This window comes from Candidatus Methylomirabilota bacterium, assembly GCA_036001065.1.
GTDB lineage: Bacteria > Methylomirabilota > Methylomirabilia > Rokubacteriales > CSP1-6 > MNEF01.
The window spans coordinates 1-43,301 of the sequence record DASYUQ010000090.1 but is presented as its reverse complement, the minus strand read 5'-3'; the positions used below and the strand labels follow the sequence as shown (position 1 = coordinate 43,301).

Sequence of the window (43,301 nt, the reverse complement as noted above, 5' to 3'; positions counted from 1 at the left end):
CGACAGGAAGACCAGCGTGGTCCCGTCCCGGTTCGTCCCGCGATCCATGACCAGGAGCCCCATCACGCGCGTGTAGAAGTCCTGCATGCGCTCGAGGTCGGTCACGTGGATCCCGAAGTGGCTGAGCACGGCTGCTGACGTGGTCATATTCATTCCTCTGCCTCCTGGCGTTCGCGCGCGATCATTATATTAGGCGGCGCGCACGCGCCTGCCCGCTGCGTCGAAGAGATAGATGCGCCCGGGATCGAAGGTGACACCCAGCGACTCTCCCGCCTGGTAGGGGCTCGACCCCTCCACGATGGCGATGGTGGGGCGCTCGGCCCCGTGCTCGAAGTAGAGCAGCGTGTCCTTCCCCAGGGGCTCGACGAGCTTGACCTTGCAGTGGAAGGTCCCGCTCGGCGCGCCGATCCGGAGATGCTCGGGCCGGATGCCCAGCGTGCAGGGGCTCTCGGGCGCGCCGGCGAGGCCTGGCGGAAGGGCGAGCGTGAAGCCGGGACCCTCGAATGTGGCCCCGCCGTCCGATCGGCGGATCCTTCCCCGGAGCAGGTTCATCGAGGGGCTGCCGAAGAAGTCCGCCACGAAGTAGTCGACGGGATCGTTGTAGATCTCGAGCGGCGTGCCCATCTGCTCGATCCGGCCGTCCCGCATGACCACGATGCGGTCGGCCAGCGTCATGGCCTCCTCCTGGTCGTGGGTGACGAAGACGAATGTCTTCTCGAGCTCCTCGTGCAACCGGTCGATCTCGGCCCGCATCTCGCGGCGCAGCTTGGCGTCCAGGCTGGCCAGGGGCTCGTCGAGCAGGAAGGCGGACGGTTCGGTGATGAGGGTCCGCGCCAGCGCTACCCGCTGGGCCTCGCCGCCCGAGCACTGCGCGGGGAGCTTGTCCAGCAGATGCGCGATCCTGACCGTCTCGGCGACCTCCCGCACGCGGCGCTTGCGCGTCTCGGGATCCATCTTCTTCATGCGGGGACCGAACTCGATGTTCTGGAACACCGTCTTGTGGGGGAAGAGGGCGTGGGTCTGGAACACCATGCCCAGGTTCCGCTGGCCGGGCTCCAGGTCGTTCACCACCCGGCCGTCGATGCGGATCTCGCCCTCGGTCGGCTCCTCGAATCCCGCGATCATGCGCAGCGTGGTCGTCTTGCCGCATCCGGAGGGCCCGACCAGCACCACGAACTCGCCCTCCTCGATCGCCAGGTCGAGCCCCTTGACCGCCTCGATGTCCCGGCCGAAGACCTTCCGCAGCCCCTGGAGCTCGATGCGCGCCACGCCGAGCTACCTCTTCACCATGCCGAAGCTGAAGCCGCGGACCAGGTGCTTGCGGATCAGGCAGCCGATGACGACGAGGGGGATGGTGATGCCCACCGCCAGGGCGGCCTGCCGCCCGTAGACCCGGCCCTCGCTCGAGCCCTCGTACTTGGCGAGCTGCACCGGCAGTGTCACGACCTCCGTCTTGGTCAGGATGAGCGCCAGCAGGTACTCGCTCCAGGTGAGGATGAGGACGAACATGAACGTCGCCACCACGCCCGAGCGGGCCAGGGGGACCGTCACCTCCCAGATCGTCCTCCACCGGCTCGCCCCCAGGATGGCCGCCGCCTGTTCGACCTCGAGGGGGATTTCGTCGATGAAGCTCTTCGTCATCCAGACGGAGTAGGGGAGCGTGATGATGACGTAGACGATCACGAGCCCCGTCACCGAATCCAGCAGGTTGAGGGCGGCGTAGTAGAGGGTGAGCGGCGCCGCCACCACGATGGGCGGGATCATGCGCAGCATCAACAAATTGAACATCCGCGTGTCCGACAGGAGGCGGTAGCGCGAGACGCCGTAGGCGAGCAGCGTCCCCAGGGCCACCGACAGCGCGGTCGCGGTGAGGGCGATCGTCAGGCTGTGCTGAAGCGCCAGCCACGGCTTCTGCATCGACAGGGCCTCCTGGGTCCGATAGACGCGCGAGAGGCCGGTCCATACCGTGAGGTAGTTCTCGAGGGTGGGCGTCTTCGTCCAGTAAACGGGCGGCCAGGCGAACCACTCGTGGTCGGGCTTGAAGGAGGTCGCGACGACCCAGTACATCGGGAAGGCGACGATCAGGAGCCAGACGCCCAGGACGGCAAAGCGGAGCACCGCGTAGAGCCGCCGCCTCGTCGTGCGCTTCACGGCCGCGCCGGCGCCGTGTACAGCGTGTCGAGCACCCGCTTCTCCCGCCGGAGCACCCGGATCGCCAGGAGGACGATGCCGATCATCAGCAGCATGACCAGGTAGGACATCGCCGCGCCCTTCGAAACGTGGAAGTACTGCCAGGTCGTGAGGTAGAGGTAGACGGGAATGGTCTCGGTGGCGGTGCCCGGGCCGCCCTGGAAGAGGGCCCAGGTCTTCGGGAACTCGCCGATCGCCTCCAGGAACCGCAGGGTGAGGGCCAGGAAGATCACCGGGCGCAGCAGCGGCAGCTTCACCTCCAGCAAGATCCGCCACCGGCTCGCTCCCAAGTTCTGGGCCGCCTCATCGAGCTCGCGCGGCAGCGCCGAGAGCCCCGCCATCATGATGATGAAGACGAAGGGGGTCCAGTTCCAGATCTCGAGGAGGATCGTGGTGACGACGGCGATCCGGGGATCGCTCAGCCAGATCACGTTGACGTCGGTCCCGAGGATCGCGCTCAGGATGCCGTTCAGCGGGCCCTTCTGATAGAGCAGCATCTCGAAGGTGTAGGCGATCACGATCGGCACCGTGAGCATGGGCAGGATGAAGACCGCATAGAAGATGCCGTGGCCGCGGAACGGCCGGTACATGAGCAGCGCCAGGCCGAAGCCCGCCACGAAGCAGCCCAGCGTGGAGATGGCGGCGAACGCCAGCGAGCGGGCGATGGACCAGCCGAAGCGGGGATCGGTGAGCACGTCCTGGAACATGTCGAACCAGACGAACTCGGCGTCCCACCAGTTCGTGAGGTAGATCGTCCAGGAGTGCAGGCTGAAGTAGAGCTGGAGGAGGAAGACCGGAGCGAGGAACAGCAGCAGGGCGAAGAAGGGGGTGAGAAGGGTCCACTTGAAGACGGCCCCCGGCCCGCGGCTCCGTGGCAACGGAGGACCCTCCTCTCCCGCTCAGCTCGGAACGTCGAGCTTCGGGAACGCGGCCTTGTAGCTGGCCATCTCCTCCTTGAGCTTGCGCTTGCCGATCTTGGCGACGAGCTTCCGCCACTCCTCCTCGGTCTGGGTGAGGACGTCCTTCGCCTTGAGCTGACCGACGTAGGCTTCGGATAGCGCCTTGCCCAGCGCGTCCTGGAACTCCAGATGGCCGGTCAGGTAGACGGGCGGCGTCGTCACGAAGAGATTCTTCTTGATGGCGGCCAGCCCTTCCTTCGTGTAGCGCTGCTCCACGTCCGGGCTCGCGAAGTGGCCGGCGTGCCAGGGATCGTGGAAGGTCCACGTCGGATGGCTCACGATCTCGATGCTGTTCTTCAACGTGCCCCAGTAGAGCGCCAGGTAGGCCGCCTGGCGCTTCCGCGGGCTGTGGCGATTGATCAGGATGGCGGCCAGCGGCGACGAGATCGAGCGATGCACGAGCTTCCCGGAGAGCTGGGAGCCCGGCACCAGGCCGTAGAGGAACTTTCCCTTGGTCTTCGAGTTCGGGTCGCTCTCGATCTGGCGGCACGTCCCGTCCCAGTACTGGGCCGAGAACATGTGGCCTCCGACGATCTGGGGAATCATCTGGGGCGTGCCCCAGCCCGGCGCCTCGGGATGGGAGACCTTCTTCAAGTTGAGATAGACGTCCACAGCGTACTCGCCGGCCTTGGTATTGAGCGTGGGCTCGAAATCATCGTTGAAGGGGAACCCCCCCGCGCTGTAGAAGTGCATGTACCACCAGGTCACGCCGTTGGCCCGGTTGCGCAGGCTCCCCGAGCCGATGAGCCCCTTGTCCGGCCGGTGGAAGAACTCCAGGACCTGCTGATGCTCCTCCCAGGTCTTGGGCCAGGTGAGGGGCCGGCCGTGTTTGTCGGCGAAGGCCTTTTGCTCCTCGGGGTTCTCGAAGTAGTCCTTCCGGATGTACTGGATGTGGACGTTACCGTCCGTAGGGATGCCGTAGGTCTTTCCCTTGTAGCGCATGAAGCTGGCGAAGTTTGCCACCATGTCGAGCTGGTAGCCCGCCTCCTTGACGTACTCGTCCAGCGGCTCCAGGAGCCCTGCCGAGGCGAGGGAGGGGATCATGTTGGAGTCCACGTGGAAGAAGTCGAACTCGGGCGAGCGCGACAAGGCCTCGGCCATCGCGCGCTGGGGGATCTGGAAGATGCTGATGTCCTGGATGTTCTTGACGCCGATGCCGGTGAGGCCGCGGAACTCGTCCGAGAGACGCTGCATGTTGCGGTAGTAGAGTGACCAGATCATGCCGTTCAGGTCGCCCGCCCCCGTCTTCTTGGCGGCCTTGACGATCCCGTCCTCCTCGGGGCCCGCCTGGGCGGCGCGCGGGTGCCGCAGCACCCAGGGGCCGGTGAAGGCGGCCGCCAGTCCCGCTCGAATGAACGTCCGTCTGGCCAGCCCATGGTCACTCATGAGGCGCTCCTCCTCCGCCGTTGCGGCGCCTGCACCGAAGGGACGAGTGGCACCACCCGACCGATGCCCGTCCGGGGGGTCTAGTTATCCGAGGAAACACCACGCTTGTCAACGAAGGGGAAACTGGATCGAGGGCCCGACGGAGATGGAGGCCGGGAACGGGCGAGGCGCTACCGATCGCTACGCGGCGAGAGTGTGGCTGTGGTGGGGCGCGAGATTTTCGAGGAGACGCTCCCACGTGATCGGCTTGAGCAGGACCGTATCGGCTCCTGCCTGGGTGGCGTATTTCACCACCGACTCGTCGGCGGCGGTGACGACGACCACCCGCGGGCGGAGGCCTGCCTGGTCGAGCACCTGACGGATGAGGAAATCACCCGGGACGTCCGGGAGCTCGAGATCGGTGAGCAACACGTCGAGGCGCCCTTCTTTGGCCATCTCGATCGCCTCGCACCCGCTCCCGGTCGCGAGCACCGCCGCTCCCTCGGACTTGAGCAGGAGCGAAAAGGCGTCGCGAACATGAGGCGCGTCCTCCACGACGAGGATGCGCACACCCTGCAATCGACCCATTTCCGTGTCGTCACTCATCCCAAACGCTCGAGGAAGTTTTCGACGTCAGGAGTTTCCGTGACCGTCGTTCGTTTCAGACAACCCCCGCACCACCAGTGGCTCCGCGCGGCCTGGCCGCGTTCCTTGAGCCGGCGCGCGGCGGGTGTCACCGCGGCCGGTGACATTCCGGTCTCCTCGGCCAGGCAAGCGTCGCAGAAAGGGATGCCGGGATACTTCTTGAGGAAGGCCGCCACTCGGCATCCGCCTTCGGCCTCACCCTTCTGGTCCAGCGAGAAACCCAAAGGTCCTCCTTGCCCTGTGCTTTGGTAGTGCATTTGCACTACCAACTTTACTTTTCAATGATTCCTGTAACTTGCACGACAGCTCCACGAGTGCAGTGTAGAAATTACAGGACTTTATGTCAGTGTGATGACAGGGAGGCAGGGACGGGGCTAGCTCGCCCGCCGGGTGAAGCTCAGGTCCGACCCGGGGCTTCGGTCGGTCTGGAGCGCCCCGAACACCGCTCTCGCCAGGCGCGGTAAGGCCGGGTCGCGGGCGCCCATGATGAGCACGGTGTCGCCCGGTCGCGCCTCGCTCTGGATCCAGCGGAGCGCCGCGGCGTGATCGACGGCGTAGCCGCAGCCCGGGCGCGGCGGCAGATCCTCGGTCAGCATCCGACTCGAGATGTCCCTGGTGACGTTCCCGCCGGCGTAGAAGATCTCGAGGTAACAGAAGCGATCCTGTGATCGGAGCAGCCGCGGCAGCAACTCGCCGAGCTCCGGGCGGAGAAACCTGGCGGGACCGAACCCGTGAGGCTGGAACACCGCGATCAACCGATCGCAGCCCGCCTGCGCGGTGGTCATGGCGGCGCGGATCTTCTGGCCGTTGTGCGCGTAGTCGTCCACGACCCGGATGCCGGCGGCGGTCGTGCCGATGACCTCGAAGCGCCGCGCGACGCCGGGAAAGCGGGGCAGCACCCCCTCCACCGTGGCCGGCGCGATGCCGAGCTCGACCGCCACCAGAGCGGCTGCGGCCGCGTTCTCGAGATTGTGCACTCCCGGTTGGGGAAGCTCGAGCTTGATCTCCGTGCTCCTGAGCCCCAGGACGCCGCTCGCCCGGTGGGGGCCGGCGCCGCCGACGCGCAGGGGCGCGTCGGCGTCCGGCGCGGCCCCGTAGGTGAGCGCGCCGCGGACACGGCCGAGGGGGGCGGCCTCCGCGCAGGCGGCGTTGACCAGCAGCTTCGTACAGTTGCCGGCGAAGGCCGCAAACTGGGCGCGGAGCGCGTCCAGCTCGTCGTGGTCGCGGCTGATGTTGTGAATGAGGCCGACCATCGGGCGGTAGCCGGCCAGCGTCCCGTCGGACTCGCAGGCCTCGACCACCACTGGCCCGTCCGGTGGGCCGGCCAGAAAGCATCCGCCGCTTCCATCGCCGACCAGGGCGGCGCCTCCCAGCACCGTCGCCGGCACCGCCGCCTGGCGCGTGATCCACGCCACCATGCCGGTGATGGTGCTCTTGCCGCTGGTGCCGGCGATGGCGATCCCGGGGTGGCCGGCATTGACGACCTCGGCCAGCAGCGCCGGCCGGGGCACCAGCGCGATGCCCAGCTCGCGCGCGGCGCGCATCTCGGGCGTGTCCGCCTCGACGGCGGCCGAAAAGACGACGCGGTCGATCCCCCGCGTCACGGCCCGGCCGTCCTGGGGCTTCAGCACGATGCCGAGCCGGCGCAGCCCGGCGGCGATGTGCTCGTTCTTGCCCTGGTCGAAGGAGCGGTCGGAGCCCTGGACCTCGTGACCGCGGGCGCGCATCAAAAGGGCCAGAGGATGCATACCGGCGCCAGCGATCCCCGAGAAGTGGTAGCGGGCGGAGCGCATCAGCCCTACGCGCTGCAGCGCGAATGCCAACTGCGCGCCCGCGCGCTGCCGAAGTTTCTCGCGCAGTTACGCCGGCGCGGACGCCGGGGCTCTGACGGTTTCGGGTCGCGCCGGCAGACGCGTGTTGACGTGATGACACGCCAGGGGCGAGTGAGCGGGCTGGCCCAGCCTGCTACAATGACGGCGGCATGAAGAGCATCGGCGACGGCCTCTCCCCCGGCGCGGCCGATCTCCAGTCGGCCCTCGGCGCAGACGCCAAGAGCTTCCCGTTCCGGTGCGAGCTGAGCCTGGCGCCGCTGGTCGCCTTCTGGACGAAGCCCTCCGGCGACGACCGATCGACCAGAGGGACGATCGCGCGGATCGTCGCCGACGAGGTTCAAAAGGCCCCCGAGCTGCTTCGCACGATCGAGGACGCCTCCTTCTTCGAGCGCCATCGGGACCTCGTGGACGTCCTCATGGCTGCCGTCTTTCCGCCGGCGTTCTGGAAGCAGGAGTACGGGGCCGCCATGATCCCCTTCCAGCTGCGCGGCTTCTACGCGACGCCGCCCCTCAAGCAGCTGTTCATGTCCGAGGACGGCGCGCTCCAGGGACGCGTGAACCTCGAGGAGCACATGGTGGGCGCCATGCGCCGGGCCTACGCCCATGCGCTGATCCTGCGCCGCGTCTACGGGATCGATATCGACGTCGACTACCCGCTCATCATCACGGTCGCCGACCCGGAGACCCGGCTCGAGCGCCACTTTCGGATGCTGTTCGACTGGCAGTTCGTGGACGTGGAGTCGGTCGGAACCGTCCCCGCGCTGAGTGAGCGGTGCCTGCAGCGCCTGCACGCCAATATCCTTGATGCCGAGCTGCTCGGCGAGGCGCTGCCCGCCGACCGCTTCCTGTTCCGCGGCGTGACGATCTTCCGGGCCCTGGAGGTCACCGATCAGGAGGTGCTCTCGGCGCTCAAGCACGACCTCATCGATCGCGATTCGATCGTCTCCGACGCCAAGTTCCTCGGGCTGCAGGCGAAGATGCAGACGCTCTTCCGTCGTCCCGATCTTCGCTTCGGGCTGGCCGCGCTCGACGGCGAGCGCGTGCTCATCCTCAACAGCGGCGTCCGTCACGAGCACGCCTGCATCTTCGCCGATTCCATCCATCACAATATGTCGGAGTTCGCCGGCTCCATCTACCAGCGCGCAGTTCTCCAGGGCGAGCCCCTGATCGTGGCCGACCTCGCCGCGCTGTCCGATCGGACGCCCATCGAGGACCAGCTCGTCCAGAGCGGCGCCCGCAGCATGATCGTCGCGCCGCTCCGCTATCAGGACCGGGTCATCGGCACCTTCGGTCTGGCCTCCCCGCATCCCCGCGACCTCGACGCCACGCTGCTGCCGAAGCTGCACGACGTGCTGCCGCTCTTCTCGATGGCGGTGCAGCGGAGCATGGAGGAGCTGAACGCCCGCATCCAGACCCAGATCAAGGAGAAGTTCACGGCGATCCACCCGGTGGTGGAGTGGCGCTTCCGCAAGGCCGTGCTCGACGGCCTCGAGCACCACGGGGACGGTGCCGGCTTCGAGCTGGAGCCGATCGTCTTCGAGAACGTGTACCCGCTCTACGCGCTCTCGGACATCCGCGGCTCCTCGACCCAGCGGGCCCTGGCCATCCGACACGACCTCCTGGCTCAGCTCCAGCTGGCCAAGGACGTGGTCCAGGCGGCGCACCAGGCCCGGCGGCTGCCCGTGCTGGACGAGCTCCTCTACCGGATCGACACACACGTCGTCCAGATCGAAACCGGCCTCGCGTCGGGCGGCGAGGTGGGCGTCATCTCGTTCCTGAGATCGGATGTCGAGCGCCTGTTCGATCGCCTCCAGGAGTTCGGGCCCGGCGTGCGGGCCCGGATCGAGGCCTACCGGGTGGCCCTCGACCCGCGGCTGCGGACCGTCTATCGCCAGCGTCGCGTGTTCGAGGAGAGCGTCACCCGCGTCGCCGAGACGATCTCGTCATACCTGGACCTGGAGGAACAGGCCGCCCAGGGGATGTTCCCGCACTACTTCGAGAAGCAGAAGACGGACGGGGTCGATCACCAGATCTACGTCGGCGCCGCGCTGGTGGAGGACGGCCGGTTCGATCCCTTGTATCTGAAGAATCTCCGGCTCTGGCAGCTCATGGTCGTGTGCGGGATCGCCGCGCGGGCGGACCAGCTCACGAAGAGCCTGCCGGTGCCGCTGCAGACGACGCACCTGATCCTCGTCCAGCACGCCCCCCTCTCGATCCGGTTCCGTTTCGACGAGAAGCGCTTTGACGTGGACGGCGCCTACGACATCCGTTACGAGATCGTCAAGAAGCGGATCGACAAGGCGGTGGTCAAGGGCGCGACCGAGCGCGTGACCCAGCCCGGCCAGATCGCGATCGTCTACGCTCAGCCCGGGGAGGCGCTCGAGTATCGGGGCTACATCGAGTACCTCCAGCACCTTGGCTACCTGAGCGGCGAGGTGGAGGACCTGGAGCTCGAGGAGCTCCAGGGCGTCCACGGCCTGCGCGCGCTACGGGTCACCGTGGCGCTCAGCGAGCCCCAGACGGAGCGGCCGCTGGCGGCCAGCGCGCTCCCCGCGGCGTCCGGCGCGGGTCGCTAGGAGATCGGCGCTACTTCTCCGCGGTCCGGATGGCCGCCGGGCCGCCGTTCACCTTGATGCGCGCCGTCTGGCGCAGGGCGCTGCCGTTCCAGTCGAAGACCCAGACCTCCTTCTCCACCATGTTGCCGACCAGGATCGTGCGGCCGTCGGGAGAGAAGGCGGCGCCCTGCGACCAGTGGCCGATGGGCGCCTCGGCGACCTTGCTGAGCGAGGTGCCGCTCACGCGGAGGAGCACCAGCTTGCCGTTGTCGTTGTAGAACGGCGACTCCTTGGCCTTGTTGCTGCCGTTCATGACCACCACGGCGACGACGGAACTGTCGGGCGAGACCTTGATGCCCTCGGGCGTCTGGCCCACCGTCACCGTCTCCACCACCCGCGGCGGCTTGGCCCGGAGGTCGATCAGGCTGATGGTGTCCGCGTCACCGCCGCCCCGGCCGATGTTGGCCACCGCGGCGAAGGCGCCGTTGGAGGCGATGTCGATGCCGTAGGGCCGGATGCCGGCGTGCATGTCGCGCTTGGTGTACTCGACCTTGGTGCCGTCGATCGACAGCACGGAGATCTTGTCGTCACCGTCGCGGCTCACCAGCGCCAGCTTGCCATCGGGCGAGATGGTCACGTGGCTCACGCCGGCCTTCGCGTCGCCGATCTCGATCTTGCCGGCCGGGGTCACCGTCTTACCCTGGATGATGAAGACCGATACCGTCCCCTCAGCCCGGTTGGCCACCAGCGCCAGCGTGCCCTGGCGGTTGATGCTGAGGCCAGCCGCGGCCTTGCCGGCCTCCAGGGTGGCGATGACCCGGGGCGGCGAAGCCTTGAGGTCGATGACCGACAGGCGGTTGTCGGGCGCCTGCTTGGTGGGATCCGCGGGGTCGACTTTCGAGGCCGACGTCACCAGAGCCAGGCCCTCATCGGGCGTGATGGCCACGCTGACCGGCGGCCCCACCACACTGGCTGGCGCCTGGACCTCGGCGACGACCCGCGGCGGGCTGGCCTTGAGGTCGATGATGGCCACCGTGTCGGGCGGCGGATTCGGCACGACCTTGTTGGTGCCGTTGACGTTGACGACCTTGTTGTCGTTGGCCGAGACCGCGATCTGGGCGTCCGCCATCGAGGCGAGCGTGAGGACCGCGAGGACCAGGGCGAGGGCGACGCACCGCTGGGCGTTCATCGTGGTTTCCTCCTCATCGGGCTCAGAGGTAGATCCCCTTCATCTGGGGCTCGGGGTAGCGCGTGCCGGAGGCGGCGCCGGGGGGAACGGCGGCCGAGATCCGCTCGACGTCGCGCGCGTCCAGCCGCACGTCCAGCGCGCCGAGGTTTTCGTCCACGCGGCTCTTTCGCTTGGTGCCGGGGATGGGAACGATGTCCCGGCCCTGGGCCAGGAGCCATGCCAGCACGAGCTGCGCCGGCGTGCACCCCTTGTCCTTGGCGATCTGCTCGAGGCGGTGCACCAGCTCCAGGTTGTGGAAGAAGTTCGTGTCCTGAAAGCGGGGGTGCTCGCGGCGCCGGTCACCTTCCGGCAGGTCGCTGGGGTTCTGAATCTGCCCCGTGAGGAATCCGCGTCCGAGCGGCGAGTAGGCGACGAAACCGATGCCGAGCTCGCGGCAGGTCGCCAGCGTCTCCTCGGCCTGGGTGCGATAGAGGAGCGAGTACTCGCTCTGGACCGCGGCCAGGGGGTGAACGGCGTGGGCTCGACGGATGGTCTCCGGCTTCGCCTCGCAAAGCCCGAGGTAACGCACCTTGCCCCGCTCGATCAGCCGCGCCATCCCGCCCACCGTGTCTTCGATGGGCACGCTCCGGTCCACGCGGTGCTGGAAATAGACGTCGATCACCTCCACGCCGAGCCGCTTCAAACTCGCATCGCAGGCCTGCTCGACGTACTCGGGCCGCCCGTTGACGAGGTTGCCGCCCCCGGCGGGGTTCTTCACCTGACCGAACTTGGTGACCAGCACCACCTGGTCGCGCCGGCCCCGGATCGCCCGCCCCAGCAGCTCCTCGTTCTGGCCCCAGCCATACATATCGGAGGAGTCGAGGAAGTTGATGTCCCGATCCAGGGCGTGGTGGATGACGGCGATGGATTCCGCGTCGTCGCCCTTGCCGTACACGCCTGACATCGACATCAGGCCGAGCCCGATGGCCGATACCTCCAGCCTGCTCTTTCCCAGCGTCCGCTGCTGCATACGGTTCCCCCTTTTCGACACTGCGGCGGATTCTACTATGTCAGCCGACCTGCGCCAGACCATGAAGCGGGCCGGCGGCGCCGATCAGCCGGACCTCGACTTCCTCGAGGAGGTGGACCGGCCCGCCGTCTGATCCGGTGGTCGCGTCAGCTCTTGACCGCGTCCTCCAGCCCCAGCTCCGCCAGCTTGGCGGCCGTCGGCCGGCCCGTCTCCGGGTCCCAGCCGGCCATCGCGTAGTAGGTCCGGCGGGCCGAGAGGAACTCGTCGCGGTCGATCGACTGGCCCTGGAGCGGGCCGTTGCCGATGCCCTCGTGCATCCGCTGGGGCAGGACGTCGTCGTCGGGCGTGAAGCCCTCGCGGTCGTTGAACAGGCGCGCCAGCGTGTTGTTGCGCTCGCCGACCTTCATGAGCTCGTAGAGACTCATGTTCCAGCCGGTCACCGCGTTGATGTAGCTGACCATCGGCTCCAGCTCGAGGCCGTTGAGGGGCGTGCCGACGAAGTCGCACATACCGACGGAGTTGTAGCTCGACCAGACCTTCTGGGTCTCGAAGAAGGCCCGCACCTTCTTGGCGTCGAGGACGAGCGGGTCGAGCGGCTCGATGAGCCCCAGCACCCCCATCGGGTGGCCCTGGGCGTGGAACCCGGCGTAGAGCGGATCGTGCGGCGCCTCCATGTGGTCCGCGCCGGTCGGGGAGAGCGCGTAGGCCAGCGAGAGCCCCTTCTTGCCCCGCGGATCGTGCATGGGCAGCTCCTGCCCCTTGACGTGGAGCGCGAACCGCTGGGCCCCGGAGCCGAGCTCGGCGGCCGCGCGCTTGACGCCCTCGCCCAGCAGCCGGCCGATGCCCTCCCGCTTGCCGATCAGGTGCACGATCTGGACGACGGCGTCGGCGTTGCCCCAGGTGAGCTCGATTCCGCCCGTCATCTCCTTGGTGATGATGCCGTGCTCGTAGCACTCCATGGCAAAGGCGATGACGGCGCCGGTGGAGATCGAGTCGAGCACGTACTGGGCGTAGAGCTGGTTGACGAGGGCCAGCGCGTTGAGGTCGCTCACGCCGCAGAGCGAGCCGGAGGCGGCGAGCGTCTCGTACTCCGGACCCCCGTACTTCGGCGTCACCCCCAGGTCTTTGACCTCCACCTCGCGCTTGCAGGCGACGGCGCAGGCGTAGCAGGTGCCGCGGTTGACCAGGATGGTATCGCGCATCGTCTGGCCGCTGATCGCGCGGGCGTGCTCGAAGGAGCCGTCGCGGAAGTTGCGGGTCGGCAGGATGCCGGAGGCCTCCAGGGCCATCACGGCGCTGGACGACCCGAGCTGGTGAAAGCGGTCCTTGGCACGATCGTAGTGCTCCTTGAACCACACGAGCTGGCCCTTGGCCTTCTCCTTGTCCGTCGCGATCGGTGGCTTCGAGCCGCGGACCACCACGGCCTTGAGGTTCTTGGCGCCCATCACGGCCCCCAGACCGCCCCGGCCGTGGAAGTGCTTGAGCTGGTTCACGATGGCGGCGAAGCGCACGCCCCGCTCGCCGGCGATCCCGGTCTGGAGCACGCGGATGCGCTTGTCGCCCAGCTCCAGCTCGAGGCCGTCCTGCACCTCGCCGGAGAGCTTGCCCCAGTAGGGCCGCGCGTCCCGGAACTCGACCTGCCCGTCCTTGATCCAGAGATAGACGGGCTCCTCCGCCCGCCCGCGGATGACGACGCCGTCCCAGCCGGCCGCCCGCAGCTCCGGGCCCCACCAGCCGCCGGCCTCGGATTCGCCGTACCCGCCGGTCAGCGGCGATTTCGCCGCCGCCGTGTAGCGGTTGGTGCCGGAGAGCGAGAGCCCGTTGATGACGCTGGTCGTGAAGACCAGGACGTTGTCGGGCCCCAGCGGGTCGACGCCGGGCCGCATCTCGCGCAGCAGGAGCCAGGCGGCCAGCGCGCCACCGCCCAGGTACTTGCGCATGACCGTCTCCGGGATCTCCTCGACCCGGGTCTGCCGCGTGGTGAGGTCGACGTGCAGGAGCTTGCCGGTGATGCCCGACGCCATGATGTGCCCTCCTCGAAGTCTGCTGACCTCCGGACGCTCAAATCCTAATCTGCCGCGCGGCGCGCTTCAGGACTTTTTTCTGGGAGCTGGCGGCGCCCCGGCCTACGCCGCCTGGGCGACGAGCCTGAGGTCCTCCACCAGCATCCGGTAGAGCTGTGCCTGCGCCGCCTCGTCTTCGCCTCTGAGCACGGCGGAGGGATGCAGCGTGGCCATCGTCTTCGGCGCCCAGCGGGTGGCGGTGAAGCGCCCGTGCTCCTTCATCAGCCGGAAGTCGGGCCCGAGGAGCGCGCGAGCGGCGGTGGCGCCCAGGCCGACCACGATCTCGGGCTTGATGACTCCCAGCTCGGCCTCGAGCCAGGGCCGGCAGGCGGCGATCTCGGACAGACGCGGCGTCTGATGGATGCGGCGCTTGCCCCGTTGGACGAACTTGAAGTGCTTCACCGCGTTGGTTACGTAGAGCCGCTCGCGCGGAAGGCCGACCTCCTCGAGCGCGCGGTCGAGCACCTCGCCGGCCGGACCCACGAACGGCGCGCCCTGGAGATCTTCCTGGTCGCCGGGTTGCTCGCCCACCAGCGCGATGCGGGCGTCGGCGGGGCCCCGGCCGAAGACCGTCTGGGTGGCGAGGCGGTACAAGTCGCACCCGGTGCAACGCGTGGCGGCTTGGCCGACCTCGGCGAGACTCGCGCTGGCGGGCACGAAGGGCGCCGCGCCGGGGCCGGCCTCCTCGACACGCTGCATCTCCTCGAGCTCCTCGCGATACGCCGCGCGGCGCGCCTGACCGGCCAGGGCGAAGAGCCGCCGGACCTGGCCATCGCTCCCGCTCTTCAGGAGATCGCGGTTCTCGTGGACCAGGCGCCAGAGGATCTCGTAGAGCAGACGCCACCGAGCGGGATCGCGGTGGCCGGCGACCTGGCGCGCCAGGTCGAGGAACTGGCGGGGAACACGGGCGACCGCGGGCGAGAACGCGCCGGGCCCCGTCCCTGACACCAGACCCGGGGCGGCCTCACGCCATTCCACCTCGGCCGGCGGCACGCCCTCGCGCAGCAGCGCGCGGGCCGCCCCCTGCCAGGCCTCGAACGTGGGCTCGATCTCGACCTCTCTCACCGCGCCCTCCAGCGCCGTAGCATAACCCGACGCGGCCGGCACTTTCGCTTACACTCCCCCTACCAGGCGAGCGCGGGGGGCAGAGATGGACACGCGGGATCTCGGGTTCACGCCCATGACGACCCAGGCGCAGACCCTCTACGGGCTCCTCGTCGCGCGCGGCCACGGCGAGGTGGACACCAGCGGAATCTTCAAGCTCTACGACGATCGCCCGGTCTGACGCCTCGAAGATCGCGTCGTAGCGCGCGCAGAAGCTGTCCGCGGCGCTAGGGCACCAGGAACTGCTCGCGCCAGCCGCGGCCGCTGCGCGTGTAGAGGTGCCGATCGTGCAGGCGGTCGGGGGAGCCGTGCCAGGCTTCGATGCGGTGGGGCACGAGATAGACGCCGCGGAACACCTCGGGCCGGGGCACGGACTCGGGCGTCGGGTACTGCCGGCGGAGCGCCTCGATCCCGCGACGGAACTCCTCGGGCGAGGCCACGACGCTGCTCTGGGGATGGACCGTGCCGTAGTAGAGATCGAGCAGGCGCGACTCGTGGACCTTCTGCCCCCAGTACCGCTCGACCAGCGGCTCGGGCATCGGCGCCAGCGCGCCCCGCGCGCGGTACTGACGGCGGATGCTGGTCCAGAGCAACAGGCACTCGTAACGGCCGGTCTGCAGGGGACGCCACTTCGGGCTCGTGGCGCTCACCAGCAGCCCGAGACCCTTGGGTCCGACGTCGCGGAGGACCAGCGCGCGGGCGCCGGGCGCGCCCGACCCATCAGAGGTGGCGAGGATGCAGACATCGACGAGCGGATCGCCCGCCGCGCGGGCGCGCTCCCGCTCGCCGGCGATTTCGGCGATGGGGTCGGGGGCGCTCACGGAGCGGGGGGCGTCACCTCCAGGATCTGCACGTCGAAGTGGAGCGTCTTGCCGGCCAGCGGATGCCGGGGCTGAGCGCGTCGGGCGGGACCGTGCCCCTGGGAACTGCGACCACCGCAGTGGGATCGACCGACCCGTAGCCCTCCTCCGGAGGGACCGTGACCTGCTTGCCGTCGCCGGCCCGGAGGGCCGCCGAGCGCCTCCTCCAGCGCGGGGAGGATCTGGTTGTCGCCGTGCGTATACGTGATCGGCTCCTGTCCTGCTTCGTCCTTCAGCGTGTACTCGAGCCGAACGGTCGAGCCGTTCTCGATGACGGGGCCCATCGGCCTGGCGCCTCCGGCTGCTTCCGCCTGGTGCGCGCGTCTCAGAATGCGGAAGAGCAGCCGAGACACGGGCTGGTGGATCGCGGTTCCCCAATGAGCCGGCGGTCGCCCCAGACATTCGTACTATACGTGAGGGGATTGGTCTGGGCTAGACTCGCCGCACGATGGTGTCGACGGACGCGACGGTCCGATCGTGGATCGAGGTCGCTCGACGCGTCGTGGCGCTGACGGGCGCCGGGATCTCCACCGACTCGGGCATTCCGGACTTCCGGGGGCCGCAAGGCGCGTGGACCAGGAACCCCGGCGCCGAGAAGATGGCGACGCTCCAGCACTACCTGGCCGATCCGGAGGTGCGCCGGCGCGCCTGGCGTAACCGGCTCCAGTCGCCCGCCTGGCGAGCCCGGCCCAACGCCGGCCACCGCGCCCTCGTCGTCCTCGAGCGCCGCGGCCAGCTCGATGCGCTGATCACCCAAAACGTGGACGGGCTGCACCAGATGGCCGGCTCGTCGCCCCCGCGCGTGATCGAGATCCACGGCACGATGCGCGAGGTGACGTGCCTGGCCTGCGCCGAGCGGGCGCCCACGGAACGGGTGCTCGAGCGCGTCCGCGCCGGCGAAGAGGACCCGCCGTGCCGGACGTGCGGCGGCATCCTCAAGACGGCAACGATCTCGTTCGGTCAGCCGCTGGTGCCGGAGGACCTGGCCCGCGCCGAGGCCGCCGCCCGGCAGTGCGACCTCCTGCTGGCGGTCGGCACCAAGCTCTCGGTCTGGCCAATCGCCGGCGTCGTGCCCCTGGCCAAGGAGGCGGGGGCGCGCGTGGTGATCGTGAACGCCGAGCCCACCGAGATGGATCAGCTCGCCGACGCCGTGCTCCGTGGCTCGATCAGCGCGCTGCTGCCGCCCCTCGTCGGCGCCGAGCCCTGACTCGCTGCCCTTCGGGGCCTGTCGGTGGCCACTGCCCGCCCTTTCGAGCGCCTGCTCCGCCGGCGTTCGAGCGCGGGCTTCGCCCGCGCAATCACACTGGGGAGGTTCAGAGGGGGCCGTGAGGCCCCCTCTGACTATGGATCTCGGAGGGGGCCGTCGCGCCCTGTGGGCGCGCCTGTGGAGTCGCCCCCTCCGACGTAAGCTACCCCAGGTGCTTGCGCAGGAAGTCCACCGTGCGCTCGCGCGCCAGCCGGGCGCTGGGCTCGTGGTAGCTCGCCCGCTCGTCGCAGTTGAAGCCGTGCCCGGCGGGGTAGATGTGCATCGGGACCGTCGGCTGGGCGGTCCGGATGCGGTCCCAGTGCTCGTGGGGGATCGACTGGTCGGTCTCGCCGAAGTGGAGCAGCACCGGGCAGCGCGGCCGCTCGGAGGCGAAGTCGGCGACGGCGCCTCCGTAGTACCCCACTGCCGCCGCCGGCCCGTCGACGCGCGTCGCCGCCAGCCAGGCCACCGAGCCGCCCATGCAGTAGCCGACCACGCCGATCTTGAGCTTGTCGGCCTGGAGCGCCCGCACGCCGGCCCGGAGGTCCGCCACCATCGCGTCCCAGCCGATCTTCCCGCGGATCGCGCGTCCCCGCTCGATGTCGGCCTGCTGGTAGCCCATGGACACGTTGGGCTCGACGCGATCGAAGAGCGCCGGCGCCAGCGCCACGTACCCGTCGGCGGCGAAGCCGTCGCACACCTTCTTGATGTGGGAGTTGACGCCGAAGATCTCCTGGACGATCACGAGCCCGCCCCTCGGCTTGCCGGTCGGGGTGGCGCGATAAGCGGAGAGCTTGTGGCCGTCTTCAGCCGTGAGCGCTACGGTCTGGCCCATCGTCGTTCTCCTTTCGCTGCTGCGCCTGGAGCGGCCGGCCGTCTATCGCGGTCGGTCCCTCTCCGGCGACCGTGGTCCGATGCATCACACGACGGTACTTGGATTCATCCCAGGGGCGTCCCCGATGCAGGACGCACCGATTGTCCCACATCACGAGATCGGTGACGCGCCACGAGTGGCGATAGACGAACTGGGGCTGGGTCGCGTACTCGAGCAGCGCCCCTAGTGCCGTTCCAACTATTCGCGCCTAGGAAGGCACCGTGTACGTCGTTCGTGGACAGATTTAGTATCAACAAGTTGGAACGGCACTAGGAGCTTCCGCCCCTCGTCCACCGGCCAGCCGAGGATGTGCGAGGCGGGGGAGCCCAGAAAGAGCGACCGGCGCCGCGTCACCGGATGCGTCCGGACCAGCGTCTGCTGGACGGGCGGGAGCGCCGCCGCTTCCACCTCGCTGAACCGGTAGCCGATGAGGCTCCGCGAGTACACGATGCTGTGCTCGACGACGAGGCCTTGGAGGCGGTCCTTCCTGTCCTCGGGCAGGGCGTCCCAGGTGACCTTACCCCGCCGCACCAGATCGGCGAGGCCCAGCGCGTCGTACCGCTCGTACTCGGCGAAGCCGCCCATTCAGTAGCCCTTCCGCTTGTCGATGACCGCCACCAGGGGTTGGCCGGCGCGCAGCCGGCGGAGGTTTTCGCAGAGCGTGTCGATGGCGCGCCCGGCGCGCCGGGGCGAGCCGCCGGCGGTGTGCGGCGTCACGATCACGCGCGGATGGGTCCAGAGCGGATGGCCGGCCGGCAGCGGCTCGGGATCGGTGACGTCCAGCCCGGCGGCCCAGATCAACCCCTCCTCCAGCGCCCGGAGCAGGTCGTCGCCGTAGACGATCGCGCCCCGGGTCACGTTGATGAGGACCGCGGAGGGGCGCATCCGGCGGAAGAGATCGCGCGTGAAGAGGTGATGGGTCGCCTTGGTCAGCGGCAACCCGATGACGACGACGTCGGAGGCCCCCAGCAGGTCGTGCAGCCGGTCGGGCTTCCAGATCGCCTCCACGCCCGGCTCGGGCGGCACGTCCTCGATGTCCACCGCCAGCACGCGCATCCCGAAGCCGAGGGCGCGGCGCGCCACCTCCCGGCCGGTCCCGCCGAAGCCGACGATCCCCATCGTCTGCTCGAACAGCTCACGCTGCTCCCGGCGGATCGACTCGCGCAGGCCATAGTCGGGCCGGCGCATCGCCGTATGGAGACCTCGAGTGAGCGCCAACAGCAGGGCGAAGGCGTGCTCGGCCAGGTGGATACCGACCTGGCCCTTCTCGCTGGCCAGGATGACGTCGCTCTCGATCAGCTCGGGCGTGAGGATGGCGTCCACTCCGGCGCCGATGGACTGGTAGTAGCGCAGGCGCTTGGCGCGGGTGAAGATCTCCGCCGACACGCGCCCGAACAGCACGTCGGCGTCGACGATCTCCGCGCGCTGCTGATCGGCATCCTTCGCCTCGACCAGGCGGGCGCCGGGGCCGGCGGCCTCCAGGATCCGCGCCCGGTCTCCAGCCTCGAGTGACGGCACGATCATGAGGGGCGTATAGAGGATCTTCATGGACGCAGCTCCGGGATGACCCACAGCGGCTCGCGCCCGGCGGCCACCCGCTCGATGTTGTCGAAGGAGTTGCGGAAGGCCTTGCTCCAGTTCTCCCAGGTGGGGCCGGCCATGTGGGGGGTGAGGATGACGTTGTCGAGGGCGAACAGCGGGTGCTGGGGGGCCGGCGGCTCCTCCACCATCACGTCCAGCCCGGCGCCGGCGATCAGCCCGCTGGTCAGCGCCTTCTCGAGCGCCACCTCGTCCACCACCGGGCCCCGGCAGGTGTTGATCAGGACCGCGCTCGGCTTCATGAGGGCGAGCTGGCGCGCGCCCAGCATGTTGCGCGTGCTCTCGTTCAGCGGCACGTGCAGCGTGACCACGTCGGAAGTGCGGAGGAGCTCCTCGAAGAGGACGAAGCGGACTCCCAGCGCGTCCTCCTGGTCCTCGCTGAGCCTCACGATGTCGTAGTAGCGGACCTGCGTGTCGAACGCCCGCACTCGCCGCGCCACCTTCTTGCCGATGGTGCCGAGCCCCACGATGCCCACGGTCTTGCTGGCCAGCTCGTAGAGACGGTGCTCGTCGAAGCCGCCCATTCGCCAGTTGCCGGCGACGACGTTGCGGTGGAGCCAGGGGAGCCGCTTGAGCACCGCCAGCATCAGCATCACGGTGTGCTCGGCCACGGCCACCGAGTTGGAGCCGCCGTTGTTGGCGATGGGCACGCCGGCCTTGCGGGCGGCTTCGATGTCGATGCGGTCGTAGCCGGCGCTGATGAGCTGGACCAGCCGGAGCGCGGGCGCGGCGCGGAAGAACTCATCGTCCATGCCACCCCGGGCGAACCCCATCCAGTACGCGGCGTCCTTCATCTCGCCGAGGAAGGCCGGCGATCTCCGGTCGAGGACTTCCAGCTCATAGCCCGGGGGCAGCATGGCGCGGGCGATGTCCATGACGGCGGCGGGGAGCGGGGGAGAGAAGACGATCTTGGTCACGGCGGTCTCCTTGGCTCGGGAATCGCGAGGACGCGCGGCGTTCCTCGTATGGGGCGAAAGCATAGGCGCGCGAGCGGCCGCCCGTCTACTGGTATAGTCGAGGCGGCATGGCGGCCGACCGCATCCTCGAGGGGCTCAACGAGGCGCAGCGCGAGGCCGTCAGCCACGACGCCGGCCCGCTCCTGATCGTCGCCGGCGCCGGCACCGGGAAGACCACCGTCATCACCCGGCGCATCGCCCACCTGATCGCCCAGCGCCGGGCCCGGCCCGAAGAGATCCTCGCCCTGACCTTCACCGACAAGGCCGCGGCGGAGATGGAGGAGCGCGTCGACACCCTGGTGCCCTACGGCTACGCCGACGTCGAGATCGCGACCTTCCACGCCTTCGGCGACCGCATCCTGCGCGAGCACGCGCTGGAGATCGGGCTCACCCCCGATTTCCGGGTTTTCAATCGCGCCGAGCAGGTGATCTTCCTTCGGGACCGGCTCTTCGAGCTGCCCCTCGACCACTACCGTCCACTCGGCGACCCGACGAGGCACCTGCAGGCGCTCATCACGCTCATCAGCCGCTGCAAGGACGAGGATGTCGCGCCCGAAGAGTACGGGGCCTATGCCGAGCGGCTGGCCCGCGAGGCCACGCTGGCCCCCGACTACGAGGAGGCGCGCCAGCGCGCCGCCCAGCAAGCCGAGCTGGCGGCGACCTACGCCAAGTACCGGGAGCTGACGGCCCGCGAGGGCGTCGTCGACTTCGGCGACCAGATCGTGCTCGTGCTCCGCCTCCTCCGCGCGCGCCCCTACGTGCTGGGCGCCTACCAGCGCCGCTTCAAGTACATCCTGGTGGACGAGTTCCAGGACACGAACTACGCGCAGTTCGAGCTCGTGAAGCTGCTGGCGGCGCGTCACGCCAACGTGGCGGTCGTCGCTGATGACGATCAATGCCTGCCGTCCGGCACACTGGTGGAGACCGCGACCGGTCCTCGCCCGATCGAATCATTTAAGCCCGGTGATGCAGTCCTCACAGCAGCGGGGAAAGGCTTCCTAGGAACAAGCGTTGTCACACGCGTGTTCAGGCAGAGAAAGCACACGCGCCTTTTGACATTCGAGACCGAGTCGGGGCGCCGGCTCACTGTGACCGATAACCACAAGATGTTCTGTTATGTGCCGAGGCGAGGGCCGTCAGACGAGCTTACCTACGTTTACCTAATGGAGCGGCGGGATCTCGGTTGGCGTATCGGCGTTACGAATGATTTGGCGGTCCGGCTCCGCTTGGAAGCTGGAGCGGATCGGATCGTTGGCCTTCGCGCGTTTCGCTCGGAGGCTGAGGCTCGCTACCATGAGGTGCTGTGGTCGCTGAAATACTCGATTCCCACGTTGCCGTTCATGCCTCGCAGTGACGTGATGATTGTTGGCAACTACCTCGAGGGACTCTTCCGCCAGCTCGAAACGAGAAAGAACGCCGAAATGCTGGCCGTCGAGCTGGGTATCGATCTGAACGCACACCACTTCGCCCTAGGCGGAGTGCATCGCGGCGGGCAATCGCGCGTCAAGGTTGTTCTTACGATGTGCTGGCGCCGGTACGCACCTAAGAAGGGGGCGAGGCTCCTCAAGGCACCCCAGATTCTCCACGGAGTCAGCGTGGAGACTTCGGCGCCAGGTGTAATCGAACGCCTGCGCGCTGCCGGGCTCTCACTTCGCAAGGCGAAGCGTGGATGGCGCCATCGGGCCACAAGCACCTCGCTGCGTGAGGTCGGTATTCGGGCCGAGCTCCTCTGCGAACTGACCGGCGGCATTCTCGAGGTTTGCTTTGATGTTGGACGGGGCCCGGTGAAGTCCAAGGGGGCGCTCGTCATGCCAGCCGGGAACGTGCTGCCCGGACACTACGTGCCCGTTGTCAGGGACAATCGAGTCGTGTACGAGCGGGTGGTCGACGTTTCCGAGAGAGTCCAAATGCAGGACGTCTATGATCTCGAGATAGACCGCACGCACAACTTCGTGGCCGAGGGGATTGTAGTCCACAACTCGATCTACAAGTTCCGGGGCGCCGCCATCTCCAATGTGCTGGGCTTCCTCGAGGCCTATCCTGAAGCCGCCCAGATCGTCCTGACCGACAATTACCGGTCGACGCAGGAGATCCTGGACGCCGCCTACCGGCTCATCCAGTACAACAACCCCGACCGACTGGAGGTCCGCAGCGGAATCAGCAAGCAGCTCACGGCGCGGGCGGGAGCCGGCCGGTCGCCCGCCCACCTGCACTACGAGACGGCGAGCCAGGAGGCGGACGCCGTCGCCCAGATGATCCGCGAGCGGGTCGAAGAGGGAGTATGGCGCTACGACGATGTGGCGGTCCTGGTGCGCTCGAACGGGGACGCCGACCAGTTCCTCCGCTCCCTGAACCTCCGCGGCATTCCGTGGACCTTCTCCGGGAACGCCGGACTCTATGGTCGTCCGGAGATCCGGCTGCTCATCGCCTTTCTGCGCGCGGTTGTGCACGTGGACGAGTCGGTGAGCCTGCACTATCTGGCATCGTCCGAGCTCTACCAGGTGCCGATCGTCGATCTCACCCGCTGCTCGACCTACGCCGATCGCAAGCACGTCTCGCTGTTCGACGTCCTCCGACGGGTCGACAAGATCGCCGAGTTGCGCGACGAGGTCAGCGAGGAGGGGCACGCGGCCGTCGGTCATCTCGTGGCGCATCTCGCCCGCTACATGGAGCTGGGACGGGAGGTCCCGACGGGCGAGGTGCTGTACCAGTTCCTGAAGGACTGTGGCTGGCTGGGACGGATGTACCGGGCGGAGACGGCGCGGGACATCGCGGAAACGAACAACATCGCGAAGTTCTTCGATCGGATCCGGTCGGCGTCCAAGGCGCTCCGCTACGACAATGTGCGGGAGTTCGTCAAGCACCTCGACGCGCTGATCGACGCTGGAGAGGATCCGGCCGTGGCTGAAGCGGACGTCGAAACCCCGGCCGTGCACGTGCTCACCGTCCACAAGGCCAAGGGCCTCGAGTTCCCGGTGGTCTTCCTGGTGAATCTCGTGCAGGACAAGTTCCCGTCGCGGCGGCGGCGGGACGCGCTGGAGCTGCCCGTGGCGATGATCAAGGACACGCTGCCCTCCGGCGACTTCCATCTCCAAGAGGAGCGCCGCCTCTTCTACGTGGGCATGACGCGCGCCAAGCGCGAGCTCTACCACACGAGCGCGCGCGACTACGGCGGCACCCGTCAGCGCAAGGTGAGCCAGTTCGTGCTGGAGGCGCTCGACCTGCCGCGCGATGCCGCGCACCCCTTCAAGGCCCGCGCAGTCGAGGAGATCGAACGGTTCGCGCCGCCGGCGCAGACCGGCGAAGGCACGATGGTGCCGCTGGCGCCGGATGAAGAGCTGACGATCAGTCACAAGCAGATCGACGACTATCAGACGTGCCCGCTCAAGTATCAATACGTCCACGTCCTGAGGGTCCCGATCCGGCGGCACCACACCGTCGCCTACGGATCGATCGTCCACAAGACGGTCGAGTACTACCTACGCCGGCGGGCGGTCGGCAACTACACTCCGCTCGACGATCTCCTGGGCGCGTACGAACGCGCGTGGGCCGGGGAGGACATCCTGCGCGAGCGCCCTGGGTTGAACGAGCCGGCGGAAGGCTTCCTCACCCGCGAGCACGAGGAGGCCCGGCGGGCGGCCGGGCGCAAGGCGCTGACGCGCTTCTGGCACGAGGAGGAGGCGGCGGGCGCCAAGCCGACGCACGTCGAGAAGGAGTTCGGCTTCAACCTGGGGCCTGACCGCGTCCGGGGCCGCTTCGACCGCGTGGACGAGGACCTGCTCGGCGCGGTGATCGTCGACTACAAGACGGGCGACGTCGTCCGGCAGAAGGACGCCGACCGCCGCACCGTGGCGAGTCTCCAGCTCAAGATCTACGCGCTGGCCTGGCGGGAGATGACGGGCACGCCGCCCCAGCGCCTGGAGCTTCGTTTCGTGGACTCGAACCTGATCGGCCGCCACACCCCGACCGAGGAGGATATAAAGGAAGCGGTGGCGGCGGTGAAGGCGGCGGCCGCCGGCATTCGCGCGCGCCGGTTCGAGGCGACGCCCTCCTACAACGCGTGCCGCTTCTGCGCGTACAATCAGATCTGCCCGTTCACCGCGACCAGCGAGTAGGGCCGACTCCCGCCCCGGCCGGTTAGGAGAGGCCGAGAGCGAATCGGAGCGCGCGCTCCACGGCCGCCAGCTTTTCCGGCGGGAGCGGGCCGATGAGCTGCGTCAGCGCCCGCTTGGGGATGGTTGTGATCGTGTCGAGGTTGGCCACGCATGCCTTCGGCAACCCTTCCGCGGGCCCGAGACCAACCTCGGTGGGAATCTGCCGAATCCGCGTCGTGACTGAGGCGACGGTCACCAACTCGCGCACGGCATAGGCCTCGTTGCGTGACAGCAGCACCACCGGCCGCCGGCCGGCGGGGGCCGGCAGCTCCGCCCACCACACCTCGCCGCGGCGCATTACCAATCTTCGGCGGCCAGAAGACGGATGGCGGCCGCTTCCGCGGCCTTGACCTCCCGGCGCCCCTCGGGCTTGCGCCGGTACCCCGCCTCGTACTCGCGGACCAGCGCCCGCTGGGCCTCGTGGTCGAGCCAATGCCGGAGGGCCTCCTGGATCGCGGCGCTCCGGGTCTTGCCCCTCGCCCGGCGCACCCGCTCGAGGATGCGATAGAGATCGTCCGGGATGCTGACGGCGACCTTCGTCGCTGCCTTCGGCATGCCGCCTCCCTGGTATGGCAAGAGTATAACCATGGTCATACCACTGGGACAAGCGCCACCGCGCGCCGGGAGAGGCCCTGCTAATCCACCGACCTCTGAAAGGTCTCTTTCAATGGCATCTGTGTTATTATCGCCGCCCGAGGCGCTCATGGAGTGCCTCGACGCGTGGGAGAAGTTCCTTCACGATCGGTCGCTGCCGATCCTCGTGCAGGCCGCGCTGATGCATGTCCAGTTCGAGGCCATCCATCCGTTCCTGGATGGTAATGGTCGGGTTGGTCGCTTGATGCCCCGACTGAGAGCCAACGCCAACGGCCGGGGTCTGGCCGAAGGGATCGCCACCTTGCGGAAGATGCTATGAGCCGTCACGCCGATCCGCCGCGCGTGTCCGACGCGCCCCCGGTCCCCGAGCCCACGTTCGCCGAGCGCGCCCGCACGCTGGTGGACCAGGGACGGACGGGGACGCTGGCGACGCTCTCGCGCAAGCATCCCGGCCACCCGTTCGGCTCGATCATGCCGTACGCGCTCGACGCCGAGGGGCGCCCGCTGCTCCTGATCAGCTCGATGGCGATGCACACGCAGAACTTGGGGGCGGATCCCCGCGCCAGCCTCTTCGTGACCCAGGCCGGGACGACCGGCGAACCGCTGGCGGCCGGGCGGGTGACGCTGATGGGCGAGGCGCGCCCCCTGCCGGCCGAGCAGCGGGTCGCCGCGCGGGCGACGTACCTCGCCCGTCACCAGAGCGCGGCCTACTGGGCGGAGTTCGAGGACTTCGGCTTCTGGCGGCTCGAGGTCACCGATGTCTACTTCGTCGGTGGCTTTGCCGCGATGGGGTGGGTGGAGGCGGAGGAGTACCGGCGGGCCCGGCCCGACCCGCTGGCGGAGGTCGCCCCGGGGATCCTCGAGCACATGAACCGCGACCACGCCGACGCGCTGGTGGCCTACGCGCGGTTCTTCGCGGGCGCCCAGGCCGAGGAGGCGACGATGGCCGCCGTGGACCGCCTGGGGTTCAAGCTCCGCCTCCGCCAAGGCCAGCGGCGGTGGAGCGTGCGCATCCCGTTCCCGCGGGAGGTCACCAGCGCCGGGGACAGCCGCGCGGTCTTGATCGAGATGCTGCGACGGGCCCGGGGCGGGACCTAGCCTCCTCTTCGCGACGGGCCGTCTCGCTTGACACCTCGGCGCGGCCCGCATAGCGTACGCTTCACCACACCCTCAAGAGGAGGTCGGCCATGATCCGCGTGACGGTGCTCTACCCGAACGAATCGGGCAAGAAGTTCGACCACGACTACTACAAGAACAAGCACATGACGCTGGTCGCCGAGCGGCTCAAGAGCTTCGGCCTGATCCGCTACGAGGTCGACAAGGGCGTGGCCGGCGGCGCGCCTGGGGTCCCGGCGCCGTTCGTGGGGGCGTGCCACCTCTACTTCAATGCGCTCGGCGACTTCCAGAAGGGGATCGGTGCGCACAACAAGGAGATCATGGGCGATATCCCGAACTACACGAACATCCAGCCGCAGATCCAGATCAGCGAGATCGTGGGCTGACCCCGACGTGAGCGGACCATACGACGTCGTCGTGGTCGGCGGCGGCAACGCCGCCCTCTGCGCCGCCCTCTCGGCCCGCGAGCACGGTGCGCGCGTGCTCGTGCTAGAGAAGGCGCCCGAGGCCTGGCGCGGAGGCAACGGCTTCTTCACGGCCGGGGGCTTTCGCTTCGCGTTCAAGAGCTTCGAGGAGCTGCGCGAGCTGGTGGGCGACCTCTCCGACGGGGAAGCGGCCTCGATGGAGGTGGACCCATACACCGAGGACACGTATTACGACGACCTCATGCGGGTCACCGAGGACTGCGCCGACCCCGATCTGGCACTGCTCCTGGTGCGGGAGTCCCAGCCGACCGTGCGCTGGATGAAGGGGCGCGGCATCCGCTGGATCCCCATGTTCGGCCGTCAGGCCTACAAGGTCGGCGACCGCTTTCGCTTCTGGGGCGGGCTCGTGCTGGAGGCGGTGGGGGGGGGAGCGGGGCTGATCGACATGGAGTACGCGGCGGCGGCCAAGGCCGGGATCGACGTGCGCTTCGAGGCCAAGGCCACCCGCCTCATCGTGGACGACCGGGGCGCCGTCACCGGCGTCGTCGTGCGCACCCCGTCTGGCACGGAGTCACTCGCTTCGCGCACCGTCGTGCTGGCCTCGGGCGGCTTCGAGGCCAACCCCGAGATGCGCACGCGCTACCTCGGCCCCAACTGGGAGCTGGCGCGCGTCCGCGGCACCCCGTACAACACCGGCGACGGCATCCGCATGGCGCTCGAGATCGGGGCGCTGCCCTGGGGCCACTGGAGCGGCTGCCACTCCGTGCAGTGGGACCTCAACGCGCCCTGGCACGGCGATCGGAAGGTCGGCGACAACTTCCAGAAGCACTCCTATCCGCTGGGCATCATCGTCAACCTCCGGGGCGAGCGCTTCGTGGACGAGGGCGCGGACTTCCGCAACTACACCTACGTCAAATACGGGCGGGCGGTCATCGAGCAGCCCCGACGCGCCGCCTTCCAGATCTTCGACCAGAAGGTCGTCCACCTGCTGCGCGAGGAGTACCGCATCCGCGAGGTGACGAAGGCGGAAGACATGACGCTGGAGGGGCTCGCCCGCAAGCTCGAGATCGACGGGGCGGGGTTCGTGGCCACGGTGACCGCGTTCAACGCCGCCGTCCAGCCCGGCGTCTTCAACCCGGCCATCAAGGACGGCCAGGCCACGCGGGGGATCACGCCGCCCAAGTCGAATTGGGCCCTGCCGCTCGACACGCCGCCCTACGTGGGCTACGCCGTGACCACGGGGATCACCTTCACCTTCGGGGGGCTGCGGATCACACCCGACGCCCAGGTGATCGACTGCGAGCAGCGCCCGATTCCCGGTCTCTTCGCCGCCGGCGAGCTGGTGGGGGGGCTCTTCTATCACAACTATCCGGGCGGGGCGGGGCTGATGGCCGGCGCCGTGTTCGGCCGCATCGCCGGCCGCACCGCCGCGCGGGCGGCTCGCGGAGGCTAGCGGGAGGTCACCGGCTCCAGGCCTGCCGCACGGTGTCCATCGCCGTGCGCATCGCGAAGCGGACCTTGTCGCGGTTCACCTCCGCGTCGCCCAGCAGGACGATGAAACCCACCGGCGTGCCGCCGAGAAACACGGTCCCGTCGCCGTCGGCGAAGTGTGCCATCAGGAACGTGCCGCGCCGGAGCCGCGGCCCACGGAGCTCCAGCTCGCGGCCGAGCGTCGCGGCCAGCGCCGACAGCGGCTCCACCGCGATCTCGGTTGGTAGATCGGCGGCGATGACGAGCCCGTCGGGGGCGACCAGAAGGCCGCCGCGGACGTGCTCGAGCTTCACCAGCTCGCCGAGCACGTAGCGGAAGTCCCGGCCGCGGGCGGGCTGTAGCTCGATCGCCGAGTTCACGTTCCCGTTGCTGTAGGAGGGCATCATCACGCCACCTGAGTCGCCAGCTCATGGCGACAGTTAGTCCAGACACGTTCGAGATGGGCCAGGCCCGCGCTAGTGTCGATGTCGCGGCCGAACGCGATCGAGAGGACCACCTCGCCGTCGGTCCTCAGGAACGTCGTTTCGGCGGCGCCCTCGATGACGGCGTGGTGGAGCGGGCCGAGCCCTGACCGCGCGAGCATGGCGGAGGCGACCCGGCACAGCTGAGAGGTCAGCGCGGCTATCTCCTCCGTCCGGGCGCCCCGCGGTTGGGCGAAGATCAGCGTGGCGTCGACCCGCGCCAGCAGCGCCTCGCGGCTGTCCACCGGCACGCGCAACCGATCGACGTGCACCACCGGGCGCGGCGTGGGCGCCGGCGCCACCGGCACGCCGACGCTCCTGACGACCTCCAGCAACGCCTGGGCCTCGGGGAACTCGGGGTAGTGGGCGAGCGCGCGTCTCAGGACCTCCATGCAGGTGCCGGCCTCGCCTTCCTCGAAGGCGATCCGCGCGAGCCCCAGCAGAGCGCGCGGCTGCCTGGGATCGAGCGCCAGCACGCGCTCGAACGCCGCCCTGGCCAGGTGCGCCTCGCGAAACACCGTGTGCAGCGAGCCCGCCAGGAGGAGACCGACGACGTTGTCGGGATCGAGCCGGAGCCCCTGAGCGACGAGACTCGTCGCCTCTTCGAACTTTCCCTGGTCGCGACAGCGGCTCGCTTGACGAAAGAGCTGGACCGTCGTCACGGGAGACCGCTCACCCTTGACAGTCCTCCAGAGACGCGTGAGCACCATAGCTCGCGCTAGGCATTCAATTTTCTGGCCAAGTCCGGACCGCGCCCTGAAAGCCTGCGTCGACGGGACCTTGTCCCCCGGGGAGCCAGCGCGGCATGACAGCGTGTCATGGCCCGGACCAAGTTGTCACCGTGGACCCATGCGTTCGGCCTACCCCTGAGCGACCCGGCGCCGCCCCGGCGCCGCCTGGCGGCCGAGCAGACCGCCGTTTTTGTTCGATTTCGCCGGGGCCTGGGGACCGGGGCGCCTTTGGCAGATGGGTTGCACCCCCTTCCCCAATCGACACTTCGGCGGGCGCGCCGCCAGGAGGCCTGCATCCACGATGGCAAAGGTGATGGTGGTCGACGACGCCTACTCGGATCTTCATTTCATGGAATCCATCCTCAAGTCGGCCGGTCACGAGGTCGTGACGTACCCCGACGGCGAGCAGCTCGAGGAGAAGGTCGCGGTGGAGCGACCGGACGTGCTGCTGCTGGACATCGTCATGCCGAAGCGCAACGGCTTCGACGTCCTCCGCGGCCTCCGCAAGGACCAGCGCACGAAGCAGACGCGCGTCGTCGTTGTCAGCTCCAAGAACCAGGAGAGCGACCGCGCCTGGGGACTCAAGCAGGGCGCCGACGAGTATCTGCCCAAGCCCTTCACGGCCGAGCAGCTCCTCACGGCCGTCCGGCGGTTCGCCCGGTGACGACGAGCCTGCTCGACACCTCGGCGGTGGTCCGGGCCTGCGTCTTCATGCTCGGCGGCGAGCCGTTCGCCCTGGATGTCGCGCGCGTCCGCGAGGTCGTGATCTTCGACGAGTTCACCGCGGTGCCGCTGGCGCCTCCGCACGTCATCGGGCTGGCCAACCTCCGCGGTGATGTCATGCCGATCGTCGACGCGCACGGCCTCCTCGGATTGCCTCTCCGCCGGCCTGGCCGCGCGCAGCGGACGCTGGTCGTCGGCGCGGACGGCCTGGAGATCGCGCTCGTCATCGACGGCGTGATGAGCCTGGAGGCGTTCGGCGAGATCGTGCCGGTCGAAGAGGCGGCGGGACGACCCTGCGCTCGGTGGACGCTCGGGTTCCTCAAGCGTGACGACCTGCTCGTCCCGCTGCTCGACGCGGAGAAGGTCATCAATGCGCTCCGGCCGGCGACGGCACGGAGCAGCGCGGCCTGAGGGGAGGAAGGAGCATGGAGCGGCGCCAGATTCTCAAGATCCTCACGGGAACGGCGATCGGTGTCCTCGCCCCGCGGGAGCTGGCCTGGCCGGAGCCGCCGGCTCGGGGCGGCCTGAGAGCTCGCGAACTGGCCCTGCCGGAGCCGCGGACGGCGAGCGCGCCCGGCGTCAGCACCCGCGACATCAAGATCGGCATGAGCGCCGCGTTCAAGGGGACGGCGGCGGGGCTGGGCACCGAGCTCTACCGCGGCGCCCAGGCCTACTACAACGAGATCAACGGCCGGGGCGGCATCTACGGGCGGACGATCAGCATCGTCACGCTCGACGACGGCTATGAGCCGACGCCGTGCATCAAGAACACGCTGCAGCTGATCGAAAAAGAGCAGGTGTTCTTCCTCTCCAACTACGTGGGCACGCCGACGCTCACCCGGGCCCTGCCGGTGATCAAGCGCTACGCCGACCAGCAGGTCATCCTGGTGGGGAACTTCACCGGGGCCCAGCCCCAGCGCGAGGAGCCTTACGTCGATCAGGTGTTCAACGTCCGCGCCTCCTACCGGCAGGAGATGATGGCGCTGGTCGACCGTTTCTGGCAGGCCGGCGCGCGGAGGTTCGGCGTCTACTACCAGATCGACGCCTACGGGCGGAGTGGCACCGACGGCGTCGCCCGCGGGCTGGCGCAGCGGGGGGCGAAGATCGTCGCCGAGGCGACCTACATCCGGGGCGCCAAGTTCGAGGACGACATGACGCCGGCGGTGAAGGCGCTCCGCGGCGCCGGGGTGGACGTGGTGCTGTGCACCGGCGCCTATCAGGGCTGCGGCGCCTTCGTCAGGTCCGTCCGCGATGCCGGCTGGAACGTGCCCATCTCCAACGTGTCGTTCGTCGGCTGCGAGGCGATGCTGAGCCTCCTGCTCAAGCACGGCAAGACGACGAGGCGCGACTACACGCAGGCGCTGATCAACTCGCAGGTGGTGCCGAGCTACGACGACCCCACGCTGCCGGCGGTGGTCGAGTACCGCGCGCTCATGGAGAAGCACAACCCGAAGGTCCCCGACGCGCTGCGGGACCCCAAGTACGTACCCGAGCTCCTGAGCTTCCGCAGCCTCGAAGGCTTCGTGAACGCCAAGGTGATCGTGGAGGCGCTCCGCCGGGCCGGGCCGAACCCCACCCGGGCGGGCTTCCGCCAGGCGCTGGAGTCGATGCGAAACGTCGATCTCGGCATCGGCGCGCCCCTTACCTTCAGCCCGGAGCGGCACCAGGGCCTGGACAGCGTCTACTTCACCCGCGTCGACAACGGCCGGTGGGTGCCCGTCAACGACTGGACGGCGGCGGTCAAGGCATGACCAGGGAGAAGGCGATGGCGAAGAAACAGGACAAACCTCGGTTCGGTCTGCTGCCGAAGATCATCCTCTTCCTCGGGGCGGCGCTGGTGCCGCTGGCGGCGATCACCTGGTGGATCGCCGTCCAGGCCCTGACCACCAAGATGACCGACGAGTTCAGCTCGAAGGGCATCGCCATCGCCAGGAGCCTCGCCAGCTCCGGGGTGGACCTGCTCCTCACCCGTGACGCCTCGACGGTCCAGGCCGTCGTCGACCAGTTCGCCGCCATCCCCGGCGTCGCCTACGTCATGGTGTACGACCCGCAGAAGACGCTGGTCGCGCATACCTTCTCGCCGATCGTGCCGCCCGGCATCATCGAGCAGAATCCGGTCCCGGGCGAGGCGGCCCAGCAGATCAAGGAGATCCGGTATCCCGATCCCGTCACCGGCGCCGGCCGTCACATCATCGACATCGGCGTGCCGGTGCTGGCCGGCCAGCTCGGCACCGTGCGCGTGGGCATGGACCAGGCGATCATCACCGACGCCGCCTTCCACGAGGGCCAGAAGCTGCTGCTGGTGTTCGCCGGCGTGGCCGTGGCGGTCGTCCTGGCCAGCGTCCTCTTCGCGCGCCGCATCACCCGCCCCATCGCGCACGTCGTGCACGCCGCCGAACGGGTCGGCCAGGGCGATCTCTCGAAGCTTGTTCCCGTCACGTCCCATGACGAGATCGGCCAGCTGGCCATCACCTTCAACGACACCGTGGTCCGGCTCCGGTCCCTCGTCCAGACCGAAACCGAGCGCGACGATGAGCGGCGCAAGCGCGAGGAGCTGCAGCGGAACATCACCCGCTTCCTCGACGTCGCCACCGAGATCGCCCAGGGCGACCTGACCAAGCGCGGCGAGGTCACCTCCGACGTGCTCGGCAGCGTGGTCGACGCCATCAACGTCATGGTCGGCGAGCTGCACGCCATCATCGAGGACGTGCGCGAGGCGGCCCAGCAGGTGTCGGCGAGCGCCAACGAGATGATCGGCGCCATGGAGCAGACGGCCGCCGGGGCTCAGACCCAGTCACGGGAGGCGGTCGGCGTGAGCCGCGCCGTGGAGGAGTTGACACGTTCCATGCGTCAGGTGGCCGAGAACGCCGAGGCTTCGGCCGGCGCGGCCAAGCAGACGCTCGATTCCGCCGCCAGGGGCGAGCAGGCGGTGCGGGGCAGCCTGGCCGGCATGCAGCGGATCCGGGGCGAGGTGCAGGGGATCTCGAAGAAGATCAAGGGGCTCGCCGACCGGTCGCTCGAGATCTCCGAGATCGTCAACACCATCGAGGAGATCGCGTCCCAGACCAATCTATTGTCCCTCAACGCCGCCATCGAGGCGGCCGGCGCCGGTGAGGCCGGGCTGCGATTCGCCGTCGTCGCCGACGAGGTCCGCAAACTCGCCGAGCGCTCGTCCAAGGCGGCCAAAGACATCGTCGTGCTCATCAAGAGCATCCAGAGCGAGACGCAGGAAGCGGTCGTGGCCATGGAGGAGGGCACCCGAGAAGTCGAGACCGGATACAAGGCCACCGTCCAGGCCGGAGACAGCCTGCACGAGATCGGGGACATCTCGCGGAAGTCGGCGGCGCTGGCCGAGGACATCTCGCGGGCGACCCAGGGGCAGGTGCAGGGCGTCGAGAACGCGGCGGTGGCGGTGCAGTCGATCGCCAGCGTCGCGGTGCAGACGGAGAAAGCCGTCATGGAGACGCGCAAGACGATGGATCAGCTCGGGCGAGTCGCCGAGGCGCTGATGGCGAACCTGTCGCGGTTCCGGCTAGCGGCGGGGACGTAGCCCGGAGCGTCCAGGAGCCCGATCCGGTGTCCGAGGCCCCCGACCGCGAGTTCCTGCTGAGCGTCTTCCTGATGGAGGCGTGGGACACCCTTGCCGCGGTCGAAGAGGGCGCCACGGCCCTGGCCGGGAAGGCCGACGCCGACGTCGAGCCGCTTCGTATCGTCACGCATCGACTCCGGGGCGCGGCCGCGCTGAACGGCTTCCCGAGGGTCTCGGCACTGGCCGTCGCGATGGAAGCAACCGTCGAGCGCGCCTCCGCCGCGCCGCCGGCCGCGCGGCCCCGCGCGATCGCGCGCCTGGTCGAGCTGGTGGCGGGTCTCAAGCAGGCGCTCGACGGCATCGGCGCCACCGGCCAGGAGGACGCGGCGGCGATCGGCGCCGTGCTGGGCGCCCAGGCGGTGGCGTCCCCGCCGCCGGCCCCGGCGCCCGGCGCCTCGGGCCTGCTAGCGGCGCTGGACCGCTTCTTCCTCGAGAACGGGGACGTAGTCGAGTACTTCATTCCGGAAGCCACCGAGCACCTCGAGCTGATGGCGCAGTCGCTGCGCGCCCTCGAGCAGCAGGGACGGAGCGACGCCGAGCTGGCCACCCTCTTCCGGGCCGTGCACACGCTCAAGGGCGCCGCCTACACGGTCGGCTGCACGATCATCGCCACCCTCGCCCACCGCATCGAGGATCTCCTCGGAGAGATCCGCGAGAACCAGCGGCCGCTCACGCCGGCAGCCCTGGAGGCGGTCTACGCCGGCCTCGATGCGCTGCGTCTGCTGATCCGCAGCGCCGAAGGCGTGCCGGCGGGGCGCGAGGAGACGTTCGGACACGCGGCCAGCCTGCTCGCCTCGCTGACGCCGGCCGCCGAGGCGGCGCCGCCCCCCGAGCTGGCGACGCTCCCCGCCGCCGGGACGGCCCAGCGCGAGCCGGTGACGATGGCCCGGCCCGTCGCGCCGGAGCCGGAGGCGGCCGCCCCGCCCGCCGTCGCCGGGCGGGCGTCGCCGCCGCCGTCGCCGAGCGCACCGAGGACCGCGCCCGAGCGGCCGCTCCGTCCGAGCATCCGCGTCAACCTCGATCGCCTGGACGCCCTCATGAACCTGGTGGGCGAGCTGGTCATCGCGCGCAGCCGTCTCGAGCGGCACCTGGCACAGCTCGACCGGGTGGGTGAGCTGCTCGTCTTCACCCAGACACGCATGACGCAGGCCTTCGGGGAGTTCGAGACCAAGTACGTGAATCCCGGGTTACCGGGAGTGGGCGGGGCGGGGGCCGGCGCCCGCCGACGCGGACCCGATGCCGCCCTCGGTCCATCGCCCGCGCCCGCCCCCGCGCCATCGCCAGCGGACGCGTTCGCCGAGCTGGAGTTCGACCGGTACGACGACTTCAACATCCTGGCGCGGCGGGCGGCCGAGCTGGCGGGGGACATCTCGGAGGTTCAGCTCCAGCTCGCCGCGCTCGTGCGCGCCGTGCGGGAGGACGCCGCGCGCATGCAGCAGCTCAGCGGCGAGCTGCGCAGCGAGATCACCCGCGCGCGCATGGTCCCCATCGGCCGGCTCTTCGCCCGCTTCGAGCGACAAATGCGGGAGGCCGCGCGGGCGGCCGGCAAGACCGTCGGGCTGGAGGTCAGCGGCGAGGCGGTGGAGATGGACAACACGGTCATCGAGCAGATCACCGACCCGCTGCTGCACCTGTTGCAGAACGCCATCGCGCACGGCATCGAGACGGAGGACGAGCGGCGGGAGCGCGGCAAGGCTTCGCACGGCACGATCCGCCTGAGCGCCGTGCACAAAGGCGGCGCCATCTATATCGAGGTGGCCGACGACGGGCGTGGCATCGACATCGAGCTCGTGAAGGCGCGGGCCGTTGAGGATGGCTTCGTGAAGCCCGAGGCGCTGGCCCTGATGAGCGAGCATGACGTGCTCGACCTCCTCTTCCTGCCGGGCTTCAGCACGGCGCCGACGGTCACGACCGCCGCCGGCCGCGGCGTCGGAATGGACGTGGTCCGCACGAACGTCGGCCGGCTCGGCGGCGAGATCGACGTCCAGACCGAGGTCGGCGCGGGAACGCGGTTCACCCTCAAGCTGCCGCTGACGGTCGCGATCGCGGACGCCCTGCTGGCGCGGATCGGGACCGAGACCCTGGCCATCCCGGTGCCGGCGGTCAAGGCCATGGTCCGCGTTCGTCCGGACGAGATTCAGGGCGCGGGCGGGGTCGAGACGGTGGAGGTGGAGGGGCAGCGCCTCGACGTCGTCCGCCTCGATCGCATCCTCGGGCTGACGAGCCTGCACCCCGGAGGGCCGCTGCCGATCGTCGCGCTCCGCACCGGCCGCAAGACGCTGGCGGTCGTCGTGGACGAGCTGCTCGGCAAGGAGGAGATCGTCATCAAGCGCCTGGGCGCCTTCCTGGAAGGCGTCGGCTACTTCTCGGGGGCCACGGTGTCGGGCGACGGGCGCGTCATCCTCCTGCTCGATCCCGTGCGGCTCCTGGAAGCGGGCGGGGGGGCCGAAGCGACGCGGAGCGCCGCGGTCACCGTCGACAGCCCGCCGGCCGTCGCCTCGCGCGCGCCGCAGGCGGCCCGCAGCGTCCTCCTCGTGGACGACTCGGTGAGCGTGCGCAAGTTCGTGGGACAGATGCTGGAACGGGCCGGCTTCCAGGTCGTCACCGCGAACGACGGCGCCGAGGCGCTCCATCTGCTCGGCGACGACCTGGTCGTCAAGGTCGTCGTCACCGATCTCGAGATGCCGCGCCTCAACGGCTACGAGCTCATCCGCGACCTCAAGCGACGGCCGGCCACGCGCGACCTGCCCATCGTCGTCCTGACCACGCGCGCGGGGGAAAAGCATGTGGGTCTGGCGCGGCAACTCGGCGTCCAGCACTACGTCACCAAACCTGTCGACGAACAGGCGTTCGTCCAGCTCATCGACGCCCTGACGGCGACCGAGACCGCGGGAGTGGCGGTCTGAGGCGCGCATGCCGCGCGTGCTGCTGATCGATCCCGATCGGGACGGCCTGGCGGCTCTGCAGAAGGCGCTGGGCGATGCGGGGCTCACGAACGTGGCCGCCGTCCCCAGCGCGTCCTTCGCGCTGACCATGCTCGAGCGCGATCGGCCCGACCTCATCGTGAGCCGGGCGGGCGTCCCCGACATCGACGGCTACGAGCTGTGCTCGATCGTCCGCAGCGACCCCTCGATGGCCGGCGTGCTCTTCCTGCTGCTGGCGGAACCGGGCGACGCCGGCCCCACGGGGGGGATCGAGGGGGCGCCGGATCGGACGCTGGTGGGCGAGCTCACGGCGGCGACGATCGTCAGCGAGGTGATGAATCTGCTGGGACACGACCAACCCGCCGACGTCCCCGGTCCGGCGACGCCTGACGCCGAGCCGGCTCACGGCCTGCACGGCTCCCTGGGGGTCATGGACCTGCCGGATCTCACCCAGGCCATCGCCCTCGGCAACAAGACCGGCATCCTGGCACTCGTGCTCGGCTCGGGCGAGGGCGTCGTCGTCTTCGGCCACGGCCGGATCGTGCACGCCGAGTTCGGGCGGCTGGTGGGCGAGCCGGCGTTCGCGGCGCTGGTGATCGCCGCGCACAAGGAGGGGCGCGGCAGCTTCACCTTCAACGCGGTCGAGGTGCTCGCGCCAAACGTCCCCAAGACGATCCAGCGGAGCGTCAAGCAGCTCTTGCTCAGCACGGCGGCCGAGATCGACGAGGGACAGGCGGGCCCGGCCGCCATCGTCCCCATCAAGTAGGAGGAACGCGCGATGCCCAAGGTCCTCGTGGTCGACGACAGCCTGAGCGTCCGCAAGGTCGTCGAGAAGGCGCTCGAGGGGCGGAGCGTGCAGGTGCTGTCTGCGGCCTCGGGCACCGAGGCGATCGAGCGCATCGAGCAGGAGCGACCGGACGTGGTCATCTGCGACGTGATCCTGCCCGACAAGGACGGCTACCAGATCTGCGAGTTCATTCGCGCGCACCCCGCGATGGGCAACACGCCGGTCCTGCTGATCTCGGGCATGGTGAACAGCACGGTCCTGGCCCGGGCCGCCGAGGTGCAGTCCGACGACGTCATGTTCAAGCCGTTCGCGGCCGACGAGCTGGTGCGGAAGATCGACGCCCTGCTGAGCGGTCGGGGCAACGGCGCTCACCTCGCACCGCCGGCGACCAGCACCGTCGGCCGGGCGCCGGCTACCCTCGCGTCCCCTCCGCCGGCCCGCGCGCCGTTCGTCGCGCCCGCGCCCCCGTCCGTCGCCGAGCCCGGTGGAGGGACGGCGGTCGAAAGCCTGAAAGCCCGCCTGCAGGCGCTGGCCGCCACGCCGGGCATTCGCTTTGCCGCGCTCGCCGATCGTGAGGGGTTCCTCATCGAATCGGCGGGAGAGCTGGCGGCGAAAGTGGAGGAGGCCAGCGCGCTGGCGTCGTGCCTGGCGGAATCGTCCGACGGGCTCGGCCGGGAGCTCGGTCAGGGGGCGCTGCAGGGCATCATCCTCGAATACGGATCCGGGATCCTGCTGCTGCACGGCGTGGGGCCGACGGCCCTGCTGGCGGTCCTGATCAGCGATCCTGCGGCGCTGGGCAAGGTGCGTTACTACGTGAAGAAGATGCTGCCGGAACTTCAGCGGATCCTCTGATGGGGACCAGGGCATCGTCGAGAATCGGCCCGGCGGCGTGGCTCGCGTCCGCGCTCGGTCTGGCGCTCTACGCCGGCGCCGCGTTCGTGGTCCTCACGCTGGATCTCGGCGTGAGCCTGCCGGGGCCGTGGTGGATGCCGCTCGTGCTTCCGCCTTTCGTGTACGCGGTCCTCTTCCTGATCGGTCTCTGGCGCTTCTCGCTGGAGCGCGCGCTCGTCGCGCTGGGAGCGCTGGGCGGGGTGCACGCGCTCCTCGCCGTGGGGACGGTCTTTCTCTTCGCCGTCGCCGCGCCGACGGTCACCGCTCTGGTGGAAGCGCCGTGGAGCTCCCCCGCCCTGACGCTGCTGCCGCTGGTGGGCGCCCTGCTGATGTTGGCGCCGTACCGCCCGCTGCTCGAGACGCGGCGGCATGCGCGCCGCGACGTCCGCGCGACCTCGCGCCCGAGCCCCGCCAACCGGCCCCCCGCGCCGCCGGCGCCGGCCGCACCAAGCCCGGGCCCTCGCGGGGCCAAGGACCAGGGCGCTGCGCCCCCGGCGCGGGCCGGCCAGCCGGACCGCATCATCGTTCCTCCGCCTGCGAAGCCGCCCACGCCGGAGGCGCCCCCGGCTCCACCGCCGGCGCCCCGACCGGAACCACGGCCGGCGCCCCAGCCGGAACCACGACCGGCGCCCCGGCCGGAACCACGACCGGAACCACGGCCGGCGCCAGCGGCGCGCCCGCCGGCCGCGGAGCCGGTGGAGGAGATGATCCGCATTCCCTTCGCTCGCGTGGTCGACCAGCTACCCGTCGAGATATTTCTGCTGACGCGCGACCGCGTGTCGGCCAATCTCCTCGAGGCCGGCTACCTGCTGATTCCTCAGCGCCTGATCCTGCCGCAGCTCGGCGAAGGCCTGGTGCAGGTCGGGTGGGAAGTCATCGCCGACCAGTTCCCTCGCCAGGCTCTCGCGCTACCCGACGCCGACATCACCCGGCGGATCGACAACGGGGCGCTGGTGTTGCCGCTCGACGAGATCGTGCGTCAAATGCCTCCCGAGCTGTTTGTCGTGTCCACGCCGACCATCGACGTGCGCGGGATCGAGGACTTTCCGCCGCCCTTCCAGCCGCACGTCCCGCCGCCCTCGGGGATGACGGAAGAGCCCGCGCTCGAGACGCCGGTCGAAGAGCCCACCGATGTCCAGGAGGAACCCGCGGAGCCCATGGCCATCGAGACGGGGCCGGCGCCGGAGATCGAGGCCGTGAGTGCCGACGCGGAGACGCCGTCCGAGCCGGAGCGCGCGGTACCGCTGGCGGCGGTGCTGCCCGAGCGGTCCCCGGTCGGGCTCGATCCCGGGCCCGAGGCGCCGGCCGCGCCGGTGGAGTCTCCACTCGAGCGCCGGACGTCATCGAGGGCGGTGGAGGGAGGAGAGACGCGCGAGGCGCAGCGCATGGCCGCCCTGCTCGGGCCAGCGATGAGCCCGCTCGAGGTGTACCCGCGACAGGGCGGCGGCGCGACGCTCTTCACCGTGGTGTCGCCAGGCTTGAGCGCGGACGCAATCGCCGACGCGGCGGCGCGGGTGCTGCCCTTCCTGGCCGACGCGCGGCTGCCGGCGCCGGTGACGCAGGCCACGCTTCGCGGAACGGACGCCGCCGTCGTGCTCACGCCCTTCGCTGCCGCCGACCTGACAGGCCCTGTGCTGGTCACGGCGGTGGCTTCCGGTGCGCCGCTGGCGCTGCTCGAGCGCCTGTCGCTACGCGCGGCCGGCGAGGGGCGCGTCGTCGGTTGGGGCGGGGCTCGCTCGGGAAGATCCGGGATTCCCGACCAACCGAGAGAGCCCCGCTCTGCCGGCGTCGCCGAACTGCGGGATGCCACGGTTCCGGCGGACGTGCGCGTTCTGGCGGACTCGTTGCGGGCGTTTGGTTCCGTGACGCCGACCGTGCTGCGCGATCCGGCGGGGACGCTCCTCGTCTACCTGTTCCTGCGACCCGGGCTGCCCGCGCTCCCCATCGGGCAGTTCACCCGTGATCTGCACGGCGCGCTGGAGGCGGCTGAGATCGGTTCGGTGTCCACGGTCGTTCTGCGACTGGAGACGGCGCGGGTGGTCGTACGCACCGTAGAGACGACCGCGAGCTGCACGACCCTGCTGGTGGTGGGCGGCGGGACCCTGGACCGTCCGGGGCTGGCGCGACTCGAGCTCGACCGCGCGGCCACGCGCCTGCGCGAGGCTCCGAGGGGTTGAACCGTGTCCGTCATCAATCACGCCGAGAAGGTCATCAACCTCAAGATCGTGTATTACGGCCCCGGTGTCGCGGGAAAGACGGCGAATCTCCAGTACATCCACCGCTCCCTGCCCCACGCCAACAAGGGCAACATGATCTCGCTGGCCACCGGGGACGATCGGACGATGTTCTTCGACTTCCTTCCCGTCTCGGCCCTCATGGTGCGTGGGTTCGAGACGCGCTTCCAGCTCTACACGGTCCCCGGGCAGGTGCTCTACAACATGACACGGCGTCTCGTCCTCCGCGGCGTCGACGGGCTGGTGTTCGTGGCCGACTCGCAGTTCGAGCGACTCCGCGAGAACGTCGAGAGTCTCCGAAATCTGGAGGAGAACCTCCGGGAGTACGAGCAGTCTCTGGACGAGCTCCCCTACGTGGTCCAGTACAATAAGCGTGACCTTCCGAACGCGGCGCCGATAGACTATCTGGAGTACGTCCTCAACCGGCGGGCCCAGCGGGTTCCGTTCTTCGAGGCGGTGGCCACGGACGGGAAGGGGGTCTTCGACACTTTGAACACGGTCTCCCGCATGGTGCTGGCCAGCGAGTTCGGAGATGTCCAAAAGGGAGCGCCATGAAGGTGCGTGACATGGTGATCCACGAACAGGACGCGGCGCGGATCAACCAGATCCTCGGGCGCTTCCTTCGCGAATCGAGCGCCGCCGAAGCGCTGCTCATCGACCGGAGCGGCCAGCTCCTGGCCATGGACGGCGTCTCCCGGGCGCTCGACACGGTCTCCATCTCCGCGCTGGCCGCAGCCGCCTTCAGCTCCACCAGCGCCATGGCCCAGCTCCTGGGCGAGACCGAGTTCACGGTGCTCTTCCACGAAGGCAACAAGCAGTCCATCCACGTCTCGACCGTCGGCGAGGAAGCGATCCTGCTGGCGATCTTCGACGAGCGGACGACGGTGGGCATGGTGCGGCTCTTCGCGAAGGAAGCGAGCAAGGCGATCGGCGCCGTCCTCGCCGAGACGCGAACGCGGCCCAAGCGGATCGGCGAGTTCGCCACGCCGCTGACCGTGGAGGAAACGCGGCCCACCTGGAAGCCTCCGCAACGCTGAGGCCATCGCCCGGGCCGAGCTGATGGCCCCCAATCCGCCCGACGAGCGGCGAGAACTCACGGAGACCGCGGCGGTCTTCGAGATGATCGCCGAGGCGAACCCTGGCGACCGGAGCGCGCTGGAAGCGCTGTCGGAGATCTACACCAAGCTCGGCGACAAGGAAAAGCTCGCGCGCGTGAGCGCGCGTCTCGGCGCTGCCCGGCCCGCCCGGGAGGCCACGCCTCCGGGCGCCATCCCCAAGCTGCACCCGCCCCCGTCTCCTCTCGGCGCGCCCAAGCTCTCTCCCACCCGCGAGGCGGCGCCGCCGAACCCGCCCAGGCCCTCCCCGGCCCGCGAGGGCTGGCCGCCGTCCGGCCCGCCCAAGCCCTTCCCGGCCCGGGAGACCAAGCCCCCGTCGCGGACCGCGCCGAAGCCGCGTCTGCGTGAGGTCGGCGAGAGCCAGGCCACCCGCCTGCAGCAGCAGCCGTTGGGCGACCTGTTGGTCGCCGGCGGGCTGATCACGCGCGCTCAGCTGGAGCAGGCGCTCCGGCTGCAGCGCACCTCCAAGGAGAAGATCGGCTCGATCCTGATCCGCCAGCGGTTCATCTCCGAGGACCAGCTGGCCGGCTTCCTGTCCGCCCAGTACGGCGTGCCCTCCATCACGCTGGGGACGTTCATCATCGATCCGGACCTCGTCGAGCTCGTGCCCGCCGACGTGGCCAAGCGCTACGACGTGGTGCCGATCAGGCGCGAGGGCGAAACCCTTACGGTGGCCATGGCCGATCCGGTCAACGTCCAGGCGATCGACCAGATAGGGTTCATCACGGGGCTCCGGATCCTGCCCGTGGTGGCGGCGCAAGGCGCGATCCGCGGGGCGATCGAGCGCAGCTACGAGGCGCAGGCGTCGGGACCGGTGGCGGATCTCTTGAGGAGCGCTCTCGCCGGCGACCTCAAGGGCGTCGAGGTCGTCGAGGACCAGGAGGCGGGCGGCAAGGTCGACGTCTTCGAGTTGAAGGGGTCGGCGGACGAGGCGCCGGTGGTGAAGCTAGTGAACATGGTGCTGGTGGACGCCATCCAGAAGGGGGCCTCCGACATCCACTGGGAGCCCTACGAGAAGGTGTTCCGGGTCCGGTTCCGGGTCGACGGGGTGCTGCACGAGATGCTGGCGCCGCCCAAGCGGCTGGAGCCGGCGATCCTCTCGCGGCTGAAGATCATGGCCAACCTGGACATCGCCGAGCGGCGGCTGCCCCAGGACGGGCGGATCAAGCTGCGCTACAACACGCGGGAGATCGACTTCCGGGTGTCGGTGCTGCCCACGATCTTCGGCGAGAAGGCGGTGCTACGCATCCTGGACAAGGACGCGCTGAAGCTGGACCTCTTGCAGCTGGGGTTCGACCCCTGGAGCCTGGAGCAGTTCCAGAAGGCCATCCACCAGCCCTACGGGATGGTGCTGATCACGGGGCCCACGGGCTCGGGCAAGACGACGACGCTGTACTCGGCGATCCACACGATCAACTCCCCCGAGCACAATATCATGACGGCCGAAGATCCTGTTGAATACAACCTAAAGGGAGTGAATCAAGTACAAATCAACGAGGGCATCGGCCGGACCTTTGCCACCGCGCTGCGGTCGTTTCTGCGCCAGGACCCGGACGTGATCCTGGTGGGCGAGACGCGCGATCTGGAGACGGCGCAGATCAGCATCCGGGCGGCGCTGAC

General features: G+C 69.4%; 40 protein-coding genes and 1 pseudogene. 19 read left to right on the top strand and 22 right to left on the bottom strand.

Annotated elements, in window-relative coordinates; translation table 11 throughout:
• Positions 1-189 precede the first annotated feature (189 nt).
• The 7 genes from VGV13_08210 to VGV13_08180 all read right to left on the bottom strand — a co-directional run bounded on the left by VGV13_08210 (position 190) and on the right by VGV13_08180 (position 6,952).
• Entirely contained in the window at positions 190-1,269 is a 1,080-nt protein-coding gene (locus VGV13_08210; protein HEV8641066.1) for an ABC transporter ATP-binding protein, read from the bottom strand.
• 6 nt (positions 1,270-1,275) lie between these two features.
• The gene (locus VGV13_08205; protein ID HEV8641065.1) at positions 1,276-2,151 is read right to left on the bottom strand and encodes a carbohydrate ABC transporter permease; all 876 of its coding nucleotides are present in this window, start codon (positions 2,149-2,151) and stop codon (positions 1,276-1,278) included.
• A complete protein-coding gene (locus tag VGV13_08200) occupies positions 2,148-3,068 on the bottom strand; it encodes a sugar ABC transporter permease (protein ID HEV8641064.1) in 921 nt (306 codons plus the stop codon). Before VGV13_08200 ends, VGV13_08205 begins: the two co-directional genes overlap by 4 nt.
• A 21-nt stretch (positions 3,069-3,089) precedes the next feature.
• Positions 3,090-4,535 (bottom strand): extracellular solute-binding protein, encoded by a 1,446-nt coding sequence (locus VGV13_08195; protein ID HEV8641063.1) that lies wholly within the window; start codon positions 4,533-4,535, stop codon positions 3,090-3,092.
• 180 nt (positions 4,536-4,715) lie between these two features.
• Positions 4,716-5,120 (bottom strand): response regulator, encoded by a 405-nt coding sequence (locus VGV13_08190; protein HEV8641062.1) that lies wholly within the window; start codon positions 5,118-5,120, stop codon positions 4,716-4,718.
• Positions 5,117-5,335 carry a hypothetical protein gene (locus VGV13_08185; GenBank protein ID HEV8641061.1) on the bottom strand — a complete coding sequence of 73 codons (219 nt, stop codon included), beginning with the start codon at positions 5,333-5,335 and terminating at the stop codon, positions 5,117-5,119. The genes VGV13_08190 and VGV13_08185 overlap by 4 nt, the downstream gene beginning before the upstream one ends.
• A 198-nt stretch (positions 5,336-5,533) precedes the next feature.
• Positions 5,534-6,952: a Mur ligase domain-containing protein gene (locus tag VGV13_08180; GenBank protein ID HEV8641060.1), complete on the bottom strand. Its 1,419-nt coding sequence runs from the start codon at positions 6,950-6,952 to the stop codon at positions 5,534-5,536.
• A gap of 188 nt (positions 6,953-7,140) precedes the next feature.
• Between VGV13_08180 and VGV13_08175 the strand changes: the two genes are divergently transcribed.
• Positions 7,141-9,567 (top strand): GAF domain-containing protein, encoded by a 2,427-nt coding sequence (locus VGV13_08175; protein ID HEV8641059.1) that lies wholly within the window; start codon positions 7,141-7,143, stop codon positions 9,565-9,567.
• A gap of 10 nt (positions 9,568-9,577) precedes the next feature.
• Here VGV13_08175 and VGV13_08170 read toward each other — a convergent pair whose 3' ends face one another.
• From VGV13_08170 to VGV13_08155, 4 genes are all read right to left on the bottom strand, one after another.
• Positions 9,578-10,735 carry a YncE family protein gene (locus VGV13_08170; GenBank protein HEV8641058.1) on the bottom strand — a complete coding sequence of 386 codons (1,158 nt, stop codon included), beginning with the start codon at positions 10,733-10,735 and terminating at the stop codon, positions 9,578-9,580.
• Between the two features lie 22 nt (positions 10,736-10,757).
• Positions 10,758-11,744, bottom strand: coding sequence for an aldo/keto reductase (locus VGV13_08165; GenBank protein HEV8641057.1), 987 nt, complete (start codon positions 11,742-11,744; stop codon positions 10,758-10,760).
• A 146-nt stretch (positions 11,745-11,890) separates the two neighbouring features.
• On the bottom strand, positions 11,891-13,768 hold the full coding sequence (locus tag VGV13_08160; protein ID HEV8641056.1) for an aldehyde ferredoxin oxidoreductase family protein: 1,878 nt from the start codon (positions 13,766-13,768) through the stop codon (positions 11,891-11,893).
• Between the two features lie 102 nt (positions 13,769-13,870).
• Complete coding sequence (locus VGV13_08155) at positions 13,871-14,872, bottom strand: UdgX family uracil-DNA binding protein (protein ID HEV8641055.1); 1,002 nt, start codon at positions 14,870-14,872, stop codon at positions 13,871-13,873.
• 85 nt (positions 14,873-14,957) lie between these two features.
• Here VGV13_08155 and VGV13_08150 point away from each other — a divergent pair, with 85 nt between their 5' ends.
• Positions 14,958-15,092, top strand: coding sequence for a hypothetical protein (locus VGV13_08150; GenBank protein ID HEV8641054.1), 135 nt, complete (start codon positions 14,958-14,960; stop codon positions 15,090-15,092).
• Positions 15,093-15,138: 46 nt separating this feature from the next.
• On the opposite strand, the gene VGV13_08145 is transcribed toward VGV13_08150, so the two are convergent.
• Both VGV13_08145 and VGV13_08140 read right to left on the bottom strand, forming a co-directional pair.
• Positions 15,139-15,732: a pyridoxine 5'-phosphate oxidase C-terminal domain-containing protein gene (locus VGV13_08145; GenBank protein HEV8641053.1), complete on the bottom strand. Its 594-nt coding sequence runs from the start codon at positions 15,730-15,732 to the stop codon at positions 15,139-15,141.
• Entirely contained in the window at positions 15,729-16,055 is a 327-nt protein-coding gene (locus VGV13_08140) for a hypothetical protein (protein ID HEV8641052.1), read from the bottom strand. Before VGV13_08140 ends, VGV13_08145 begins: the two co-directional genes overlap by 4 nt.
• Positions 16,056-16,219: 164 nt before the next feature.
• On the opposite strand from VGV13_08140, the gene VGV13_08135 reads away from it, so the two are divergent.
• Positions 16,220-16,978: a Sir2 family NAD-dependent protein deacetylase gene (locus VGV13_08135; GenBank protein ID HEV8641051.1), complete on the top strand. Its 759-nt coding sequence runs from the start codon at positions 16,220-16,222 to the stop codon at positions 16,976-16,978.
• A gap of 202 nt (positions 16,979-17,180) precedes the next feature.
• Here the strand turns inward: VGV13_08135 and VGV13_08130 are convergent, their stop codons facing one another.
• From VGV13_08130 to VGV13_08110, 5 genes are read right to left on the bottom strand one after another with little or no spacing between them, the layout of a single operon-like run.
• Positions 17,181-17,852, bottom strand: a complete 672-nt coding sequence (locus VGV13_08130) for a dienelactone hydrolase family protein (protein HEV8641050.1) — start codon at positions 17,850-17,852, stop codon at positions 17,181-17,183.
• Positions 17,824-18,069: a TauD/TfdA family dioxygenase gene (locus tag VGV13_08125; GenBank protein HEV8641049.1), complete on the bottom strand. Its 246-nt coding sequence runs from the start codon at positions 18,067-18,069 to the stop codon at positions 17,824-17,826. The genes VGV13_08130 and VGV13_08125 overlap by 29 nt, the downstream gene beginning before the upstream one ends.
• 20 nt (positions 18,070-18,089) lie before the next feature.
• Entirely contained in the window at positions 18,090-18,476 is a 387-nt protein-coding gene (locus VGV13_08120; GenBank protein ID HEV8641048.1) for a TauD/TfdA family dioxygenase, read from the bottom strand.
• Positions 18,477-19,439 carry a D-2-hydroxyacid dehydrogenase gene (locus VGV13_08115; GenBank protein ID HEV8641047.1) on the bottom strand — a complete coding sequence of 321 codons (963 nt, stop codon included), beginning with the start codon at positions 19,437-19,439 and terminating at the stop codon, positions 18,477-18,479. It abuts the gene before it with no gap.
• Complete coding sequence (locus VGV13_08110) at positions 19,436-20,407, bottom strand: 2-hydroxyacid dehydrogenase (GenBank protein HEV8641046.1); 972 nt, start codon at positions 20,405-20,407, stop codon at positions 19,436-19,438. Before VGV13_08110 ends, VGV13_08115 begins: the two co-directional genes overlap by 4 nt.
• A gap of 107 nt (positions 20,408-20,514) precedes the next feature.
• On the opposite strand from VGV13_08110, the gene VGV13_08105 reads away from it, so the two are divergent.
• Positions 20,515-24,561 (top strand): UvrD-helicase domain-containing protein, encoded by a 4,047-nt coding sequence (locus tag VGV13_08105; protein ID HEV8641045.1) that lies wholly within the window; start codon positions 20,515-20,517, stop codon positions 24,559-24,561.
• Positions 24,562-24,583: 22 nt separating this feature from the next.
• Here VGV13_08105 and VGV13_08100 read toward each other — a convergent pair whose 3' ends face one another.
• Both VGV13_08100 and VGV13_08095 read right to left on the bottom strand, forming a co-directional pair.
• Positions 24,584-24,898, bottom strand: a complete 315-nt coding sequence (locus tag VGV13_08100) for a type II toxin-antitoxin system PemK/MazF family toxin (GenBank protein HEV8641044.1) — start codon at positions 24,896-24,898, stop codon at positions 24,584-24,586.
• On the bottom strand, positions 24,898-25,155 hold the full coding sequence (locus VGV13_08095; GenBank protein HEV8641043.1) for a ribbon-helix-helix protein, CopG family: 258 nt from the start codon (positions 25,153-25,155) through the stop codon (positions 24,898-24,900). The genes VGV13_08100 and VGV13_08095 overlap by 1 nt, the downstream gene beginning before the upstream one ends.
• Before the next feature lie 115 nt (positions 25,156-25,270).
• Here VGV13_08095 and VGV13_08090 point away from each other — a divergent pair.
• The 4 genes and pseudogenes from VGV13_08090 (at position 25,271) to tcuA (ending at position 28,188) form a co-directional block, all read left to right on the top strand.
• Positions 25,271-25,441: pseudogene (locus VGV13_08090) on the top strand (Fic family protein).
• Positions 25,442-25,509: 68 nt separating this feature from the next.
• Positions 25,510-26,292, top strand: a complete 783-nt coding sequence (locus VGV13_08085) for a DUF2470 domain-containing protein (protein HEV8641042.1) — start codon at positions 25,510-25,512, stop codon at positions 26,290-26,292.
• 89 nt (positions 26,293-26,381) lie between these two features.
• Positions 26,382-26,696, top strand: coding sequence for an EthD family reductase (locus VGV13_08080; GenBank protein ID HEV8641041.1), 315 nt, complete (start codon positions 26,382-26,384; stop codon positions 26,694-26,696).
• Positions 26,697-26,703: 7 nt separating this feature from the next.
• Positions 26,704-28,188: an FAD-dependent tricarballylate dehydrogenase TcuA gene (gene tcuA / locus VGV13_08075; protein HEV8641040.1), complete on the top strand. Its 1,485-nt coding sequence runs from the start codon at positions 26,704-26,706 to the stop codon at positions 28,186-28,188.
• A gap of 7 nt (positions 28,189-28,195) precedes the next feature.
• On the opposite strand, the gene VGV13_08070 is transcribed toward tcuA, so the two are convergent.
• Positions 28,196-28,612, bottom strand: a complete 417-nt coding sequence (locus tag VGV13_08070; protein HEV8641039.1) for a hypothetical protein — start codon at positions 28,610-28,612, stop codon at positions 28,196-28,198.
• Positions 28,612-29,349 carry a tetratricopeptide repeat protein gene (locus tag VGV13_08065; GenBank protein ID HEV8641038.1) on the bottom strand — a complete coding sequence of 246 codons (738 nt, stop codon included), beginning with the start codon at positions 29,347-29,349 and terminating at the stop codon, positions 28,612-28,614. Before VGV13_08065 ends, VGV13_08070 begins: the two co-directional genes overlap by 1 nt.
• A 370-nt stretch (positions 29,350-29,719) precedes the next feature.
• Here VGV13_08065 and VGV13_08060 point away from each other — a divergent pair, with 370 nt between their 5' ends.
• The 11 genes from VGV13_08060 to VGV13_08010 all read left to right on the top strand — a co-directional run.
• The gene (locus VGV13_08060) at positions 29,720-30,082 is read left to right on the top strand and encodes a response regulator (protein HEV8641037.1); all 363 of its coding nucleotides are present in this window, start codon (positions 29,720-29,722) and stop codon (positions 30,080-30,082) included.
• Positions 30,079-30,552: a chemotaxis protein CheW gene (locus tag VGV13_08055; GenBank protein HEV8641036.1), complete on the top strand. Its 474-nt coding sequence runs from the start codon at positions 30,079-30,081 to the stop codon at positions 30,550-30,552. The genes VGV13_08060 and VGV13_08055 overlap by 4 nt, the downstream gene beginning before the upstream one ends.
• Before the next feature lie 14 nt (positions 30,553-30,566).
• The gene (locus tag VGV13_08050; protein HEV8641035.1) at positions 30,567-31,892 is read left to right on the top strand and encodes an ABC transporter substrate-binding protein; all 1,326 of its coding nucleotides are present in this window, start codon (positions 30,567-30,569) and stop codon (positions 31,890-31,892) included.
• 14 nt (positions 31,893-31,906) lie between these two features.
• On the top strand, positions 31,907-33,691 hold the full coding sequence (locus VGV13_08045; protein ID HEV8641034.1) for a methyl-accepting chemotaxis protein: 1,785 nt from the start codon (positions 31,907-31,909) through the stop codon (positions 33,689-33,691).
• 26 nt (positions 33,692-33,717) lie between these two features.
• A complete protein-coding gene (locus VGV13_08040; protein ID HEV8641033.1) occupies positions 33,718-36,636 on the top strand; it encodes an Hpt domain-containing protein in 2,919 nt (972 codons plus the stop codon).
• 7 nt (positions 36,637-36,643) lie between these two features.
• The gene (locus tag VGV13_08035) at positions 36,644-37,420 is read left to right on the top strand and encodes a DUF4388 domain-containing protein (protein ID HEV8641032.1); all 777 of its coding nucleotides are present in this window, start codon (positions 36,644-36,646) and stop codon (positions 37,418-37,420) included.
• 12 nt (positions 37,421-37,432) lie between these two features.
• A complete protein-coding gene (locus VGV13_08030; protein ID HEV8641031.1) occupies positions 37,433-38,293 on the top strand; it encodes a response regulator in 861 nt (286 codons plus the stop codon).
• Positions 38,293-40,509, top strand: coding sequence for a hypothetical protein (locus VGV13_08025; GenBank protein ID HEV8641030.1), 2,217 nt, complete (start codon positions 38,293-38,295; stop codon positions 40,507-40,509). Before VGV13_08030 ends, VGV13_08025 begins: the two co-directional genes overlap by 1 nt.
• Positions 40,510-40,512: 3 nt before the next feature.
• On the top strand, positions 40,513-41,121 hold the full coding sequence (locus VGV13_08020) for an ADP-ribosylation factor-like protein (GenBank protein ID HEV8641029.1): 609 nt from the start codon (positions 40,513-40,515) through the stop codon (positions 41,119-41,121).
• The gene (locus tag VGV13_08015) at positions 41,118-41,603 is read left to right on the top strand and encodes a roadblock/LC7 domain-containing protein (GenBank protein HEV8641028.1); all 486 of its coding nucleotides are present in this window, start codon (positions 41,118-41,120) and stop codon (positions 41,601-41,603) included. The genes VGV13_08020 and VGV13_08015 overlap by 4 nt, the downstream gene beginning before the upstream one ends.
• Before the next feature lie 22 nt (positions 41,604-41,625).
• The coding region (locus VGV13_08010; GenBank protein HEV8641027.1) for an ATPase, T2SS/T4P/T4SS family at positions 41,626-43,301 on the top strand (1,676 nt) is incomplete at its 3' end.

What these genes read in the sequence shown, in the direction of transcription:
- VGV13_08195 (HEV8641063.1), bottom strand. Translation starts at nt 4,535, where the DNA reads ATGAGTGACCATGGGCTGGCCAGACGGACGTTCATTCGAGCGGGACTG.
- VGV13_08190 (HEV8641062.1), bottom strand. Translation starts at nt 5,120, where the DNA reads ATGAGTGACGACACGGAAATGGGTCGATTGCAGGGTGTGCGCATCCTC.
- VGV13_08180 (HEV8641060.1), bottom strand. Translation starts at nt 6,952, where the DNA reads ATGCGCTCCGCCCGCTACCACTTCTCGGGGATCGCTGGCGCCGGTATG.
- VGV13_08175 (HEV8641059.1), top strand. Translation starts at nt 7,141, where the DNA reads ATGAAGAGCATCGGCGACGGCCTCTCCCCCGGCGCGGCCGATCTCCAG.
- VGV13_08170 (HEV8641058.1), bottom strand. Translation starts at nt 10,735, where the DNA reads ATGAACGCCCAGCGGTGCGTCGCCCTCGCCCTGGTCCTCGCGGTCCTC.
- VGV13_08165 (HEV8641057.1), bottom strand. Translation starts at nt 11,744, where the DNA reads ATGCAGCAGCGGACGCTGGGAAAGAGCAGGCTGGAGGTATCGGCCATC.
- VGV13_08160 (HEV8641056.1), bottom strand. Translation starts at nt 13,768, where the DNA reads ATGGCGTCGGGCATCACCGGCAAGCTCCTGCACGTCGACCTCACCACG.
- VGV13_08150 (HEV8641054.1), top strand. Translation starts at nt 14,958, where the DNA reads ATGGACACGCGGGATCTCGGGTTCACGCCCATGACGACCCAGGCGCAG.
- VGV13_08140 (HEV8641052.1), bottom strand. Translation starts at nt 16,055, where the DNA reads ATGGGCCCCGTCATCGAGAACGGCTCGACCGTTCGGCTCGAGTACACG.
- VGV13_08135 (HEV8641051.1), top strand. Translation starts at nt 16,220, where the DNA reads ATGGTGTCGACGGACGCGACGGTCCGATCGTGGATCGAGGTCGCTCGA.
- VGV13_08130 (HEV8641050.1), bottom strand. Translation starts at nt 17,852, where the DNA reads ATGGGCCAGACCGTAGCGCTCACGGCTGAAGACGGCCACAAGCTCTCC.
- VGV13_08120 (HEV8641048.1), bottom strand. Translation starts at nt 18,476, where the DNA reads ATGGGCGGCTTCGCCGAGTACGAGCGGTACGACGCGCTGGGCCTCGCC.
- VGV13_08115 (HEV8641047.1), bottom strand. Translation starts at nt 19,439, where the DNA reads ATGAAGATCCTCTATACGCCCCTCATGATCGTGCCGTCACTCGAGGCT.
- VGV13_08105 (HEV8641045.1), top strand. Translation starts at nt 20,515, where the DNA reads ATGGCGGCCGACCGCATCCTCGAGGGGCTCAACGAGGCGCAGCGCGAG.
- VGV13_08100 (HEV8641044.1), bottom strand. Translation starts at nt 24,898, where the DNA reads ATGCGCCGCGGCGAGGTGTGGTGGGCGGAGCTGCCGGCCCCCGCCGGC.
- VGV13_08095 (HEV8641043.1), bottom strand. Translation starts at nt 25,155, where the DNA reads ATGCCGAAGGCAGCGACGAAGGTCGCCGTCAGCATCCCGGACGATCTC.
- VGV13_08085 (HEV8641042.1), top strand. Translation starts at nt 25,510, where the DNA reads ATGAGCCGTCACGCCGATCCGCCGCGCGTGTCCGACGCGCCCCCGGTC.
- VGV13_08080 (HEV8641041.1), top strand. Translation starts at nt 26,382, where the DNA reads ATGATCCGCGTGACGGTGCTCTACCCGAACGAATCGGGCAAGAAGTTC.
- VGV13_08070 (HEV8641039.1), bottom strand. Translation starts at nt 28,612, where the DNA reads ATGATGCCCTCCTACAGCAACGGGAACGTGAACTCGGCGATCGAGCTA.
- VGV13_08060 (HEV8641037.1), top strand. Translation starts at nt 29,720, where the DNA reads ATGGCAAAGGTGATGGTGGTCGACGACGCCTACTCGGATCTTCATTTC.
- VGV13_08050 (HEV8641035.1), top strand. Translation starts at nt 30,567, where the DNA reads ATGGAGCGGCGCCAGATTCTCAAGATCCTCACGGGAACGGCGATCGGT.
- VGV13_08045 (HEV8641034.1), top strand. Translation starts at nt 31,907, where the DNA reads ATGGCGAAGAAACAGGACAAACCTCGGTTCGGTCTGCTGCCGAAGATC.
- VGV13_08035 (HEV8641032.1), top strand. Translation starts at nt 36,644, where the DNA reads ATGCCGCGCGTGCTGCTGATCGATCCCGATCGGGACGGCCTGGCGGCT.
- VGV13_08030 (HEV8641031.1), top strand. Translation starts at nt 37,433, where the DNA reads ATGCCCAAGGTCCTCGTGGTCGACGACAGCCTGAGCGTCCGCAAGGTC.
- VGV13_08025 (HEV8641030.1), top strand. Translation starts at nt 38,293, where the DNA reads ATGGGGACCAGGGCATCGTCGAGAATCGGCCCGGCGGCGTGGCTCGCG.
- VGV13_08015 (HEV8641028.1), top strand. Translation starts at nt 41,118, where the DNA reads ATGAAGGTGCGTGACATGGTGATCCACGAACAGGACGCGGCGCGGATC.